The organism is Kosakonia sp. SOY2, assembly GCF_027109175.1.
Taxonomy (GTDB): Bacteria; Pseudomonadota; Gammaproteobacteria; order Enterobacterales; family Enterobacteriaceae; genus Kosakonia.
Genome location: NZ_JAPVXH010000004.1, coordinates 1 through 57,671 on the forward strand (window position 1 = coordinate 1; position 57,671 = coordinate 57,671).

Consider the following 57,671-nt stretch of genomic DNA (forward strand, 5'->3'; position numbering starts at 1 on the left):
CCCGAGCTGAATGACAAGCGGAAAAACACATTTTTATTTCAACCGCTCATCTTTTCGTCATAAAGGCTATTTTTGGTGCTTTTTGATGGCTGCTGGCAGCTCCGCAAGGCTATTAATCACCCAATCGGCGCTATTTTCAGCTTCCGGCGTGACGGGTTTCCCGGTGCGTACCAGTACTTTTGTTCCTACTTGTGCAGCAGATGCCGCCTGCATATCTTCCAGCTTATCGCCAACCATATAAGAAGCGGCCATATCAATGTGCAGAAAATCGCGCGCCGAGATGAGCATGCCCGGGTGCGGTTTACGACAGTCACAAACCTGACGGAACTCTTCTACTGTTCCCTGCGGGTGATGTGGACAATAGTAGATGCCATCCAAATCAACGCCGCGATCGGCTAAAGACCAGTCCATCCATTCGGTTAACGTTTCAAACTGCGCCTCGGTGAATTTGCCGCGTGCAATACCAGACTGGTTAGTCACCAGCACCAACGCATAACCCATTTCTTTCAGTTCGCGCATGGCGTCAATAACACCTTCAATAAATTCAAATTCGTCGATCTCATGAACGTAGCCGTGATCAACATTAATAGTGCCATCACGATCAAGAAAAATAGCGGGTACAGACTTTGCCACGGGTTTGCTCCTGAAAAAGGCATATGTCCTTAGTATCTCATGTTTCGCTACACAGGAAAGTGCTCATCGTTGATGAGTGACATTGATTTAGACGTCTGGATGCCTTACCATCCGCTCTGTTTACGGCTGAAAGTCGTAACAGGCAGAAGAAAATGCCACGGCTAACTCTCATACGATAAAAATAATCTAATGATTAAACTTTCGAATATCACCAAAGTGTTCCAGCAAGGGAACCGTACGATTCAGGCGCTGTACAACGTAAGCCTGCACGTTCCAGCTGGTCAAATTTATGGCGTTATTGGCGCGTCAGGGGCGGGGAAAAGTACGCTTATCCGCTGCGTCAACTTACTTGAACGTCCATCACAGGGCAGCGTTCTGGTTGACGGCCAGGATCTGACGCAGTTGTCAGAGGCGGAATTAACCAAAGCGCGCCGCCAAATTGGCATGATCTTCCAGCACTTTAACCTGCTCTCTTCGCGAACCGTTTTCGGTAACGTTGCTTTACCGCTGGAGCTGGATAACACCTCGCGCGACGACATCAATCGCCGGGTAACAGAACTTCTCGATCTGGTAGGTCTGGCAGATAAGCACGACAGCTACCCGGCCAATCTTTCCGGCGGGCAAAAACAGCGCGTCGCCATTGCTCGAGCGCTGGCCAGCAACCCGAAAGTGTTGTTATGTGATGAAGCCACCAGCGCACTGGATCCGGCAACCACACGTTCTATTCTTGAATTGCTCAAAGACATTAACCGTCGCCTCGGGCTAACTATCCTGCTCATTACGCATGAAATGGATGTGGTAAAACGCATTTGTGATTGCGTGGCGGTAATCAGCAACGGCGAACTGATTGAGCAGGATACGGTGAGCGAAGTGTTCTCCCATCCGAAAACACCGCTGGCGCAGCAGTTTATCCAGTCCACCCTGCACCTCGACATTCCGGAAGATTACCTGCAACGCTTACAGGCGCAGCCGCAAACGGACAGCGTACCGATGCTGCGAATGGAGTTTACCGGTCAATCCGTCGATGCCCCGCTGCTGTCGGAAACGGCGCGTCGTTTTAACGTGAACAACAATATTATTAGCGCGCAGATGGATTACGCGGGCGGCGTGAAGTTCGGCATTATGCTGACCGAAATGCACGGCACCCCGGAGGATACCCAGGCCGCAATCGCCTGGCTGCAAGAACACCACGTAAAAGTAGAGGTACTCGGTTATGTCTGAGGCAATGATGTGGCTTTTTGCCCGCAGCATCTGGGAAACGTTATTTATGACCTTTGCTTCAGGCTTGCTGGGTTTTATCGTCGGGCTGCCGTTTGGCGTGCTGCTATATGTGACGCGTCCGGGTCAAATCATGCAAAACCCCGGGCTGTATCGCGTGATTTCCGCGCTGGTGAATATTTTCCGATCCATCCCATTTATCATTTTGCTGGTGTGGATGATTCCTTTCACCCGCGTGATTGTTGGTACATCTATTGGTCTGTATGCCGTCATCGTTCCACTGACAGTAGGCGCCGCGCCGTTTATTGCCCGCATGGTAGAAAATACTCTACTGGAGCTGCCAGCGGGTCTGATTGAGGCATCACGCGCCATGGGCGCAACGCCAATGCAGATCATCCGCAAAGTTCTGCTGCCGGAAGCGCTGCCGGGGCTGATTAACGCGGCGACCATTACGCTGATTACCCTGGTGGGTTACTCAGCGATGGGCGGTGCCGTTGGTGCGGGTGGTTTAGGTCAGTTGGGTATCCAATACGGCTATGTGACCTACAATCCATTAGTGATGAATACCGTACTGATATTGCTCGTGGTTCTGGTTTACTTAATTCAGTTCGCTGGCGATCGTATCGTCCGGGCTGTGACGCATAAATAACGTTACACACAACATAACGACTCAGATAGAAAGGAAAATATCATGGCTTTTAAATTCAAGACCTTTGCAGCAGTTGGTGCTCTGCTGGGTTCTCTGGCGCTGGCTGGTTGCGGCCAGGACGAAAAAGATCCGAATCACATCAAAGTCGGTGTGATTGTGGGCGCCGAACAGCAAGTTGCTGAAGTCGCACAGAAAGTCGCAAAAGAGAAATATGGCCTGGACGTTGAGCTGGTTACCTTTAACGACTACGTGCTGCCGAACGAAGCGCTGAGTAAAGGCGACATTGACGCGAACGCCTTCCAGCATAAACCGTATCTGGATCAGCAGATAAAAGACCGTGGCTTCAAACTGGTTCCGGTCGGCAATACCTTCGTTTACCCGATCGCCGGCTACTCGAAAAAAATCAAAGCCCTGTCTGAGCTGCAGGATGGTTCTCAGGTAGCCGTTCCGAACGACCCAACCAACCTCGGCCGTTCCCTGCTGTTGTTGCAAAAACAAGGTCTTATCAAACTGAAAGATGGCGTGGGTCTGCTGCCAACCGTGCTGGATATCACCGAAAACACGAAAAACCTGAAAATTGTTGAACTGGAAGCCCCGCAACTGCCGCGTTCCCTGGACGATGCGCAGATTGCGCTGGCGGTCATCAACACCACTTACGCCAGCCAGATTGGCCTGACGCCGGAAAAAGACGGCATCTTCGTTGAAGATAAAGACTCCCCGTACGTCAACCTGATCGTTGCGCGTGAAGATAACAAAGACGCGGAAAACGTGAAGAAATTCGTCCAGGCTTACCAGTCTGACGAAGTCAGCGAAGCGGCAAATAAAGTCTTCAACGGCGGCGCAGTGAAAGGCTGGTAATCTCCTCAGTCTGTAATATCATTCAAGGCGGGCGCAAGCCCGCCTTGTCATTTGTGCACGCGCCTGATTCAATAAGCGGCGTTAAGAAAATTACTTCGAGGATATATTATGCGTGCTTTACCGATCTGTTTATTAGCACTCATGTTAAGTGGCTGCTCCTTGCTAAGCAGATCTCCTGTCGAACCTGTAAAAAGCACCGCTGCGGCGCCAAAAGTAGAACCGGAGAAACCGAAAGTCACGCGCCCTGTCCCTGTACGGGTCATTACGGATGCCACCGAGCTGGTCGGTAAACCGTTCCGCGATCTGGGCGAAGTTACCGGTGAATCCTGCCAGGCCAGCAATCAGGACTCTCCGCCGAATATTCCTACCGCGCGTAAACGCATGCAAATCAATGCATCTAAGCTGAAAGCTAACGCGGTTCTGCAGCACAGCTGCGAAGTGACCAGCGGCACGCCGGGTTGCTACCGTCAGGCGGTTTGCGTAGGTTCTGCACTGAATATCTCATCCAAATGAGTACATTTGCTTTCGAGCAAATCGGCGTTATCCGCTCACCGTATAAAGAGAAGTTTGCCGTACCGCGCCAGCCAGGTCTGGTGAAACACGGCGGCGGCGAACTTCACTTGCTTCCTCCTTATAACCAGCCCGATGCCGTGCGTGGCCTTGAAGAGTTCAGCCACCTGTGGGTGCTTTTCGTGTTTCATCAAACGATGGAAGGCGGCTGGCGACCAACCGTGCGCCCGCCCCGGCTGGGAGGAAACGCGAGAATGGGGGTTTTCGCCACGCGTTCAACCTTTCGGCCTAACCCGATCGGCATGTCGCTGGTTGAGTTGCACGGCATCCGCTGCCAGAAAGATCAGGTGATTTTACAACTTGGCAGTCTTGATCTGGTCGATGGCACGCCGGTGGTGGATATCAAGCCCTATTTGCCGTTTGCTGAAGCCTTGCCCGATGCGCAAGCTAGCTACGCGCAACAGGCACCTTCTGCTGATGTAGCCGTCACTTTTACGCCGGATGTCGAAGCGCAGCTTAGTGGGCTTGAAAAACGCTACCCGCATTTCAAAACCTTTCTGTGCGAAGTGCTGGCGCAGGATCCGCGCCCAGCTTATAAGAAAGGGGAAGAGCAGGGAAAAACCTACGCCGTCTGGCTGTTGGATTTTAACGTGCGCTGGCGCGTAACCGATGGCGGCTTTGAAGTGTTTGCGCTCGAAGCGCGCTAATTTTATCCCCCTCTCTTTTGGCATCTCTGCCAGGCTGATAAACTAAACCACTTTTTTCTGTGTCAGGCCTGTCTTAGGCCTGTTCCGATTGTCCAAATGGAACCGTAACAACATGCGTACTAGCCAATACTTGCTCTCCACTCTGAAGGAGACGCCTGCCGACGCCGAAGTCATCAGCCACCAGCTGATGCTGCGCGCCGGGATGATCCGCAAACTGGCCTCCGGGTTATACACCTGGCTGCCAACCGGTTTGCGCGTTCTGAAAAAAGTCGAAAACATCGTGCGTGAAGAGATGAATAACGCCGGTGCGATTGAGGTGTCCATGCCAGTAGTGCAGCCCGCCGACCTGTGGCAGGAAAGCGGCCGCTGGGAGCAATATGGCCCGGAACTGCTGCGTTTTGTCGATCGCGGCGATCGTCCGTTTGTCCTCGGCCCAACGCATGAAGAAGTGATCACCGACCTGATTCGTAACGAGCTGAACTCGTACAAGCAGTTGCCGCTGAACTTCTTCCAGATCCAGACCAAGTTCCGTGATGAAGTGCGCCCGCGTTTTGGCGTCATGCGCTCACGCGAATTCCTGATGAAAGATGCCTACTCTTTCCATACATCTCAGGAATCGTTGCAGGAGACGTACGATGCAATGTACGCCGCCTACAGCAAAATCTTCAGCCGTATGGGTCTGGATTTCCGCGCCGTACAGGCAGATACCGGCTCGATCGGCGGTAGCGCCTCGCACGAATTCCAGGTGCTGGCGCAGAGCGGTGAAGACGATGTGATCTTCTCTGACTCCTCCGATTTTGCCGCCAACATTGAGTTTGCCGAAGCGCTGGCACCAAAAGAGCCGCGCGCCGCGGCAACGCAGGAAATGACGCTGGTTGACACACCGAACGCCAAAACCATCGCTGAGCTGGTTGAGCAGTTCAACCTGCCGATTGAAAAAACCGTGAAAACCCTGCTGGTTAAAGCGGTTGAAGGCAGCAGCTCCCCGCTGGTTGCGCTGCTGGTGCGCGGCGATCATGAGCTGAACGAAGTTAAAGCGGAAAAACTGCCGCAGGTTGCCGCGCCGTTGACCTTCGCCACCGAAGCGGAAATCCGCGCGGTAGTGAATGCAGGCCCGGGCTCGCTCGGCCCGGTGAACATGCCGGTTCCGGTTGTGATTGACCGTACCGTTGCGGCGATGAGCGATTTTTCTGCTGGCGCGAATATCGATGGCAAACACTACTTCGGCATCAACTGGGATCGTGATGTAGCGACCCCGGAAGTGGCAGATATCCGTAATGTTGTTGCTGGCGATCCGAGCCCGGATGGCAAAGGTACGCTGCTTATCAAGCGCGGTATCGAAGTCGGTCACATCTTCCAGCTGGGCACCAAGTACTCCCAGGCGCTGAACGCCGCCGTGCAGGGCGAAGATGGTCGTAACCAGATCCTGACCATGGGTTGCTACGGTATTGGTGTAACGCGTGTTGTGGCTGCGGCCATTGAGCAGAACAACGACGAGCGCGGGATCATCTGGCCTGACGCCATTGCGCCGTTCCAGGTCGCGCTGCTGCCAATGAACATGCACAAATCTTATCGCGTGCAGGAACTGGCGGAGAAACTCTACGCCGAGCTGCGTGCGCAGGGTATTGAAGTGCTGATGGACGATCGTAAAGAGCGCCCGGGTGTGATGTTTGCCGATATGGAACTGATCGGTATCCCGCATACGGTGGTAATTGGCGATCGTAACCTCGACAACGACGATATCGAATATAAATACCGTCGCAATGGCGAGAAGCAACTGATCAAAACCGGGGATATCCTCGATTATCTGGTCAAAGCCATCAAAGGCTAAGCGCTCCAACAAAACGCCCCGCAATGCGGGGCTTTTTTATAACTACCGAAATACCACGTGACGGGCATCTGGTTTTGGCGCTGCCTTATTATTACTGGGTTTAAATCAAGCATGATCAACAGAGGTTTCATTTTAAGCGCAGGTTTCGCATGCCCTTCACGCTAATCATGCCGCCTTCTGTGAAGGCGGATTTTGCGCTGCTAATGCTTAATCATCACAGCCTTTATTGGGGCTAAACTTACCGCGTTTATTCGTCACCAGCACTTTCTGCGCCGCACCGGTGTCGGGGTTTGGCTCAACGGTGAAATGCCCTTCGACCACCAGCAGAATCGGTTTGGTTTCTGTTCCGCGCGCTGCCGCATAGTCGCGCTCAAGCTGCGCATTGCTGGCAACGGTTACCTTCTTGCCGGTTGCACAATCGGTAAATACTGCCGCATCAGCCATATACATATACATGCCGCGCATCGCCATTGGCGTTGCCGGTAGCGCGGCTTTTACTGGCTGTAACGTGTAATTGAGCTGAGAAGTGATGGGATTGCCTTGCTGGTCCAGCATCTCCAGCGCATCGCCTTTGGCGCGGAAAAAGGTTTTATCACCGTGCGTATCAGTGAGGATCAGTTTATCCGCCGTGCGCGCCCAGTTACCATACGTGGCAAACACCGAGGGCGCTTTTCCTCCCTGATAGCGCTGGTTCATCACCCAGCTCCCGTCTTTCTCCAGAAACAGAGAGGTTTCAATCCCTTCGCAATCCGCGCAGGGCAAAACACCGCGCCAGCTTTGCTGCATCGGTTTCAATTCTTCAACTTGTGTTGGCTGTACCGTCTCAACATCGCCACGGTTGTTACATCCGAAAAGCGCAAAGAGCGTACACCCCGCCAGCACCGCTAAAATCGCTTTTTTCACACCCAATTCCTTATGCCCGATTCTGTTATTACCCGTCAGCCTTCATGACCCCGAACTTTACCGCGTAGCGCTTTTACCGACGACTTTTGCGCCTTGCCCGATAACCGGCGCTCTTTCGATGCGCGGGTTGGGCGCGTTGCCCGACGGCTCTTTTGCACGACAGTTAATTCTTTAATTAACGCCACCAGGCGAGCGATTGCTGCTTCGCGGTTCATCTCCTGGCTGCGATATTCCTGTGCTTTTATCACCACCCAGCCTTCGCTGCTAATCAGATGGTGCGACGCCTCCAGTAAACGCGCTTTGTAATACTCTGGCAGGCTTGAAGCCCGGATGTCAAAACGCAGGTGGATCGCCGTTGAGCTCTTATTGACATGCTGACCGCCCGCGCCCTGCGCACGCACCGCCGTGATTTCCAGCTCTTCGTCAGCAATGGCGACCGAACGGGAGATCTCAATCATTGCGGCTGCTGCCAGGCTTCAAGGTGGATCTCCAGATTCTGGCTCTCAGCCGATAACCAGATAGCGCCATCCTGTAACGTCGCTTGCAGCGTCATGGTACGATCGCTGGCAAACGCGCTCAACCCGGCCAGTTGCACATCATCCAGATACCAGATGCTCAGATTGCTAAATGCCGCGCAGCGCGACTGGTTCTGCTGCCACCAGATCTGCGCCGCGCGTGAATTATAGGTAAAAAGCGCCACTTCTTTCGCCTGTGAGCAGGCTTTCTTCAGCCGTTTTTCCTCCGGCAGCCCCAGCTCAATCCACAGATCGATACCCAGATAATCATTGCGTAGCCACAGTTCCGGTTCATCGTCAGCACTGAGACCGCGGGTAAATTGCAGGCGTTCATCCGCATATTTCATCCACGCCAGCAGGCGCAGCATCATGCGTTCTTGCGTCTCAGAAGGATGGCGAGCCAGCGTCAGCGTTGCATCTAAAAACTGATTACGATCCAAATCGGCAACGTTCACCGTCGCTTTATAAATTGTCGCTTTTAATGCCATGTCACCGCTCCTTCATAAAATGGTCGCTATTGTAGCGAATATAAGCATAAAGCGCTGTTATCTCTTGTCGCAGTGGATATTCATCGCCCTGATAATGATGAATAAGCTGTGGTATAGTCACCTTGCTAAACAGAGTTTAACTTCGTAGGCTTAGTGTTATCTCACAGTAAAGTCAGGTTGCTGACAGGAGGTGATGTGAACAATTATTGTGAGTTAGTACGCAGACGTTATGCGGAAATCGCCAGCGGAGATTTAGGGTATATCCCGGATGCGCTGGGGTGCGTGTTGAAAGTGCTGAATGAAATGGCGTCGGATGACACCCTTTCAGAGTCGGTCAGGGAAAAGGCGGCGTATGCTGCCGCGAACTTACTGGTGAGCGATTATGTCAATGAATGATGCCTATCAACCCATCAACTGTGATGACTATGACAACCTTGAACTCGCCTGCCAGCATCATCTTTTATTGAAGCTGGAAATGAAAGACGGCGAGGTGCTCAGCGCCAAAGCCAACGATTTAGTCTCACGTAAAAATGTGGAGTATCTGGTGGTTGATGTCGCAGGCGCCGCGCGCGAACTGCGTCTCGATAAAATTGCCAGCTTCAGCCATCCTGAAATCGGCACCGTTGTGGTGAGCGAGTCCTGACATTTTGCGGGCAGCGCCTGTTGCCCGTTATCTTCGCCACGCCAGCCGTACGCCTTTTTGCTCCGCGCTTTTCGCCCCTTCTCGCGTAACGAATAACCCCGCCGCCGCCATCAACGTTTCACCATAAAACAGCAGCGGCGTGGTATCGCGCCGCCAGGGCGCCACGCCAAGTTCCTGCCAGATTTTCTTCAGCTTGCGCCCGCCGCTGCGCCCGACGATATGCAACATACCGGGTGCCTGAAAGCGGATCGAAACCGCCTCATCAGCGTTGGGGGGGCGAATTTCCCCCCCCGCCACTAGCGACAGCTCACCAAGACCCGCCGGTAATGTTAGCGGCTCGAAAGGTGCCAGCCACGGCAGTTGCGTATCACGCTGGCTTTCAATGGCGCGGATCCACCACAAGCACGACTGATAGCGACGCACCTCGAACTCACCAAGTTGCAGACACGGTGAGGCATCTTCTCGCGCCAGCGCCACTTCCTGCCACAAGCGATCAAGCATGGCGCGTGACGGCATGACCGCGCCGCGCTGCGCCAGCCAGCGACGCAGCAGCGCCCGACGGCGCGCATCGCTTAGCGTATAAAGAGGGACAAGCTCCAGCGCCCCTTCAGCCGTCGTCGCCGCATCAAGTTCCGCCGCCAGTAGCTCATCAAGTAACTGCTCTTGCTCGCCACACAGCGCGGCACTTCGCGCAACAGCGTCGGCGAAATGTGGCCAGCGCGCCGCCAGCACCGGTAAAACCTGCAAGCGTAAAAAATTGCGATCGAAGCTGGTGTCGGCGTTACTTTCATCCTCAATCCATGACAGCGCATGGTGAAGCGCCCACTGGTGCAGCTCATCGCGAGTTTGTGTCAGTAAGGGTCGAATAAGCTGAGTGCCGGCAAAAGGCATACTTTCGGGCATGGCCGCCAGCCCGGCAGGCCCGCTGCCGCGTTTTAACGCCAGCAGGAACGTTTCACACTGATCGTCCAGATGCTGAGCCGTTACCAGCACGTCACCGGGCAGCAGTGCCTCCGCAAATGCCTGATAACGCGCGTTGCGCGCCTGCGCTTCAATCCCTTCCCCGGTGTTCACCAGTTGAACGCGAACGACGCTGAGCGGGATCTGCCAGCGCGCGCAAATATCCTCACAATGCTCCGCCCAGGCGTCGGCGTGCGGGCTAAGCCCGTGGTGAATATGAATGGCGCGCAGTTTGAGTTCGGGAAATTGCTGACGCCAAAGCATCAATTTATGCAGCAGGACGGTTGAATCCAGCCCACCGCTAAACGCCACCAGAAACTGGCGCGATGTGGTCGGCATTGATGCAAAAAAGGGCGTGGTCATAGCGATTATCAAAACGGAGTAATGCCCGGCACGTTACCGGGCATTAGCGGAAGTGGCAAGTATTACTGCTGGTAAAGCTCGAGCGGCAGGCCATCAGGATCGGTAAAGAAAGTGAAGCGTTTATCGGTGTAAGGATCGATGCGGATCTCTTCGCACTGCACACCGTGAGCCGCCAGATGCGCCACCGCCTTGTCGATGTCATCAACGCTAAACGCCAGATGGCGCAGCCCGCAGGCTTCTGGTCGGCTTGGGCGCGCAGGCGGGAACGGGAAAGAAAACAGCTCAATCACATACTGGCCGTTCAGCGCCAGGTCGCCTTTCCATGAATCACGTGCTTCGCGATAGACCTCGCTTTGCAGCGTAAACCCGAGGATATCGCAGTAAAACGCTTTGCTCTTCGCGTAGTCCGTAGCAATGATGGCAATATGATGAACCTGTTTTAAACCCAGCATAGTCTCTCCTTTTTTGATGCCAGAACGTTACGCCTGCCGGTGTTTGCCCGCAATAGCTCAGCGGTTTTTTAGGACTCGTACCCGATAAACGCCCTCTTCGTCCCGCTTCGCGCCATGAATATCCGTCTCAAAACCGGGATAGTGGCGGCCAATAGCGCAAAGCATCAGCAGGAAATCCAGCACGGCTCTGCTCGCTTCGGTGATCATTTCACCGGGCATCACCAGCGGCACGCCTGGCGGATAAGGCAGGATCATATTCGCCGAGATTCGCCCTATCAGTCGCTCAAGCTCAATGGTTTCCACCTCGCCCTGAATTTGCCGCTGCCAGGCCTGGTGCGGCGTCAGTTTCATTTCCGGTAATACATCAAACGCTTGCAGCATTAAACGTGGAAGATCGTGCTGGCGGATGAGCTTATGGATCCCCTGCGCCAGATCCTGAATGCGCATATTGCGGTAGAAATCCGGATCTTCGGCGTAGAGATCCGGCAGCATATTCTTCACGCGCAGATTCAGATCGTAGGCGCGTTTAAACTCCATCAATCCGCGCAGCAACCCCATCGCGCGGGTTTTATCAATGCCAATACTGAATAAGAACAGCAGGTTATATGGCCCGGTTTTCTCGACTACAACGCCGCGCTCATCGAGGAACTTCGCCACCAGCGCCGCCGGGATCCCCTCGTCGCTCATGTTCCCCAGCTCGTCCATCCCCGGCGTCAGGATGGTCACTTTAACCGGATCGAGAAACATATGGTCGGCATCCGCATCGCGAAAACCGTGCCATGCTTCACCGGGCGCAACCGGCCAGCAGTCCGCCTCTTCAATCTCTTCTGGCTGCCAGATATCAAAGAACCAGCCATCGGCTTCATCTTTCAGCCGCTGAACTTCTTTACGGAAATGCAGCGCGCGCTCGACGGAACGGTTAATCAGACGTTTGCCGGGATTACCGCGCAGCATCGCAGCCGCCGTTTCGATGGAGGCCACCAGCGGGTAACTCGGCGAGGTGGTGGTGTGCATCATAAATGCTTCGTTAAAGGTGTCTTCATCATATTCACCTTTAATATGAATCAGCGATGCCTGTGAAAATGCCGCCAGCATTTTGTGCGTCGACTGGGTTTCAAAGAACACTTTTCCCGGCACCCGCTCGCCGCTCATGCCGCTTTTCCCGGCGTAAATCGGGTGGAAATTGGTATAAGGAACCCAGGCAGAATCGAAGTGGATCGACGGCACATCAAGCGTCTTTTTGATCCAGTCAGTGTTATACAACAGTCCGTCATAAGTGGAGTTGGTGATCACCGCATGTACCGGCCAGCGTGCGCCCGCTGTTTTTGCAACCTTCTGTTCGATGCTGGCATGGGTAAATTCACGACGAGGGATCCCACCCAGAATCCCCAGCGCATTGCGCCCGGGTTTCAGCCATAGCGGCGTAACGTCGCTCATCATCAGCAGATGTGCCAGTGACTTATGGCAGTTACGATCAATCAACAATGTGCTGCCGGCCGGTGCGGCATACATGCCGACGATTTTATTCGAGGTGGAGGTGCCGTTGGTCACCATGTAGCTCTGCTCCGCGCCAAAGGTGCGGGCGATATACTCTTCGGCTTCCAGATGCGGGCCTGTGTGATCCAGTAACGAGCCCAGCTCCGTGACCGAAATAGAGACATCTGCTTTTAACGTATTGCCACCGAAAAAATCGTAAAACAGGCAGCCAACCGGGCTTTTCTGATAAGCTGTGCCCGCCATATGCCCCGGTGTACAAAAGGTATATTTGCCTTCTTTAACGTAGGTAAACAGCGCGCGGGTAAACGGCGGCGTGATGGTTTCGAGATACTCGCGGGTGTACTGACCGATACGCGTAGCAATATCCTCGGACACACCCAGCGCATACTCGAAAAACCACAGCGCCATGCGCATATCCTGGATGCTGACGTCCATCGTCGAGTGAGTATTGATAAAGGCGTACAGCGGGAGATATTCGTTAAGCTGATTGATTTCGCTGCACAGATCGAGGGAGTACTCATCCCAGTCAAAGATAACGCCGCAGATGCGCGGGTTGTGTTCGATAAATTTCAGTAAGTCGGTGCTGTTTTGCGGCCAGATAAGTTGAAAGCCCTGGGCCTGTAATGCCTGCTCCAGCTCCTTAATTGGCTCATCTTTATAGAAAACGCCATGTGGTCCCATGATGGCAATAATATTCACGGCTACCTCCGTTAAAAACCTTAGCTAAGCATAGTTGAGGTAAACGGCAGGTATAAAAAAAGCCGCACAGCGGTGCGGCTTTTCAGAGTGGGATGAGGATCAGGCGTAGCCGTAGCTCATCAGACGCTGGTAACGGCGGTTACGCAGATCGTCTTTGCTCAGCACATCCAAATCGGCCAGATCGGCCAGCAGTTGTGCTTTCAGCGACGCCGCCATCGCTTCCGGGTTACGATGAGCACCGCCCAGCGGTTCCGAAATGATCGAGTCGATCAGTTTCAGTTCTTTCAGACGCGGGGCGATAATCCCCATCGCTTCGGCAGCCAGCGGCGCTTTATCGGCGCTTTTCCACAGAATCGATGCGCAACCTTCCGGGGAGATAACAGAATAGGTGCTGTATTGCAGCATATTCACTTTATCGCCCACACCAATCGCCAGTGCGCCGCCGGAGCCGCCTTCGCCGATCACGGTGCAGATAACCGGCACACTCAGGCGGGACATTTCACGCAGGTTACGCGCGATCGCTTCAGACTGACCACGCTCTTCCGCGCCCACGCCCGGATAAGCCCCCGGCGTGTCGATAAAGGTAATGATCGGCATGTTGAAGCGTTCTGCCATTTCCATCAGGCGCAGCGCTTTGCGATACCCTTCCGGTGCCGGCATACCGAAGTTACGGCGGATTTTTTCTTTGGTTTCACGGCCTTTCTGGTGGCCGATGATCATCACCGGACGCCCATCCAGACGCGCGATACCGCCAACAATGGCTTTATCGTCAGCGTAAGCACGATCGCCAGCCAGTTCGTCGAACTCGTCGAAAGCCAGGCGGACATAATCCAGGGTGTATGGACGCAGCGGATGGCGAGCCAACTGCGCGACCTGCCATGCGCCAAGATCGGCGAAAATTTTACGTGTCAGCTCAACGCTTTTCTCACGCAGACGATGCACTTCTTCGTCGATGTTAATATCCAGTTTTTCATCCTGACGGCCAACGGCGGTCAGAGAATCGATTTTCGCTTCCAGCTCAGCAATCGGCTGTTCGAAATCAAGGAAATTCAGACTCATAGTATTCCTGTATTAGTCAAACTCCAGTTCCACCTGCTCCGAACCTATGAGGCCACGCAGATCGTTGAGTAAACGATCGCTCGGAGAGACGCGCCACGTTGCGCCGAAGCGTAATCGCGCGCGCGCATCCGTCCTCTGATAGTAGAGATGTACTGGAATGGTTCCCGAACGGTGGGGTTCCAGAGACTGACGGAGTCGGTTTAAAAGCTGGTCATCAATTTGCCTGTCCGTCAGCGAGATAGCAAGCCCACGGGCATATTTTTCCCGGGCTTCGTCAATGTCCATCACTTCGCGGGCGGTCATTTTAAGCCCCCCACTGAAGTCATCAAAGCTGACCTGTCCGCTGACGATAAGTATGCGGTCTTTTTCCAGCAGTTGCTGGTATTTATCCAGGGCGTCAGTGAACAACATCACTTCAAGACGCCCGGAACGGTCATCCAGGGTACAGATGCCGATACGATTGCCGCGCTTGGTGACCATAACCCGCGCGGCAATGACGAGCCCCGCCGCCGTGGTCACTTTCCCACGTTCGGTCGGATGCATGTCTTTCAGCCGGTAGCCTCCGACATAGCGCTCAATTTCTTTTAAATACTGGTTAATCGGGTGACCTGTCAGGTACAACCCTAACGTTTCACGCTCGCCATCCAGCACCACCTGTTCCGGCCACGGCTGGCAACTGGCGTAGGACTGCTCGATCTGCTCCGGCTCTTCTGCCAGCACGCCAAACATATCCGCCTGCCCAATCGCCTCGGCTTTTGAGTGCTGGTCGGCGGCTTTCAGCGCATCGCCCAGCGCGTTCATTAGCGCAGCGCGATGCGGGCCAAGGCGATCAAACGCCCCGGACATAATTAGCTTTTCCAGTACCCGACGATTGAGTTTTTTGATGTCGGTACGGGCGCAAAGATCAAACAATTCGCGAAAGTAGCCACCGTTGTTGCGCGCTTCAATGATCGCCTCGATCGGGCCTTCCCCCACGCCTTTGATCGCGCCGATGCCGTAAACAATTTCGCCATCGTCATTAACGTGGAAATGGTACAGACCCGAGTTGATATCCGGCGGCAGAATTTTCAGCCCCATGCGCCAGCACTCATCGACCAGGCCAACCACTTTCTCGGTGTTGTCCATATCGGCAGTCATTACCGCCGCCATAAACTCGGCCGGATAGTGCGCCTTCAGCCACAGCGTCTGGTACGACACCAAAGCATAGGCGGCAGAGTGCGATTTGTTAAATCCGTAACCGGCGAATTTTTCCACCAGGTCGAAGATTTTCATCGCCAGTTCGCCGTCGATACCGTTTTTCTTCGCGCCATCTTCAAAAATCGAGCGCTGCTTGGCCATCTCTTCCGGCTTTTTCTTACCCATCGCACGGCGCAGCATATCTGCGCCGCCAAGGGTGTAACCCGAAAGCACCTGCGCAATCTGCATCACCTGTTCCTGATACAAGATGATGCCATAGGTTGGCTCCAGCACCGGCTTCAGGCTCTCGTGCTGCCACTGAACATCCGGGTAGGAGATCTCTTCACGCCCGTGTTTACGGTCGATAAAGTTATCCACCATGCCTGATTGCAGCGGACCCGGACGGAACAGCGCCACCAGAGCGATCATATCTTCGAAGCAGTCAGGCTGCAGGCGTTTGATCAGGTCTTTCATGCCGCGGGATTCAAGCTGGAAAACCGCCGTGGTTTCCGAGCGTTGCAGCATGTCGAAACTTTTCTTGTCATCCAGCGGAATAGCGGCGATGTCCAGCGGCGGCTCGCCGTTATTCTCGCGCCGGGCGTTAATCATCTCCAGCGCCCAGTTAATGATGGTCAGCGTACGCAGCCCGAGGAAGTCGAACTTCACCAGGCCCGCATATTCCACGTCGTTTTTATCGAACTGGGTAACCGGATGCTGACCGGCTTCATCACAATACAGCGGCGCAAAGTCGGTAATTTTGGTTGGCGCGATAACCACACCACCGGCGTGTTTCCCGGCGTTTCGCGTCACCCCTTCCAGCTTGCGCGCCATATCGATCAGCGCTTTGACCTCTTCGTCGGCTTCGTAAATTTCTGGCAGTTGCGGCTCGGCTTCAAACGCTTTGGCCAGCGTCATGCCCGGATCCGGTGGCACCAGTTTTGAAATTCGGTCGACAAAGCCATACGGGTGGCCAAGCACGCGGCCAACGTCGCGGATAACCGCTTTCGCCGCCATGGTACCAAAGGTGATGATCTGCGATACCGCATCGCGCCCGTACATATCCGCCACGTGCTCGATAACCTGGTCGCGTTTTTCCATGCAGAAATCGACGTCGAAGTCAGGCATCGACACACGTTCCGGGTTAAGGAAACGTTCGAACAGCAGGTCAAACTCCAGCGGATCGAGGTCAGTAATTTTCAGCGCATACGCCACCAGCGAACCCGCACCGGAACCACGTCCCGGCCCTACCGGCACGCCGTTGTCTTTCGACCACTGGATAAATTCCATCACGATGAGGAAGTAGCCCGGGAACCCCATCTGGTTGATAACCTGGAGTTCAATATCGAGACGTTCATCGTAAGGCGGGCGCTTTTCGGCGCGCACGTTTTCATCCGGGAAGAGGAATGCCAGTCGTTCTTCCAGACCCTCTTTGGATTTCGCCACGAGGAAATCCTCGGTGGTCATATCCCCCGTCGGGAACTGCGGCAGGAAATATTCGCCAAGACGAACGGTGACGTTACAGCGTTTGGCGATTTCGACCGTATTCTCCAGCGCTTCCGGGATATCCGAGAAGAGCTCGCACATCTCCTCTTCGCTGCGCATGTATTGCTGCGGCGAATAGTTACGCGGGCGTTTGGGATCGTCGAGGGTAAAACCGTCGTGGATCGCCACGCGGATCTCATGGGCGTCGAAGTCGTCGGCATCAATAAACCGCACATCGTTGGTCGCAACAACCGGCAAGTCATGCTCTTCTGCCAGTGCGACAGCGGCATGCAGGTAAGACTCTTCGTCCGCTCGCCCGGTACGGATCAGCTCCAGGTAGTAGCGATCGTGAAAATGGGTTTTATAGAACTCAAGACACTGCTCAACCAGTGCACTATTGCCGCGCAGCACGCTTTTACCCACGTCGCCCATGCGCCCGCCGGAAAGCAGAATCAGCCCTTCATTGAGCTCCAGCAGCCAGTCGCGGTCAATCCACGGGCCGAGCGCGCCATAACCACGCTGGTAGGCGCGCGAAATAAGCAGCGTCAGGTTTTGATAACCGGTGTTGTTGATAGCGAGAACGGTGAGCTGCGTCAGCTCGTCGCCAAGCAGATCGCTTTGCACATGAAAATCAGCACCGACGATAGGCTTCATCCCGGCACCGTGCGCCGTTCCGTAGAACTTCACCAGACCACACAGGTTGGTAAAATCGGTGATCGCCAGCGCAGGCATGCCGAGCGCGGCCGCCTTTTTCACCAGCGGTCCGGTTTTCGCCAGCCCGTCAATCATGGAATAGTCGCTATGCACCCGCAGGTGTACGAAACGTGGTTCAGCCATTTTTAGATCCCAGCCTGGTTTATTTCACGTACACAAGAATCAGCACGCAAGACCCAACGCGCGTTTGACCGGCGCAAAGCTGCGTCGGTGATGCTCGGTTGCGCCGTGCTCCGCCAGTCTCTCCAGATGGAAAGCCGTAGGATAGCCTTTATGCTGCGCAAAGCCATATTGCGGAAAAATGATATCGAGTTCGGCCATCTCCGCATCGCGGGTCACTTTGGCGAGAATCGACGCGGCGCTGATTTCTGCGACGCGGCTATCGCCTTTTACCACCGCCAGCGAAGGCATCGGCAAAACCGGACAACGATTACCGTCGATCAGCACGAACTCAGGCGCAATTGCCAGCCCGGCAACAGCGCGCTGCATAGCCAGCATGGTGGCATGCAAAATGTTCAACTCGTCAATTTCATGCGGTTCCGCGCGGCCCAGGCTCCAGGCCAGCGCCTTCTCTTTGATCTCATCGCAGAGCGACAAACGGCGTTTTTCGGATAATTTTTTAGAATCGTTCAGACCGATAATAGGACGTTCAGGATCGAGGATTACCGCCGCTGTTACTACCGCGCCCACCAGCGGGCCGCGACCGACTTCATCCACACCCGCGACCAAATGCGTATGCGGATAAACAAACTCTATCATTGTGCTAACTCCAGTACGGCGTCAGCCGCCTGTTCATCGGCATTGCAGCGAATCTGCAAATGCAATTCGCGGAAAATGTCGTGCATCTCGTGGCTGGTTTTGCCGTTGGCCAGTAAGGGTTCCAGCGCGGCAGCAAGCGCCCGGGGATTGCATTCATCCTGGAGCAACTCTTTAACCAGCTCACGCCCGGCAAGCAAGTTTGGCAGCGACACATAGGGCGTTTTTACCAGACGTTTTGCCAGCCAGAAAGTGAATGGCTTCATACGATAGCCAACTACCATCGGGCATTTCGCCAGCATGCACTCCAGCGCAGCGGTTCCCGAGGCCAGCAGCGCGGCGTCTGCGGCGATCATCGCTTCCCGCGCCTGGCCATCAAGCATATGCACCGGCAGCTCGGGTGCGACTTCCGCTTTAATGCGCTCAAACTGTTCACGCCGTTTCGCATTGACCAACGGCACAATCACTTCAAGATCGGGGTAGCGCTCACGCAGCAACTGGGCGGTGCGCAGGAAGTCCGCACTCAGCATTTCGACTTCCGCCCCGCGACTGCCCGGCAGTAAAGCCAGACAATGCACGTTATCAGCAATCCCAAGGTGCGCCCGCGCCGCGTTCTTATCGGGATCCAGCGGCATGGCATCCGCCATGGTATGGCCGATAAAACGGCACGGTACGTTAAATTTATCGTAAAACGCTTTTTCGAAAGGCAGAAACGCGAGCACCAGGTTGGTGGCTCTGCCGATTTTGAAAACGCGTTTTTGTCGCCACGCCCAGACGGACGGACTGACATAGTGGATGGTTTTAATACCCTGCTTTTTCAGATTGCCCTCGAGGGTAATATTGAAATCCGGCGCATCGATGCCGACAAAGACATCCGGTTTCAGTTCGCTAAAACGACGGGTTAAATCGGCGCGGATATTCAGCAGACGGCGCAAACGCCCCAGCACCTCAACGATGCCCATTACCGCCAGCTCTTCCATTTCATACCAGGCTTCGCAGCCTTCGGCCTGCATACGCGGCCCCGCGACGCCGACAAAACGAGCATTCGGCAGGCGAGCTCGCAGCGCGCGGATAAGACCGGCACCAAGAATATCGCCGGAGGTTTCTCCGGCGACGAGGGCTATCGTAAGAGGACGCGCGTCGATCATTAACGGATCAAACCACGTGTTGAGCGCTCAAAGAACTGCATAAATGCGTCAACTTCCGGGTGCTTCGCAGCAAGCTCAGCAATTTCCGGTTTCGCCTCTTCCAGCGTTTTACCGCTGCGGTACAGCAATTTGTACGCATTACGAATAGCCACTAACGCTTCTCTGCTAAAGCCGCGACGTTTCAGACCTTCAATGTTCACACCAAACGGTGTGGCATGGTTGCCCTGAGCGATCACGTAAGGCGGTACGTCCTGGGCAACGCCAGAACACCCGCCAACCATCACGTGCGCACCGATAATGCAGAACTGATGCACTGCGGTCATGCCGCCGATGATGGCAAAGTCGTCGACGGAAACATGCCCCGCCAGCGTCGCGTTATTTGCAAGGATACAGCGATTTCCAACCGTACAATCGTGCGCAATGTGTGCGTTGATCATCAGCAGGTTATCGCTGCCCACCTTCGTCAATCCACCACCCTGTACTGTGCCACGGTGGATGGTGACGCTTTCGCGGATGCGGTTGCGATCGCCAATTTCCACACGAGTCGGTTCACCAGCATATTTCAAATCCTGGTTCACCTCGCCGATGGAGGCGAACTGATAAATCTCGTTGTCACGACCAATGGTCGTATGACCATTCACCACGACGTGAGATTTCAGTACGGTACCCTCACCAATTTCAACGTGAGGTCCCACAATACAAAATGGGCCAATATGAGCGTTAGCACCAATAACGGCACCGTCTTCAACAATGGCAGTAGGATGAATAAAGGCGGTTTTATCAATCACGTATCAGGCCTCCCGGCTACGTGCACACATCATAGTAGCTTCACAAACAATTTTACCGTCTACCAGCGCAACCCCTTTAAAACGGGTCAGGCCACGGCGGGTTTTTTCGAAAGTGACTTCCATGATCATCTGATCGCCTGGCACAACAGGACGCTTAAAGCGCGCTTCGTCGATACCGGCGAAGTAATACAGCTCACCCGGCTCCAGTTTACCAACGCTTTTAAACGCCAGAATACCGGTTGCCTGCGCCATTGCTTCAAGAATCAGCACGCCCGGGAAAATCGGTTTGCCAGGGAAGTGCCCCTGGAAAAACGGCTCGTTTACCGAAACATTTTTGACTGCGCGCAGAAAACGACCTTCTTCAAAATCCAGCACGCGATCAACCAGTAAGAACGGGTAGCGGTGCGGCAGAAGCTCCAGGATCTCTTCAATGTGCAGAGTATGAGTGTCAGTAGTCAAAATACTCTTCCTGTCCAAATATACTAAAAGGCAATAATAACACGGCCCGCGGCAATCATAAGAATGCCAACAGGCCGGGAAGTATATACACTTTATTCTTCGAGGTGCAGAGGCTTTTCTGTCCCGCGAATTCTTCTGTGTACAAGCGTTATGCGGATGAATTATTCGTCTTGTTGATTAACCTTGCGCTCGATAGCTTTCAGGCGCTTGCTCATATCATCAATATTCATCACCAGGGCTGCGGTTTTTCGCCACACTTTGTTCGGTTGCAGCGGGATACCTGAGGAGTAAATACCCGGCTCAGTGATAGGACGCATGACCATCCCCATCCCCGTTACGGTAACCTTGTCGCAAATTTCCATGTGCCCGTTGATTACGCTGGCGCCGCCAATCATGCAATAGCGACCAATTTTTAAACTACCCGCCATGATGACGCCACCGGCAACCGCAGTATTGTCGCCAATCACAACGTTATGTGCAATCTGACACTGGTTATCAATGATGACGCCGTTACCAATGCAGGTATCATCCAGCGCACCACGATCGATGGTCGTACATGCACCGATCTCAACGTTGTTGCCGATAATAACGCGACCAAGCTGCGGGATTTTAACCCAGTTGCCACGATCGTTGGCATAGCCAAAGCCATCGGAACCTATCACCGTGCCGGATTGGATCAGGCAATTTTCACCGATCTCAATCTCATGGTAAATGGATACATTGGCCCACAGACGCGAACCCGCGCCAATTTTCGTATTTTTCCCAACGAAGCAACCCGGACCGATGACCACGTTATCGCCCAGGCTAACGCCAGATTCGATCACGGCGTTCGCGCCAATTGCTACGTTACTACCCAGCTGAGCCGTAGGATCAATCACTGCTCCAGGCGCGATGTTCTGCGCAGGCTGCGGCGTGGTATCAAGAATTTGCGCCATACGTGCGTAGGTCAGGTAAGGATTTTTTACGACCAGCGCAGCGCTGTTGGCAAAGGGAAGATCGTCCTGCGTCATTACAACGGCAGAGGCCTGACATGCGGTCAGGTGTTCACGGTACTTAGGATTGACCATGAAAGTGATGTGGCCCGCTACGGCAGATTGCATGGACGCAACGCCGGTGATGACGATATCGCCATCACCGTGTAGTTCTGCATCCAACTGCTGAGCTAAATCAGCCAGTCGAATTGAAGGCATTACTTATTTAACCTGTTTCAGTACATCAGCGGTGATGTCTTTTACATCGTTGCTGTTGTAAATAACGGCGTTGGAAGGAATAACCAGATCAACACCCTGATCAGAAGCCACTTTTTTCACTGCGGTCTGGATACGAGTCACCAGCTTGCCGCGTTCTTCATTAGAACGACGGGCCTGATCCTGCTCGAAAGCCTGCGCTTTTTGAGCGAATGCCTGGCGACCAGAAGTGATGTCTTTTTCCAGCTTGCTGCGATCGCTTGCCTTCATCGTGGAACCATCGCGCTGCAAACGCTGTGCTTTTGCTTGCAGGTCGGATTCCATGCTTTGCAGTTCGCTCGCGCGGCCGCCGAATTCGTTTTTCATGGTCTGAGAAACGCCGGAAGTCTGCGCAACCTGCTGCAGCAGGCTACCCATATCAACAATCGCAATTTTGTCAGCGGCCTGGGCTGACGCAGCCATTGCCAAACCGAAACCTGCAGCTAATAACAACTTTTTCACAATTAACTCCTTACCATCCCGTTTGTACCCGGAGGTACAGTTCTTTGCGTGGCCGGGCTTTCCATTGAAAGCCTCAACCATCACTACACTGCTGGTGCATTCCATTGCAGTACGGCGTTACCAGGTTTTACCGATGTTAAACTGGAACTGTTCCGCTTTGTCTCCATCGTACTTTTTAAACGGCTGGGCGTAGGAGAAAACCAACGGCCCCAATGGGGACATCCATTGTAATGCGATACCGGCAGACATGCGGATATTGCTCGGATCGCTATAATCCGGAATACCCAGCGCTTTCATCTGCGCGGTATTTTGCCAGTTTGTATCCCACACGCTACCCGCATCCCAGAAGAACGAGGTCCGCACAGAGTTGGCGTATTTATCACTGATAAACGGCGTTGGTGTAATCAGCTCGGCGCTGACAACGCCCATTGCGTTACCGCCCACCGCATCATTAGACTTACAGAGCGAGTCTGCAACGGTATTCTTACAGTTGCTTTGGTTGTTGCCACCGTAGTAAACCGCTTTCGGACCAATGTTGTTGGACTGGAAGCCACGCACAGTGCTGGAGCCACCTGCGTAGAAGTTCTCATAGAACGGCAGCTCTTTGCCACCTAAACCGTCACCGTAACCCCAACGTGTACGGCCTAAGACCACCCATTTGTGATCGTCGTCAATCGGGAAGTAAGACGCGGTATCGACAGTGACTTTGTAGAACTCGTTATCCGAGCCCGGAACCGTCACTTTACCGTTCAGGTTGACGCGTGAACCTTTCGTCGGGAAATAACCGCGGTCAAGGTTGTTATAAGTCCAGCCGTAGTTAAAGGTGAAATCATCCGCCGAATAACCGTTGCTGTCGTTCTGCGTGCTGGCATTCTGCCCCACGGAATCCAGGTAACGCCACATTGCCACCTGCGGTTCCATCTTCGACAGGCTGTTATGAACATAGCCTAAACCAGCGCGCAGCGTGTTGTATTCGTTGATCGGGAAACCGAGCGTACCATCAAGACCGTAGCTCTTGTTGGTATAGGACGACAGATCCGCATCGTCAGCTTTAAAGTCGTTATAGAAGATACGACCGCCAAGGCTCACGCCATCAACCGTAAAGTACGGGTTGGTAACGGAGAACTCGGAGTAGGTCTGGTAGTCGTTTTTGGTTCCGCTGATACCAACGGAATAACCGGTACCTAACCAGTTATCCTGCTGAACGCCAACCTGGAAGCTGACGCCGCTTTCGGTACCGTAGCCAACGCCGAAGTTGAAGCTACCGGTGTTACGCTCTTTCACCTTATAGACCACATCAACCTGGTCCGGGCTACCCGGGATACGCTGGGTTTCCGTATCGACAGTTTCAAAATAGCCCAGGCGGTTCAGACGCTCTTTACCCTGATCGACCAGATCGCTGCCCAGCCACGCACCTTCCATCTGACGCATTTCGCGACGCAGTACGGAATCTTTAGAGGTGTCGTTACCTTCAAAGCGGATCTTACGCACGTAGAAGCGGTTGCCAGCATCAACGTTGATATGCAGCTTAACCGTTTTGTCCGTGTCGTTGATTTCAGGCTGCGACTGAACGCGCGGGTAGGCGTAACCATAGCGACCGAGAAGCTTTTTAATGTCATCTTCCATTTTGGTCACTTTGGCGCCGTTATACAGCTCGCCCGGCTCGATTTTCGTCAGGCTTTCAATTTCCGCAGAGTGGCCTGCGAGATTACCGCTAACCTGCACACCAGAGAGTTTGTACTGATCGCCCTCGGTCACGTTAACAGTAATGTAGATGCCTTTTTTGTCCGGCGTCAGGCTAACCTGCGTCGAATCAATGTTGAAACGTGCGTAACCGCGATCCAGATAGTAGCTACGCAGCGTTTCCAGGTCGCCCGCCAGTTTCTGTTTCTGGTATTTACGATCGCCGACAACGTTCCACCACGGCACTTCATCACGCAGCTGGAATGTGGAGATCAGCTGTTCCGTCGTGAAGGCATGGTTGCCGACAATATTGATCTGTTGGATTTGCGCGGAAACGCCTTCCTGGAAGACCAGCTTCAGGTCAACGCGGTTACGCGGCAATGGGGTGACGACAGCTTTGACGCTGGCGCTGTACTTACCCACGCTGTAGTAGAAGTCTTCCAGCCCTTTTTCGATATCGGAGAGGGTGGTGCGATCCAGTGATTCACCCACACGGACGCCAGAAGCTTCAAGGTTCTGTTTCAGCATGTCATCTTTCACCGACTTGTTGCCGGAGAAGGTGATGCTGGCGATTGTCGGGCGTTCTTTCACCTGAACGAGGAGCGTATCACCATCACGCAGGACACGAACATCCTCGAAGTTGCCGGTGGCAAACAACGCGCGAATGGTGTTACTGATATCTTCATCATTCACCGTATCGCCAGGACGAACTGGCATACTGAGGAGGGCCGCACCAACGGCGACACGCTGTAGGCCTTCGAAATGAATATCCTTCACTACGAATCCATCAGCACCGTATACGGTGGCGCTGCTAAACAGCAGCGACGCTATGAGCAACTTTTTCATCGCCATCGTTATTATGCGTTCTTCCTAACAAACTCTCTTACAAGCGAGAGAAATCATTGAAAAGTGCAAGCCCCATTAACAGCACCAGCAAGATAGAGCCAATGCGATAACTAAAGTCTTGAACTCGCTCGGATACCGGTCCGCCCTTCAGCTTCTCAATCGCCAAAAACAGCAGATGCCCGCCATCAAGAACAGGCAGAGGGAACAGGTTAATGATGCCTAAGTTCACGCTGATCAAAGCGAGGAACATCAGGTAGTAAATCAACCCGAACTCCGCTGACATCCCAGCCCCCTGAGCGATAGAAATCGGCCCACTGAGGTTGTTCAGTTTTACATCACCGGTGATCAATTTCCCCAACATACTGACCGTTAGCTTCATCAACTGCCAGGTTTTATCCGTGGCTTCAACAATGGCGCTAAATGGCCCGTACTGGCGTACTGTTTTGTATTCATCTGGCAGAGGAATGACTTTGGGCACCACGCCCGCAAACCCTTCTGCCTTGCTACCGGGCTTTGTATCCGGTATCAACGTCAAAGACAAGGGAGCCCCTTGTCTTTCAACTTCCAGCGCTAACGACGTACCTGGGTTATCCCGTACCAGCGTAACGAACGTCATCCACTGCGTTAACTGCTGACCATCGACTTTAACGATCCTGTCGCCAGCTTGCAAACCCGCTTTGCTGGCAGCGGAACCGGGTTGCACCTCCGCAAGCACCGGTTCAAGCTGTGCCGCACGGGGACGGATCCCCAGCGACATAACCGGATCGTCTTTATCAGGCGCAAAGGCCCAGTGACGTAAATCCAGCACCTTATCCTGACGATTGTTACTGCCGAATGGCGCTACGCTGACGGTCGTCTGGCTATCGCCGATTTTAGACACCAACTGTAAACGCACAGCATCCCAATCAGGCGTTTCGATGCCATCAATCGCTTTAAGTTCCGTGCCAGGTGCAATTTGCGCGTTTGCAGCGATAGAGTTGGGCGTTATTTCACCAACAACCGGACGAACGCCAGGGACACCGATGATAAACACCAGCCAGTAAGCGAAGATGGCAAAGATAAAGTTAGCGATGGGACCGGCAGCGATAACGGCGGCACGCTGGCCGACCGTTTTATTATTGAAAGCGTAGTGGCGCATTTCCGGCGTAACCGCCTCAACGCGCTCATCCAGCATTTTGACATAACCGCCCAGGGGGATCAGGGCGACGACAAATTCGGTACCGTGTTTGTCGGTGCGACGCCAGAGCGCTTTACCAAAACCGATGGAAAAACGCTCAACCCGCACGCCACAGCGGCGAGCAACCCAGAAATGGCCAAATTCATGCACGGTGATCAATACACCAAGCGCAACAATGAACGCCGCCAGATTCCAGAGAATGCTCAGCATAAAACCTTCCGTCAAATCGTCCTGAAAACCAGCAATAACAGGCAGGCAAATACAGGAACTGCCGCTGTCAGGCTGTCAATGCGATCCAGTATACCGCCATGACCCGGAATAAGATGCCCACTATCTTTAATTCCGGCTTCACGCTTGAACATACTTTCCGTGAGATCGCCCAATACTGAGGCTAACGCCGCGACCACCGAGCAAATAAAGAGCGTAGATGAGGTTACATCCAGGTTCGCCCAAGCACCATAACCCCAGGAGATAATACCCGCAGTCAGCAGGCCTCCCAGGAAACCTTGCCAGGTTTTCCCCGGCGAGACTTTTGGTGCAAGTTTATGTTTGCCAAACAGTTTGCCGAACATATAAGCGCCTGAATCTGCACCCCAAACGAGGATCATCACGTACAACAACCACAGCGCGCCGCTGTAGTGGTTTACATCGTAATGCCACACGCGCAGCGCCAGCATGCCCCAGAAAAAAGGGATAATCGTCAAGATACCGAAAATCAGGCGCAAAATTTTAGAGTGACGCCACGCCGCAGCGGATGACGGGTAACTGAGCACCAACACCAACGCCACCAGCCACCAGGCCAGAGAGGCCCAGAGCGAGAACGTCACCAGCGGATGATGGGTATTATGGTGATATTCCGGCAACGTAAATAGCATAAGGGCGAGTAAAAACCCGCATAATACGGCCAACCAAACCCGCTGAGTCCGGGACGTAAAGCCGCTCAGTTGCCCCCACTCCCACGCAGCGAGCATGCAAACAGCGAGCGTAACGATCGCAAATCCCACCGGCGGCAGCAAAAAAAGCGCTGCAATAACAATGGGTATCAATACAAAAGCAGAAATCAGGCGATACTTCAGCAAAAGCAACCCCCATCAGGCTTTGTCGCCACCTGGCTCGGTACCGCCGAAACGACGCTCTCGATTGGCAAAGGCATGCAGCGCACCTTCAAAGTCTTGTTCATCAAAATCGGGCCAAAGAACATCTGTAAAGTAAAGTTCGGCATAGGCAATTTGCCAAAGTAAAAAATTACTTATGCGATGTTCCCCACCAGTCCTAATCACTAAATCCACAGGAGCCAGCTCATGCATGCAGACTTGCTTATTGAGCGTTTCTTCATCAATTTGATCCGGGCGCAACAGCCCTTCCTGCACCTGCTCGGCAAGCTGCCGGACTCCCTGTACGATATCCCAGCGCCCACCATAGTTCGCTGCGATATTCAGCGTCAGCCCGGTGTTCTGGGCAGTTAACGCTTCCGCTTTGCGGATTCTCTCCTGCAAACGCGTATTAAAACGACTGGTATCGCCAATAATGCGTAAACGCACATTATGGCGGTGCAGGCTTTTTACTTCGCTATCCAGCGCCCACACAAACAACTCCATCAGCGCACTTACTTCCTGCGCCGGGCGATTCCAGTTCTCGCTACTAAAAGCATAAAGCGTCAGTGCATCAATACCATTATTGGCGGCAAAAGAGACCGCACGGCGTACAGACTTCGCTCCGGCCCGATGACCAAAAGCCCGAAGTTTCCCTTGTCTTTTCGCCCAGCGACCATTGCCATCCATAATTATCGCTACATGGCGGCAGCCATGCGTTGGCAAACTTTCGCTTATCGGTTGGTTAGCAGACAACATAACGCGTTTTAGTCCCTGAAAAGGATTTAGCGGTACTCAGGAATACAAAAGCCTTTACGCAAAAAAGCCGTGTAAACCACGGCTTACACCAAACGCCATAATACCAACTGGCAATTTTGTGGCGCAGACTATATCACCGAAGCCCAACGCTAACAAATAGCACCGTCACTCATCGCTGTAATATCACTGGCTTGCGAGGCGCATCACTTGTTTTTGCGCAACATCGCGTGCCTGTGCATCCACAGCCAGCACGTCATCAATGCTCTGCGGTTCGCGCAAATCCATCTGTTCAAGCACAGAAAGATTCAGGGCAGCAATATCTGTGAAACGGATAGCCGATGCCAGGAATGCCGAAACAGTGACCTCATTCGCCGCATTGAGCGCCGTTGTTGCCGCCTGCCCTTCGTCAGAAGCATCAATGGCGAGCTTCAGGCAAGGATAGCGGTCAAAATCGGGCTGCGCGAAACTTAACGAACTTAGTTTGCAAAAATCGAGGGCATTAACACCTGACGGCACTCGTTCCGGCCAGGCCATCGTATGAGCGATGGGCGTACGCATATCCGGCTCACCCAGTTGTGCCAATACACTGCCATCCTGGTAACGCACCATGGAGTGGATCACCGATTGCGGGTGAATCAACACTTCCATCTGGCGGGCAGAGGCATTAAACAACCAGCGCGCTTCAATGTATTCCAGACCTTTATTCATCATAGTGGCGGAGTCAACGGAGATCTTGCGCCCCATTGACCAGTTCGGGTGCCGACACGCCTGATCCGGCGTCATTGCGGCCAGATCGGAAAGTGGGGTCTCCCGGAACGGGCCACCAGACCCGGTAAGCAGAATAGACGAAACGCCATTCTGCTCCAGATCAGCGTACCCCAGGTTATGTTGAATTGTTTCCGGTAAACTCTGAAAAATAGCGTTATGCTCGCTGTCTACCGGCAAAAGCTGCGCCCCGCTCTCCTTCACCGCCTCCATAAACAGACGGCCGCACGTCACCAGAGCCTCTTTATTCGCCAGCAGCACCGTTTTCCCGGCACGAATAGCCGCAAGCGTTGGTACCAGGCCCGCAGCGCCCACAATGGCCGCCATCACCTGATCGACGCCGCTTAGCGCCGCCATTTCACAGGCTGCCTGTTGGCCGCTCAGCACGTCTGTTCGGCTACCATGTTCCCGCAAAGCACGCTTTACCTGTTGCGCGCTTTCGTCATCGTCCATCACCGCAAATTTGGGAGAAAACTCAAGGCACTGCTCAACCATGCGGGTAACATTTTTACCGGCAACCAGCGCAGTAACGGAGAAACGATCGGGATTGTGGCGAACCACGGCCAGCGTGCTGCAACCAATAGAACCCGTTGAGCCCAGAAGAGTTAAATGCTTCATGAAACGCTCGCAACGTTGCAAGGATAAAAAGCAAAACGCCGCCAGCAAAGCCACTCTCGCGGCTCTCTGTACGGCGTTTTAGTCGGTTTGTTTCGAATCAGAACTGCATCAGTTCCGCTTCTTTATCCGCCAGCGCCGCATCCACTTTTTTGATTGCAGCATCGGTCAGCTTCTGTACGTCATCCTGAGAACGACGATCGTCGTCTTCACTGATCTCTTTATCTTTCAGCAGTGCTTTCACTTTATCGTTCGCGTCACGACGAACGTTACGAACCGCAACGCGCGCTTGTTCAGCTTCGCCGCGTACAACTTTGATCAGATCTTTACGACGCTCTTCGGTCAGGGCCGGTAGCGGAACGCGAATATCGCTACCCGCAGAGCTCGGGTTTAAACCGAGATCGGAGGTCAAAATGGCTTTTTCAACAGCCGGGCTCATTGAGCGGTCAAACACGTTGATTTTCAGCGTACGGGAGTCTTCAACGGTAACGCTCGCCAGTTGGCGCAGCGGAGTCGGCGTACCGTAGTATTCCACAACGATGCCATCGAGCAGACTCGGGGAAGCGCGACCAGTGCGCACTTTGCTGATTTGAGTTTTGAACGCTTCGACGCATTTATCCATGCGTACTTCAGCATCTTTTCTGATATCGCTAATCACGTTACGGATCCTTGAAATCTTGTCGCAGGCAGGCCATACGGCGGGTGTGCTAAGTATAGCCTGTTCAATTTTTGGCACCCTGAAGATGCCAGAAAGAACTGCTCAATAAATTAAAGCGGAATCTTACCTTTATTTATTGCTTACGGGAATTATTCCGTAATCAATGTGCCTTCTTTTTCGCCCATGACAACGCGACGCAGCGCGCCAGGTTTGTTCATGTTGAACACGCGAATCGGCAGTTTATGGTCGCGAGCCAGCGTAAAGGCCGCCAGATCCATCACTTTCAGTTCTTTATCCAGCACTTCGCTGTAGCTCAGCTGTTCGCACAGCGTGGCGGTCGGATCGAGCACTGGATCGGCAGTAAACACGCCGTCTACTTTGGTCGCTTTCAGCACTACATCCGCTTCAATCTCAATACCGCGCAGGCATGCTGCAGAATCGGTAGTAAAGAACGGGTTACCTGTACCGGCGCTGAAAATGACCACGCGGTTGTTACGCAGCAGGCTAATCGCCTCTGCCCAGCTGTAGTTGTCGCAAACGCCATTTAACGGGAACGCGGACATCAGACGTGCGTTCACATAGGCACGATGCAGCGCATCACGCATTGCCAGGCCGTTCATCACGGTCGCCAGCATACCCATGTGGTCGCCCACTACGCGGTTCATCCCCGCTTTCGCCAGACCCGCCCCACGGAACAGGTTGCCGCCACCAATCACCACGCCAACCTGAACACCCAGTTCAACCAGCTCTTTAATTTCCTGCGCCATACGGTCAAGAATGCTTGCGTCAATACCGAAGCCTTCGGATCCCTGGAGCGCTTCGCCGCTCAGCTTAAGCAGAATGCGTTTGTAGACGGGTTTTGCATTGGTAGCCATGTTTCTTTCCTGAGACTGTCAACAATTGGACGGGGGTTAATACCGGCGCTTATGATACGTCGCCTGCCAGCGCAAACACTAGTGTGCTGGCTGATTTTCAGATGAAGGGCATAAAAAGAAGCCGCCCTCAGGCGGCTCCTTTTATTGATTAAGACTGCTTGGACATGGCAGCAACTTCTGCTGCGAAGTCAGTCTCAACTTTCTCGATGCCTTCGCCCACTTCGAAGCGGATGAAGCCAGTTACGTCAGCGTTGTGCTCTTTCAGCAGCTGAGCAACAGATTTGCTCGGATCCATAACGAAAGGCTGGCCAGTCAGAGAAACTTCGCCGGTGAATTTCTTCATGCGGCCTTCAACCATTTTCTCTGCGATTTCTTTCGGTTTGCCAGACTGCATGGCGATGTCCAGCTGAACCTGGTACTCTTTTTCTACGACTTCAGCAGATACGTCTTCCGGTTTAACGAATTCCGGCTTGCTTGCAGCGATGTGCATTGCCAGCTGTTTAACCAGCTCGTCATCAGCGCCTTTAGCCGCAACCAGAACACCGATACGTGCGCCATGCTGGTAAGAACCCAGCACTTCGCCTTCCAGCGCAGAAACGCGACGGATGTTGATGTTCTCACCGATTTTAGCAACCAGTGCAACGCGCTCTTCTTCGAACTGCGCTTTCAGAACTTCAACGTCAGTGATTTTGCCAGCAACCGCTGCGTCCAGAACTTTGTTAGCAAATGCCTGGAAACCACCGTCTTTTGCCACGAAGTCAGTCTGGCAGTTAACTTCCAGAATGATGCCGTAGGTGCCGTCGATTTTGGTGATGATCACGCCGTCAGCAGCAACGTTGCCTGCTTTTTTCGCCGCTTTGATCGCACCAGACTTACGCATGTTCTCGATCGCCAGCTCGATGTCGCCGTTCGCTTCAGTCAGCGCTTTTTTGCAATCCATCATGCCTGCGCCAGTACGTTCACGCAGCTCTTTTACCAGGGATGCGGTAATTTCAGCCATTCTTTATTCCTCGGGAGAGATATGACCTGCACGGTTTGCAACCAAACAGGCTTAAAAGTGAAAAAGGGGGCCATTAACAGGCCCCCTAACCAAACTCGGTACTACCTGCTCAATAAGGGGCTCAACGAGCGTGCCTTATTACTCAGCTTCTACGAAGCTTTCTTCCGCCTGAGTAGCCAGATCCGAAGAACGGCCTTCACGAACGGTAGCAGCAACGGCATTCAGGTACAGGCTAACAGCACGAATTGCGTCATCGTTACCCGGGATAACGAAGTCAACGCCGTCCGGATCGGAGTTGGTATCAACGATAGCAAATACCGGGATACCCAGGTTGTTTGCTTCTTTGATTGCGATGTGCTCGTGGTCAGCGTCGATAACAAACAGTGCGTCCGGCAGACCGCCCATGTCTTTGATACCGCCCAGGCTGTTTTCCAGCTTGTCCAGCTCACGAGTGCGCATCAGCGCTTCTTTCTTGGTCAGCTTGTCGAAGGTACCGTCTTGAGACTGAGTTTCCAGGTCTTTCAGACGTTTGATGGACTGACGAACGGTTTTCCAGTTAGTCAGCATACCGCCCAGCCAGCGATGGTTCACGAAGAACTGGTCGCAGCTCTGTGCAGCTTCTTTCACCGCTTCGCTTGCAGCGCGTTTAGTACCAACGATCAGGATTTTGCCTTTACGAGCAGCAATTTTGTTCAGCTCAGCCAGCGCTTCGTTGAACATCGGTACAGTTTTCTCAAGGTTGATGATGTGAACTTTGTTACGCGCACCGAAGATGAACGGCTTCATTTTCGGGTTCCAGTAACGGGTCTGGTGACCAAAGTGAACACCAGCCTTGAGCATGTCGCGCATGGAAACAGTTGCCATGTTTAAAACCTCTATATAAAAGTTGGGGTTATGCCTCCACGTATCCCATATTACCGACCCCGAAGGGCACCCCGGAATATGTGCCGATACGTGTGTGTTATTACACAAAGTGAGATTTGTGGCTCCCATCCCAAAACAGGAACGGAAGTCCGGCGCGCTTTATACCATAAAACACCGCCGGAAACCAATAGTTGTTGACGCAGAGTGCTGTTAATGATTCTCGATTTGGCACAACACTTGCCCGACTGTTACCATTGACAGCACTAATCCTGGTATAGTCGAAAAAATCGACACTGATGGACACATTCCATGGCTATCTCTATTAAGACACCTGAAGAAATCGAAAAAATGCGCGTCGCGGGCCGGCTCGCCGCCGAAGTGCTGGAAATGATTGAACCGTACATTAAGCCGGGCGTCAGCACGGGTGAACTCGATCGCATCTGCAACGACTACATTGTCAATGAGCAGCATGCCATTTCCGCCTGCCTGGGTTATCACGGTTTCCCGAAATCGGTGTGCATCTCTATTAACGAAGTGGTGTGCCACGGTATTCCGGATGACGAAAAACTGCTGAAAGATGGCGATATCGTCAACATCGATGTGACCGTGATTAAAGACGAGTACCACGGCGACACCTCCAAAATGTTTATCGTCGGTAAGCCGACCATTCTGGGGGAGCGTCTGTGCCATATCACGCAAGAGAGCCTCTATCTGGCGCTGCGCATGGTCAAACCGGGTATCCGCCTGCGCACCCTTGGCGCAGCAATTCAGAAATATGTTGAAGCCCAGGGCTTCTCTGTCGTGCGCGAATATTGTGGTCACGGTATTGGCCGCGGCTTCCATGAAGAGCCGCAGGTGCTGCACTATGATGCTGATGATGGCGGTGTGGTGCTGCAAGCGGGCATGACATTTACCGTCGAGCCGATGGTAAACGCGGGCGATTACCGTATTCGCACCATGAAAGACGGCTGGACGGTGAAAACCAAAGACCGCAGCCTGTCTGCGCAGTATGAGCACACGATTGTCGTTACTGAAACCGGCTGCGAGATCCTGACGCTGCGCAAAGATGACACCATCGATGCCGTGCTAACCGCCGCCTGATTCTGACATTGCTAAATACGATAAACGGTCCGCTCTGCGGGCCGTTTTTTTTACCACTCTCCCCTGCAGCGTCATACATATAAACGACTTTTCATTTTTCATTATCTCTTTTAAGTTGTTTTGCTATGCATATGCACTCCAGACGGGTGGCCCATAATGAGCAACATCACTTCAGAACAATTTGTCAGCGCGGTACAACCCACCCTTCCCGGCCAGCCTGAATATCCAGGCGTTTGGTCACAATACGAATTCCAGTGCGCCAACATCAAAGCGCATATCGAGGCTTTCCAGCAGTGGCTCGGGCACGTCTTTGACGCCGGTATTTCAGCCGAGCAATTAATCGAGGCGCGCACCGAATTTATTGATCAACTTTTGCAACGCTTATGGCTGGAGTACGGTTTTGGCGACGTCAGCGATACTGCGCTGGTAGCGGTCGGCGGTTACGGTCGCGGTGAGCTGCATCCGTTATCGGACATTGATTTACTGATCCTCAGCCGCAGCAAACTTTCCGACGAACAAGCGCAGAAGATTGGCGAACTGCTCACGCTATTGTGGGATGTCAAACTCGAAGTGGGACACAGCGTCCGTACGCTGGATGAGTGCTTACAGGAAGGGTTATCAGATCTCACGGTCGCGACCAACTTAATTGAATCACGTTTGCTGATTGGCGACGTCGCGCTGTTTCTGGAACTGCAAAAGCATATTTTTAGCGACAGCTTCTGGCCGTCGGAAACTTTTTTCCCGGCAAAAGTGGCGGAACAAAACGAGCGCCACCAGCGTTATCACGGCACCAGTTACAACCTGGAACCCGACATAAAAAGCAGCCCTGGCGGGCTGCGCGATATTCACACCCTGCAATGGGTTGCCCGCCGTCACTTTGGTGCCACATCGCTGGATGAAATGGTGGGCTTTGGCTTTCTGACCGAAGCCGAGCGCAATGAGCTGAACGAATGTCTGCACTTGCTTTGGCGTATCCGTTTCGCGCTGCATCTGGAAGTGAGTCGCTACGACAACCGCCTGCTGTTCGACCGCCAACTGAGCGTAGCGCAGCGTCTGAATTATGTTGGTGAAGGCAACCAGCCTGTCGAACATATGATGAAGGATTTCTTCCGCGTCACCCGCCGCGTCGCGGAACTGAACCAGATGCTGTTACAGCTTTTCGATGAAGCGATTCTGGCGTTGACCACCGACGAGAAACCGCGCCCGATTGACGATGAATTTCAACTGCGCGGTTCGCTTATCGATCTGCGTGACGAAACGCTGTTTATCCGTGAGCCGCAGGCCATCCTGCGCATGTTCTATATTATGGTGCGCAACAGCAACATTACCGGCATCTACTCCACCACGCTGCGCCACTTGCGTCACGCCCGCCGCCATCTGACACAGCCGCTGTGCTATATCGCCGAAGCGCGCTCAATTTTCCTCAGCATGTTGCGCCATCCAGGCGCCGTCAGCCGTGGTCTGCTACCAATGCACCGCCACAGCGTGTTGTGGGCCTATATGCCACAGTGGTCGCACATCGTCGGTCAGATGCAGTTTGACCTGTTCCACGCTTATACCGTGGATGAGCACACCATTCGCGTATTGCTGAAACTGGAAAGTTTTGCCAAAGAAGAGACGCGCAATAAACACCCTCTATGCGTGGAACTGTGGCCGCGTTTAACCCACCCGGAGCTGATCCTGATTGCGGCATTGTTTCATGATATCGCCAAAGGTCGTGGCGGCGACCACTCGGTGCTGGGTGCACAGGATGTGCTGAAGTTCGCTGAATTACATGGACTTAACTCACGCGAAACCCAGCTTGTCGCCTGGCTGGTGCGTCATCATCTATTGATGTCGGTCACCGCCCAGCGCCGTGATATTCAGGATCCGGAAGTCATCAAGCAGTTTGCCGAAGAGGTGCAAACGGAGAACCGTCTGCGCTTCCTTGTCTGCCTGACCGTGGCGGATATCTGTGCCACCAACGAAACCCTGTGGAACAGCTGGAAGCAGAGCCTGCTGCGCGAACTCTATTTCGCCACTGAAAAACAGCTGCGTCGCGGCATGCAAAATACGCCGGATATGCGCGAACGCGTGCGCCATCACCAGCTTCAGGCGCTGGCGCTGCTGCGTATGGACAATATTGATGAAGAGCAATTGCATCAGATTTGGGCGCGCTGTCGGGCGAACTATTTTGTTCGCCATAGCCCAAACCAGCTTGCCTGGCATGCGCGCCACCTGCTGCAACATGATCTGAGCAAGCCGATGATTTTGCTCAGCCCACAGGCCACGCGCGGCGGCACCGAGATCTTTATCTGGAGCCCGGATCGCCCGTATCTGTTTGCAGCGGTGTGCGCCGAGCTTGATCGTCGCAACCTGAGCGTTCACGACGCGCAGATTTTTACCACCCGCGACGGTATGGCAATGGACACCTTTATTGTGCTGGAACCGGACGGCAGCCCGCTCTCCGCCGATCGCCACGACGCGATTTGTTTTGGGCTGGAACAGGCCATTACGCAGCACACCTGGCAACCGCCGCAACCGCGCCGTCAGCCTGCCAAACTGCGCCACTTTACCGTCGATACCGAAGTGAATTTCCTGCCGACACATACCGACAGAAAATCGTTTCTTGAATTGATTGCCCTTGACCAGCCAGGGCTACTTGCCCGCGTCGGGCAGGTGTTTGCGGATCTGGGAATTTCGCTGCACGGGGCGAGAATTACAACCATTGGTGAGCGAGTAGAAGATTTATTTATAATCGCGACTGCCGACCGGCGTGGCCTTAATAATGCGCTGCAAAAGGAGGTACAACAACGGTTGACAGAGGCCCTCAATCCAAACGATAAAGGGTGATTATTTTTTTACACAGATGGAAAGAGTAAACAATGCAGCAGTTACAGAACGTTATTGAAGCCGCTTTCGAGCGTCGCGCAGAGATCACCCCGGCAAATGCCGATACCGTTACCCGTGAAGCGGTGAATCAGGTTATTGCCCTGCTCGATTCCGGCGCGCTTCGCGTCGCAGAGAAAATCGATGGTCAGTGGGTCACCCACCAGTGGCTGAAAAAAGCGGTTCTGCTCTCTTTCCGCATTAACGATAACCAGGTTATCGACGGTGCGGAAAGCCGCTACTTCGACAAAGTCCCGATGAAATTCGCCGACTACGACGAAGCGCGTTTCCAGAAAGAAGGCTTCCGCGTAGTGCCGCCAGCAGCGGTGCGCCAGGGCGCGTTTATCGCCCGCAACACCGTGCTGATGCCGTCTTATGTCAATATCGGCGCCTATGTTGATGAAGGCACCATGGTTGACACCTGGGCGACCGTAGGCTCTTGCGCGCAGATCGGTAAAAACGTTCACCTCTCAGGCGGCGTAGGTATTGGCGGCGTTCTGGAACCGCTGCAGGCAAACCCGACTATCATTGAAGATAACTGCTTTATTGGCGCACGTTCTGAAGTAGTCGAAGGTGTTATCGTAGAAGAAGGTTCTGTCATCTCGATGGGTGTGTACATCGGTCAGAGTACGCGTATTTACGATCGTGAAACCGGCGAAGTGCATTATGGCCGCGTACCGGCGGGCTCAGTGGTTGTTTCCGGCAACCTGCCGTCTAAAGATGGCAAATACAGCCTGTATTGCGCAGTAATCGTGAAAAAAGTGGATGCGAAAACGCGCGGTAAAGTAGGTATTAACGAACTGCTGCGCACTATCGATTAAGTCTGTCCCTCTTCCTGTCCGGAAGAGGGTGATATATCCCGCCTTTTTTGCATTCACAGGTGGCAAAAATAGATTTTTTCGTTAATTATTCATAGGTTATGTTGAGCTTAAGGGTACCGCTATGTACGATAATCTGAAAAGTTTAGGCATCACCAATCCCGATGAAATCGATCGCTATAGTCTCCGCCAGGAAGCCAATAACGATATTCTGAAAATCTATTTTCATAAGGATAAAGGCGAGTTTTTTGCCAAGAGCGTCAAATTCAAATACCCGCGCCAGCGTAAAACCGTTGTCGCCGATGGTGTCGGCCAAGGTTACAAAGAAGTGCAGGAAATCAGTCCTAACCTGCGCTATGTAATTGATGAATTGGATCAAATCTGCCAGCGCGATCGCACGGAAGTGGATCTGAAACGTAAGATCCTGGACGATCTGCGCCACCTGGAAAGCGTTGTGACTAACAAGATCAACGAAATCGAATCCGATCTTGAAAAGCTGACACGCGGGAAGTAAATCGCGGGGTCTATCGCATTGTGCCGGGCTAACGACCCGGCACAACATCACTTTAATGTTGTTCGTCTAACTGCAGCGCCACATACAGCAGCAACCTGTCGTCGAAGTTTCCTAAATCCAGCCCGGTCAGTTCCGAGATGCGGTTCAAACGATACTCCAGCGTATTGCGATGGATAAACAGCGCCTTAGACGTTGCCAGCGGCTGCACATTGTGGCGAAACCACGCCGCCAGCGTACGGCGCAACAAGCCGTTATTATCCATCGCTTTTAGCCGCGACAACGGGCGTGCCAGCTCGTTGGCCTGCCAACCACCGCGTAAGCTGTCGAGCAACACCGGTAACATCAAATCCTGGTAAAAATAGCTACGGCTTTCCGGCATACGCTGTTTACCCACCATCATGGTGGTGCGCGCCGTGCGGTAAGAACGGGCAATGCTGCCAGGGCCGGTGAAGTAATTACCCAGCGCGACACGAAAACGCAACTGGCCGTTCTCTTTCATGCGCGTGATCAGCTGTTCCACCCGCTTGCGGTGATCTTCGGCATCCCAGCGACCAAACTGGTTAAGCGCTGGTTTCAGCACCACCATTTCGGTCAGCGAAACAATAGCAATCAGGTTGTTGCGCTCAGGGGTGGTGAGGGCATTTTGCAGTTGCTGCAACTCGGCCATGGCGCTATCCACGCCCAACTGGCCGCTATCCACTTCCACCACCGCCACCACGCGCGGCTGGTTTAAATCAATGCCTAAACGCTGCGCCCATTCGGTCAATGCGGGCGTGTGCTCTTCCGCCTGGATCAGGTTCATGACCAGCTCTTCGCGCAAACGGCTATCCTGCGCCAACAGATGCATCAGACGGGATTGTTCCAGCATCATCTCGGCGGTCATGCAGACTAATTCGCCGTATTTGCGCAACGTTTCCGGTTCCCCCGTCAGGCCAATAACACCCACGATTTCCCCTTCAAGACGTAACGGCAGGTTGATACCCTGACGCACACCATGCAGATGGCGGGCAACCGCATCGTCGATATCCACCACGCGGCCTTGCGAGAGCACCAGTAACGCGCCTTCGTGCAATTCACCAATACGTTCGCGGTCACCACTACCAATGATGCGACCCCGTGCATCCATCACGTTAATGTTCGTATCAATGATGCGCATCGTGCGCGCCACGATATCCTGAGCCATTTTGGTATCAAGATGCCAGCCAGCCATGTAACCCTCCCGTGTGCAGAGCCCAAGCATAGGGAAGAAAATTCCCGTACGCACTGTGCAAATGCACAAAGCGGCATTCAGAAGTATGGAGTTGTGGAAGGCTTCACAAAACAGAGGAGAGGCCCTCTTCCCGTGATCCGGGAAGAGGGTTTACAGCGGATTACTGCATCAGCAGATAGATAGAGGTGTCACCGCGTTGAATGTTCAACGCCAGCACCGAAGGTTTACTGTCGAGGATTTTGCGCAGCTCAGCGATATTTTTCACCGGCTGCTGGTTCGCGCCGACAATCACATCGCCTTTTTTCAGGCCAATCTGCGCAGCCGGGGTATTGGCTTTCACCGAATTAACCACCACGCCGCCGTCTTTGCCTTTGTTGCTCATTTCCGCGCCTTCAATACCGCTGAAGATGGTGCTGGAATCAACCTGGTTCTGGCTGCTCTGCTGCAACTCGAGCGTAATATTCACAGGTTTGCCATCACGCAGCAGGCCAAGTGCGACTTTGCTGCCAATCGGCATAGAACCGACTTCCGCACGCAGCGCAGCAAAACTGCTAATCGGTTTACCGTTCAGAGATGTAATCACATCCCCTGCTTTCACACCGGCTTTCGCGGCGGCGGAATTCGGCATTACCTGGCTGACAAACGCCCCGCGCTGCGCATCGACTTTCATCGCTTTCGCCAGCTCGGAATTCAGTTCGGTACCCATAATGCCCAGCTCACCACGGCGAACCTGACCGAACTCGACCATCTGCCCGGTGAGGTTTTTCACCATGTTACTTGGGATCGCAAAACCGATACCGATGTTGCCGCCATCCGGTGCGAGGATCGCGGTGTTAATACCGATCAGTTCGCCGTTCAGGTTCACCAGCGCGCCGCCGGAGTTACCGCGGTTGATCGCGGCATCCGTCTGGATAAAGTTTTCATAGTTTTCCGCATTCAGGCCGCTGCGACCCAGTGCGGAGACAATCCCGGAAGTGACCGTTTCACCGAGACCAAACGGGTTACCAATCGCCACGGTGTAATCCCCCACGCGAAGGGCATCGGAGTCCGCCAGTTTAATCGCGGTCAGGTTTTTCGGGTCCTGAATCTGAATCAGCGCAATGTCGGAACGCGGGTCTTTACCCACCACTTTGGCGTCAAATTTACGCCCGTCACTTAATTGCACTTTGATGGTGTTAGCGTTATCGACCACATGGTTGTTAGTCACCACATAGCCTTTCGCCGCATCAATGATCACGCCGGAACCCAGCGCCATAAATTTCTGCTGCTGGCTATCGCCCTGCCCGCCCGGTGCGCCGCCGCCCTGACAGAACGGTGAGCTCTGGAACGGAGAGCCTTCCTGGCAGAACGGTGAATTATCACCAAAGAACTGCTGGAAGTTACGCGGCATACGCGGCGTGTTTACCGTGGTGCTGCCTTCAACATTGATACTCACCACCGACGGCATCACTTTTTCCAGCATCGGCGCGAGGCTAGGCATTTGTTGTGATGTCGCAGCTGTAGACGATGCTGTTTCCGCTGCCATAGCCGACAGAGGAGACAGCGCTAAACTTAAACTCAAAGCCAGTGCACTCATTGCTAACGTGGTTTTTTTCATGTCTCTCACTCTTTACCGATTAACGCAAACTGCTGTGTATGTGTCACTCAGAGTCGATTTATAGCGTGAAGTTCCGGCATTAAGTGTCTGGAAAAAGTAAAAATTTATTGTCGTTCTTTACAATTCAACGGTATTATTCCACCGCCATCAAACGACGATATTCATCCCATGAATATAGATCCGTCATCCCGCTAATATAATCCTGAATTAATCGACAACGGTGATAATACTCCAGCACCGGGTACTCTGCCGCGTCGGGCGATAATTTGCTCACCGCCTCAACGTAGGCTAGCCGGTGGCGCGTCGAAAGTTTTTGAAACAGGCGCGATTCAATCGGGAAACGACGCAAACGCTCTTTTTCCACCAGCTCGGCAAAATCCGCCGTCGATAATTGTAACAGCGGACGGTAAATATCCAGCAAACCACTGATAACGCGATAGCCCTGTAATTCGAGCTGCTCAACGTCGGGATGGCTGAACACCTGTTTTATGGCGACATTTTTATATAATTCAAGTAGCTGACTAAAGCTGCTTTCATCTTCCAGTAACGCGTGATTGAATTCACCGTTGAAAATCTGCGGCAAGTTATCAATAAAACGCTGTGCCGCGTACGGCACCAGTTTATTCAGCGTATTGACGCGCAGATACATGAAAAATTGATCTTCCGCGCTGCGGCTCATCGAATTAGCGCGTGATTTATCCCACGCGTTTTCGACCACCTGCGCAAACAACGATCCTTTTTCATGCTCCCCCCAGGCGTCATAAAGATGCTGATAAAGTTGTTCCGCGCTAAATATCCGTTTTTCTACCGCATCTTCTAAATCTGCCACGCAATAGGAAATATCATCCGCCGCTTCCATTATCCACGTCAGCGGAAAGCGACTGTAAGTATCGAGGTTTAATTCTTTACGCAGCCGTTCTACATAGCCTTCTTCAGAAAAATAGTAGCCCGGTTTTTTCATTAAATAACTGTGTGAGGCTGGCGGCTCGCCAATCCACCACGCCGGGCGCGTATATTTTAAAATACAGCCGACCTGCGCCCAGGTCAGGTTCATACGCATTAATGTATGCACCAGGCGGATCCCCTGCGCGTTACCTTCAAAATGGCTTAAATCATGGCGCACTTTCCGGCGTAATGCGTTCAGCGTGTCTTCGCCTTCACGCAATTTAAGCGCCACCACTTCGCAGCGATCGTCCGACAGCGGTTGGCTCACCGCATCATCCGGCGCCAGGCGCTGGCGGAACCAGTCATTGATTGCCGCCTCGCCGAAATGGCCAAAAGGCGGGTTGCCGATATCATGCATCAGGCACGCCATCTCAACGATGCTTTCAAACGGCCCGGTCAGTTCATCCAGACCGTAGGTTTCCAGCAGGCGCTGCTCTTTCAGGCGGCTCAAAATCTCTTTGGCGATATAACGCCCCACTTGCTGAACTTCCAGCGAATGCGTCAAACGCGTGCGCACCGCCGCGTTACGCTCGAGCGGGAAGACCTGTGTTTTTTGCTGTAAACGTCGGATGGCGGCAGAGTTGATAATGCGCCCACGATCGCTTTCAAAGATGCGCAGTATTTCACGTTCGGTTTTTACACCCTGCGGCGAACGGTAGCGGCGGCGCCAGTTTATCTTGTTGCGAAAGTCGATCTCTGCCATTTCCTCTCCTGTGCTTAGCGTCACGGGATATCATGCAATTGTGTATGCCATGATAGACTATGCCCTGAAAACGTAATCCTGTCTTATCACATTAGCGAGTATCTCCATGAAAATTGGCATTATTGGTGCAATGGAAGAAGAAGTTACGCTGCTGCGTGACAAAATCGAGAACCGTCAGACGCTGAACGTCGGCGGGAGCGAAATCTACACCGGTACGCTGAATGGTACAGAGGTTGCGCTACTGAAATCCGGCATTGGTAAAGTGGCTGCCGCCATGGGCGCGACGCTGCTGCTGGAGCGCTGCCAGCCGGATGTGATTATCAACACCGGTTCCGCCGGTGGCCTTGCAGCAACGCTGAAAGTGGGCGATATCGTGGTTTCCGACGAAGCGCGTTATCACGATGCTGACGTGACCGCTTTTGGCTATGATATTGGTCAATTACCCGGTTGCCCGGCGGGTTTCAAAGCGGATGACAACCTGATTGCCGCAGCAGAAGCCTGCATTGGTGAGCTGAACCTGCATGCCGTACGCGGCCTTATTGTGAGCGGAGATGCCTTTATTAACGGTGCCGAAGGCCTGGCGAAAATCCGCCATAACTTCCCGCAGGCGATCGCCGTTGAGATGGAAGCGACCGCCATCGCGCACGTTTGCCATAACTACAGCGTACCGTTTGTGGTGGTTCGCGCTATTTCCGACGTGGCGGATCAGGAATCCCACCTGAGCTTCGACGAATTCCTGGTTGTGGCTGCGAAGCAATCCAGCCTAATGGTTGAAACCCTGGTACAGAAACTGGCGCGTGGTTAACTCTCTTTTCAGGGCGCTTGCCGCCCTGCTTATTCTGCTTCCGGCGTGGCTTTTCGCCGCGCCGCGTGTTATCTCACTTTCGCCAGCCAATACCGAACTGCTTTTCGCTGCGGGCATTACGCCTGTCGGCGTCAGTAGCTATTCCGATTACCCGCCACAAGCCGCGCAGATTGAGCAGGTGGCAAGCTGGCAAGGGATGAATCTGGAACGTATTGTCGCGCTGAAACCGGATCTGGTGCTGGCATGGCGTGGCGGCAACACCGAACGTCAGGTGAATCAGCTCAAGCAATTCGGTATCACCGTGATGTGGGTGGATGCGATCACCATTGAGCAGGTCATCGAGACGCTGCGTAAGCTCAAAGCATATAGCCCGCATCCGCAGCAGGCGGAACAGGCGGCGCAGAAGCTGCTTTCCCAGTACAACGAATTGAAAACCCGCTACGCCAGCCTGCCGAAAAAGCGTGTGTTCCTGCAATTTGGCGCGCAGCCGCTGTTTACCAGCGGAAAAGGCTCGATTCAAAACCAGGTGCTGGAGCTGTGCGGTGGGGAAAACATCTTTGCCGCCAGCCGAGTTCCCTGGCCACAAGTGAGCCGTGAACAGGTGCTGGCGCGCCAGCCGCAGGCGATCGTGGTGGCAGGCGATGAAAAAGAGATCCCGCGAATCGAACAGTTCTGGCGAAATCAGCTCAATGTACCGATTATTTCTCTGCACGGTGACTGGTTTGAACGGGCAAGCCCGCGTATTATCCTCGCCGCTCAACAACTCTGCACTGCCCTTGCGCAGGTGAAATAACCGGGGAATTCACCATGCTGGTTTACTGGCTGGATATTATCGGCACCGCCGTATTTGCTATATCAGGCGTTCTGCTGGCGGGAAAACTGCGAATGGATCCGTTTGGTGTGCTGGTACTCGGCGTCGTGACCGCCGTTGGTGGCGGGACGATCCGTGATATGGCGCTGGCGCACGGCCCGGTGTTCTGGGTTAAAGATCCAACGGATTTAGTGGTGGCGATGGTGACCTGCATGTTGACCATTGTGCTGGTACGCCAGCCGCGCCGCTTGCCGAAATGGATATTACCGGTACTGGATGCCGTCGGGCTGGCGGTGTTTGTCGGTATTGGCGTGAATAAAGCCTTTCTCGCCGAAACCGGCCCGCTGGTGGCGATTTGTATGGGCGTGGTAACCGGTGTTGGTGGCGGTATCATTCGTGACGTGCTGGCGCGCGAAGTGCCGATGATCCTGCGTACCGAAATCTACGCCACCGCCTGTATTGCGGGTGGCATTGTGCATGCAACGGCGTATCACTTCTTTGCCGTAGCGCTGGAAACGGCAAGTATGCTGGGCATGGTGGTCACGCTGGTTATCAGGCTGGCGGCGATTCGCTGGCACCTGAAGTTACCCACGTTTGCGCTGGATGAATCAGGCAGATAACAAAAAAGCCGTGTTACTGACACGGCTTTTTATATATGAAGGATTCATTAAATACTGAATGAAGAGCCGCAACCACAAGTGCTGGTCGCATTCGGGTTAGTCACCACAAAGCGGGAACCTTCCAGACCTTCGGTGTAATCGACTGAACCGCCAACCAGATATTGCAGGCTCATCGGGTCAACCACCAGGCCAACGCCCTGCTTCTCAATGGTCATATCACCATCGTTGATTTGATCGTCAAAGGTAAAACCATACTGGAAGCCGCTGCAACCACCACCGGTGATGTAGACACGCAGCTTCAGATTTGGGTTATCTTCGTCCGCAATCAGGTTTTTTACTTTGTTGGCTGCTGCGTCGGTAAACTGCAGCGGCAACGCTACGTCATCACTCATGTCTTGCTCCCGTTGATACTGCGATCTGGTCAAATAGTAACCCGACCTTTTCAGCTATTATCCAATACGCTACTAAATCGTTCAAGTATTCTCCCGCGGCAACTCGCGTTCGCGAGCCGCATCCTGCCTGGCAAGCGTACGTGCCAGGATCGCGGAATAGAGCGGTTTTCCGCCCAAAAACTGTGCTAACAGTGTCGCACCAAGACAGGTAATGATCATTGGCAAAATAAGCTGATAATTGTCAGTCATTTCCAGAACTAGCACGATGCCGGTCAGCGGCGCACGCAGCGACGCGGCCAGTAATGCGCCCATTCCGGCAATGGCAAATGTCCCCGCATCGAGCTGATAATGCGGAAAAATCGCGGCACTCGCGCTGCCAAACGCCATGCCTAATACCGTGCCAAGCGCCAGCATCGGCGCAAATATGCCGCCCGGCGCGCCAGAGCTAAAACAGAGTAACGTGGTTGCCACACGAATCAGGAAAATAAACAGCAGTGCGCCAACGGTATAGTTTCCGGCGGTCGCAATCGGGATAAGCGCAAAACCCCCGCCGGAAAGCGCAGGTGCAATCAACCCAAGCACGCCACAACAACCGCCGATGATACCGCCAATCAGCACCCATTTCCCGGTATGCCCGCCGTGGATACGCTGAAACAGATCCTGGGTGCGCAACACCAGCGTGTTAAATAGCGGTCCGATGCCGCCAAAAATCATGCCCAACACCAGATAGAGCCACAGTGTATTAACCGGCGCATTGCTGAGCTTACCGACGTCAATTACCGCCGCCTCGCCGTTAAACACGCGAAAGACAATGCTCGACATAATCACGCCGGTGAACACGGCTTTAATTGAGATCAGGTTGTAATGAAACTGCGAACGCATCTCTTCAATGATGAAAAGAATACCCGCCAGCGGCGCATTAAACGCGGCAGAAAGCCCGGCTGCCGCGCCGGTCGCCAGCAACGTATGACGTGCTTCACCGCTGCGCAGGCGAAACAGATCGCTCATCATGCGCCCGATATTGCCGCCGATCTGCACGGTCGGCCCTTCCCGCCCCAGCACCATGCCCGCGCCAAGTGTTCCCATCCCGCCGAAAAACTTAACCGGTAAGACTCGCCACCAGCGCACCGGACGCAGTTCCTCCAGCGCACCTTCAATTTCCGGGATCCCCGAGCCGCCGGCTTCGGGCGCGAATCGCCGCACCAGAAAATAGCCAATCATCGCCAGCACTGCCGAGCCAATAAATGCCAGCGGCCACACCAGTGCGCTGTCCGCCATCTGCGCCAGCGCGCCAATACGTGCGTTCAACACCGCATTCACGGCTTTTTCAAAAAAGACGCCCACTAATCCTGTGACTGCGCCCGCGACGGCGGCAACCAGCAAAATCGCCAGTGGCGTTTTATCGCGTTGCAGCATCTGGCGCATGATGTTGCGGCGTCGCCGTTGCTCAACCTGCTGCTGTTCAAATGAAGGGATTTGCGCTGACATTGATTTTCGATAAGTAATACAAAAGGGGCATTTTACCCGGCAAGCCTCGGCGCGTCGCGGGTAAAATCCCTGCAAAATATGTCGTTTCACCGGGGCAAAACTTTCATAACATTCCCGTAATCACATAGAATGACCGGCATTGATTTTTCCACGAACCAGGAATGAAAAGCATGAGTAAGTCTGAAAACCTCTATAACGCAGCGCGTGAGCTTATCCCGGGCGGTGTGAACTCACCGGTACGCGCCTTTACCGGCGTGGGCGGTACGCCGCTGTTTATCGAGCGTGCTGACGGTGCTTATTTGTATGATGTCGACGGCAAAGCCTATATCGATTACGTCGGTTCCTGGGGCCCTATGGTGCTCGGTCACAACCACCCGGCAATTCGCAACGCGGTGATCGAAGCGGCCAGCCGCGGCCTGAGCTTTGGCGCGCCTACCGAAATGGAAGTCAAAATGGCGCAGCTGGTCACTGAACTGGTGCCGACCATGGATATGGTGCGCATGGTGAACTCTGGCACCGAAGCGACAATGAGCGCTATTCGTCTGGCGCGCGGGTTTACCGACCGCGATAAAATTATCAAATTCGAAGGCTGCTACCACGGCCACGCCGACTGCCTGCTGGTGAAAGCCGGTTCCGGTGCGCTGACGCTCGGTCAGCCGAACTCACCGGGCGTTCCGGCCGATTTCGCTAAACACACCCTGACCTGCACGTATAACGATCTCAGCTCGGTACGCGCGGCGTTTGAGCAATATCCGCAGGATATCGCCTGTATCATCGTCGAACCGGTCGCCGGAAACATGAACTGCGTGCCGCCGCTGCCGGAATTCCTGCCGGGCCTGCGCGCGCTGTGCGATGAGTTCGGTGCGCTGCTGATTATTGATGAAGTAATGACTGGTTTTCGCGTCGCGCTGGCGGGTGCACAGGATTATTACGGTGTGACACCGGATCTGACTTGCCTTGGCAAAATTATCGGTGGCGGCATGCCGGTCGGCGCATTTGGCGGGCGTCGCGAGGTGATGGACGCGCTGGCACCTACCGGCCCGGTCTACCAGGCGGGTACGCTCTCCGGTAACCCGATTGCCATGGCGGCAGGCTATGCCTGTTTAACCGAAGTCGCCCAGCCGGGCATTCACGCCACGCTGACCGAACTGACCACGCAACTGGCCAACGGTCTGCTGGATGCCGCGCAGGAAGCCGGCATTCCACTGGTGGTCAACCATGTCGGTGGGATGTTTGGTCTGTTCTTTACCGATGCCGAAAGCGTGACCAGCTATCAGGATGTGGTGAAGTGCGACGTAGAACGTTTTAAACGCTTCTTCCATTTGATGCTGGAAGAAGGCGTATACCTTGCGCCGTCGGCGTTTGAAGCGGGCTTTATGTCTGTCGCGCATAGCGAAGAGGATATTGACAACACCATCGACGCTGCACGTCGCGTGTTCGCCAAATTGTAATCGGCAAAGCCTCTCCCCGGCGGGAGAGGCTCTCTTTTAGCGGCTCTGCTTTCTCAGCAAATAGATAAAATATGGCGCGCCGATAAAGGTCGACAGCAACCCGGCGGGGATCTGAAACGGAAACAGCAGCATCCGCCCGCACCAGTCAGCAAACACCAGCAGTACTCCCCCCACCAGCGCTGAAATCACCATATGCGGCATTGTGCGACGAAACCCCATCATCCGCGCGATATGCGGTGCCATCAGGCCAACAAAACTCAGCGGGCCAATGGTCATGGTCGCCGTTGCCGTGAGCGCTGCCGCCAGTAACAGCAGGCCGACGCGCGACGGTGTCAGCGCCATCCCGACTGAACGCGCGGTATCACCACCGAGCGGTAAGATCGTTAACCAGCGGCGACACAGCGGTGTCAGCGCCAGCAACATCACCATCATCACGCCAGTACGCCAAACCTGTTCGCCTGAGGCATTGTAAGTGCTGCCGGAAATCCACGTCAGGATCTTTGCCATGCGCGGGTCACCGCTTGCCTGTAACATCATCAACAACATGGTAAACGCCGTGCTCAACGCCATCCCTGCCAGCAGCATGCGGTGCGGCGAAAAGCCACCGCGCCCGGCGGCAACCATGATAATCAGCAACGTCACCGCGGCCCCCAGGCTCCCGGCGGGCATCAGCCAGCCAAACGCGTTACCCGGTACGAAGAACAACATCAATACCACGCCAAACGCCGCGCCTGAGCTTATCCCCAGCACTTCCGGGCTGGCCATCGGGTTGCCGGTCAGGCGCTGAATAATACAACCCGCCACCGCCAGCATCACGCCGGCGGTGAGCGCAGCGACAATGCGCGGCCAGCGCCACGGCATCAATTCGTCGAGCAACTGTCCACTGGCAAAATGCCAGCCTGTCGCGTCACGCCCGAACGTCAGCGCTAACCCCATCGCCAGCAACAGAAGTACGAAACCGCCCAGCGCAAACCACTGAATGTGCTGGCGCTCAGCCGCCACGTTATCTCCGGCGTCCATCGCGGGTGCGCTCATGCTGCGCAGGCGCGGCAACAACCACAACAGCAGCGGCGCGCCAATCAGCGCAGTGATCGAACCGGTGGAAACTTCCATCCACACGCGAGTCAGCCACCAGATAACTTGATCGGAGAGCCAGAGGATCAGCGCGCCAATCAGCGGTGCCAGCAGCAAGCGCGACAACAAGCGACGCGCGCCGAGCATTTTCGCCAGCAGCGGCGCAAACAGGCCGATAAAACCGATAATGCCGACCGCATTGACCAGCAACGCACTCAACGCAATCGCCAGCGTCAGGGCCGCCAGGCGCGCCAGCGACAGCGCCAGGCCAAGATTACGCGCAACGCCGTCATCCAGCCCCATCAGCGTTAGCGGGCGCAACAGCAGCAGCGTTAACACCGCACAACCAAGCAGCTGCGGCCACAAACGCTGCACGATGCTCCAGTCGGTTTGCGTTAGCGTCCCGGTGCTCCATAAAAACATGCTTTGTAGTTGATCGTGATGGAACAGCGCCAGCAGTTGGTTAATCGCCCCGCAATAGAGGCTCACCACCAGACCGGCGAGGATCAGCGTCACCGGCGACAAACGCTTTCCCCAGGCCACGCCAAACACCAGCGCGCCGACTGCACATGCCCCGGCAAGCGCGGCAAACTGTGAAGCCAGCACGCCGGGGATCGACCACAGCGTGGTAATGGTGATGCCCAGTTGCGCCCCGGTTGCCACGCCCAGCGTTGTCGGTTCGGCAAGCGGGTTCCGCAGCACCTGCTGAAACAGCACACCGACCAGGCCAAGCCCGGCACCGACCAGCAGAGAAATCACCAGACGCGGCAACAGGCTGTAGTGAAACAGCATCTGATCGATAAGGTTGATGTCCGGCGCGACGAAGGCCTGCGCCCACTGCGCGCGCGGCAAAGCGACGGTTAAATTGTTCCAGCTAAGCACGGCGGCGGCGATAAAAAGCACCGTCAGCAGCAACGCGGGAAAAGGCGAAACACGTCGGTTCATGCCCGGCCTCCCAGCGCATTATCCAGCACGCGGGTAAAATGCATCGCCGACAGCGTCGCGCCATAAAACCAGACCGCCGGCACCCGCTGGAAACGCCCGGCACGCACGAAGGGCATCGCCTGCCACAACGGCGTCGCCATCAGTTTTTGCATATCCTGCTCGTTACCGTGATCGAAACAGATAACATCAACGTCTTTGTATTCCGCCAGCCGATCGATACCCACCGCCACGCTGCCCCAGAAAGAGGTTTCGCCGTGCCAGGCGTTACGAATGCCCACGCTATCGAGCACTTCCTGGAACAGGCAGTTCGGCCCAAACGCCAGCACATGGCGCGGGTCGAGCAAGGTGATCATCAATAAAGGACGATCGCCGCGACGTGCAAAATGCGGTTTTCGCGCTTCAATGAGGGCATCAAATTCGTCGAGATGTTTTTTCGCGGCGGTTTCCAGATTGAGGATCTGCGCCATCTCGTTTAACGAGTGCTTCGCCATGGCGAGCGGCTTTTTGCCATCGCTAAACGTGAAGCCGCGCCCCGGCGCGATTTGCGCCAGCTTCGCTTCGGAAGGGCCATAACCTGCCGACCATACCAGCCAGGAGGGTTTCATTTGCGTCAGCAATTCGAGATTCGGCTCGGTACGCAGCCCAACGTCAATCACCGAAGCGGGCAACGCAGGCTCGTTGACCCACAAGTTGTAACTCTGCACATCCGCAACGCCATAAGGCGCGATGCCGAGCGCCAGCAGCAATTCAACCGGCAACCACTCCAGCGCGACAATGCGCGTCGGATCGATCGCCGCGGCGTGCGCGCTGCGCATGTTCCACAACAGGGGAGAGAGCGCCATCGCCGTCAGTAAGCGACGACGGCTAATGTGATGTAATCCAGCCATCAGTAGACAAAACTCACCGGTGCTGCCCCCGCAGGATGCGGCAGGATCCCCATCGGGATGCCGTAAATGTGTTCCAGCGTTTCGGCGCGCATTAATACGTCCGGCGTGCCTTCGGCGATCATCTCACCACCGCGCAGCGCCACCAGATAATCGCAATACCGCGCCGCCATATTGATATCGTGCAGCACGGCAATCACCGTCAGCCCGCGCTGCTGGCTCAAGCGGTGCACCAGCGCCAGCACATCCACCTGATGGGCGATGTCCAGCGCCGAGGTAGGTTCATCCAGCAGCAGGCAGCGGCTGTCCTGCGCCACCAGCATGGCGATCCACGCGCGCTGGCGTTCGCCGCCGGAGAGGCTATCGACCAGGCGGTGCGCCAGCGGTTTTAAGCCCACCAGCGCAATCGCTTCTTCCACTTTTTCTCTGTCGGCAATGCCAAAGCGCCCCAACGCCCCGTGCCACGGGTAGCGGCCAATCGCCACCAGTTCACGAACCGTCATCCCTTCCGCCTGCGGCAACTGCTGCGGCAAGTAGGCCACTTTGCGGGCAAAGGCTTTGCTGCTCCAGCTAGCGAGCGGCTGCCCATCCAGCAAAATATCACCGTCCGAGGGCGGCTGGTGGCGGCCAAGCATTTTCAGCAATGTGGATTTTCCGGAGCCGTTGTGGCCAATCAAACCAGTGACTTTACCCACCGGAAAGGTCAGCGACAGCGGGTGCAGCAGCGTGCGACCGGGCACACGAAAGGTGACATCGCTGAGTTGAAAGGTGGTATCGGGAAGCGCGTTGTTTTCCTGCATGATTGCCAACTTATAAATGGGCACGGCGAACCGTGCCCGAAGAGAGATTAGAAGCGGAAGGTTGCCGTCGCCACCACCTGGCGTTCTGCGCCCCAGAAGCAGCCGTAAGTGTTAAAGCAGCTTGCGACGTATTCACGATCGAGCAGGTTGTTGACGTGGACCGCCACGTTGGAGCCAGCCATACCGAAGCGAGCCAGATCGTAACGAACCAGCGCATCGACAACCGTGTAGCTACCCACCTTGAAGGAGTTCGCCGGATCGCCATAGCTGGAACCCGTCAGGCGAGCGCCGGTGCCTAATGTCAGGCCCGAGAGCGCGCCGTCGTAGAAGGTGTAGTCGCCCCACAGCGATGCCATGTGTTTTGGCACCTGCGCCGGGGTGTTGCCTTTGTAATTGGTGTCGGTAGTGTATTCCGCCTGCGTATAGGTGTAAGAACCGACCATATTCAGGTTGGCTGACAGCGCCGCTTTGGCTTCGATTTCAACGCCGCGCGCGCGAATTTCACCGCCTTCAACCGACCAGAAAGAACCTGCTGGATCGGCCATCAGGTTGTTGCTCTTGGTGAGCTGATAGACCGCGCCGGTCAACACAACAGGACGATCTTTGGGGCTGTATTTCACACCGGCTTCGTATTGCTTGCCTTTCGACGGCGCGAAGATCGCACCGCTCGCCCCTGAAGTGGACGCCGGTTCGAACGATTCGCTGTAGCTGAAATACGGCGTTACGCCGTTGTCGAACAGGTAATTAACGCCACCGCGCCAGGTGAACTGGTTATCGTCGCGTTTCGTTGTGGTGTCGGAGGTGCGGTTGTACGCGCTCTGTTTAGCCCAATCGTAACGTCCGCCCAGCGTCACCAGCACTTTATCCCACTGCGCCTGATCCTGAGCATAAAGCCCCGTTTGCTGCTGGCGGTTCAGGATCTGATACGCACCGGAAGGCGTGGAATGCGCGTCGAAGTCGAAATCGCTGCGATCCAGATTGTAAATATCCGACGGCGCAACAGAACCGGCATAACCAAACCATGAATTGATGTCATTGCGCATACGCATGTAGTCGACACCGGTCAGCAGGATATGATCGATATCACCGGTGGAGAAGGTGCTTTGCAGTTGCGTATCAACAGAGAAGTTCTCCAATTTCTCGCTATCAATCACGTACTGGCGCGTCAGGTAGTGTCCCCATTCAGACTGGGCGATACCTGCACACGGGCTGGTTGATGGATTGCCGGAATAGAGTGGATCCGAGCACATGCCATAACCGTACACGCTGTTTTGCGAGGTTTTATTTTGCGCGTAACGCAGATTCTGGCGCACGGTAAAGGTGTCGTCGAACGCGTGTTCGAAGCTGTAACCCACCATTTTCTCATTACGCGAATAGGTGTTGTTCTTCGCACCTTCGTTGAAATCGGTCGATAAACGCTTGCCGTTTGGCAGCGGCTCAACGGTACCCTCTTTCGGCAACCAACCGTAATAACCGGTATCCGGCTCGTTCTGGAAATAGGACAAGAAAGTGAAGTTGGTCTTGTCATCAGGACGCCAGCTAAACGATGGCGCAATGGTGTAGCGCTGTTCTTTTGCCCCTTCCTGCTGTGCGTTAGCAGAACGCGCCAGCCCGGTTAAGCGGTAGGAGAAAACACCGTCATCATCCAGCGCGTCGCTAAAATCAAAGCCGGTCTGGAACAGGTTATTGGTGCCGGCTTTAAACTGTACTTCATACAGCGGCGTGGTGGTCGGGCGCTTGCTGACCATATTCAACAGGCCGCCCGGGCTGCTTTTTCCGTACAGCACGGAAGTGGGGCCGCGCAGAATTTCCGCACGCTCAACCATGTAAGGATCAATTACCGCGTCGTTATAGAAGTTGCCCTGCATCTTCAAACCGTCGAGGTAGTTGTTCTGGCTCTGCCCGTCGGCGGCAAAACCACGAATAATCAGGTAGTCATAGGTATTGGAGGCGCCACGCGTACCGACAGCGACACCCGGCGTATAACTGAGGGCTTCTTTCACGGATTTCGGCTGATGCAGCGCGATCTCCTCGCTGGTCACCACCGAGATGGATTGCGGCGTTTTCTCCAGCGGCATATCGGTTTTTGTTGCCGTCGCCGTGTGTTTCGCGGCGATGGTCGCCGCCGGTCCCCATGCGCTTTCCTGCGGAGCGGCGCTGGTGGTAACGGTGATGGTTTCTTCTTTTTGGGTTGTTGCAGCCTGTGCGTAAACAGACATGCCGCTAACCGCTGTGGCTACTACAACCGCGATTTTACGCAGCGTAGTGTTGACTGGCTGAGCAGTGTTAGGACGCGCCATTAGTTTATCTCTGATTCAAATGAGTGAACGATAACGTAAACGAGAATTATTATTATGACCGCAGCATAATATGCGAAGCGCTGTGCGCATAGCAAGCAGTAAGCCGCCTGAAACGGCCTGAAGGATGAAGAAATAACCAGACGAAAAGCAGGTGGTTAACAGGGGTTTATTACAACGTTATTTGCATGTTTAGGGCGTTAAAAAACCCCCGATGTTGCCATCGGAGGTTTCAGGTTTTGTCACGGCAGAAAGTTAGTTACCGCCGAACATCTCTTTGATCCAGCCTGCGACACCATCGCTTTTCTGCTCCTGCTGCGGCGGCTGTTGAGGCTGCTGCTGCGCGGGTTGCTGCGGCTGCTGGGACTGATCAAACGGGTTACCGGTTTGCGGCTGCACCTGGTTTTGCTGGCACAGCGTTTCCGGGCTGGTCGTCCAGACCGGAAGCTGGCGCACACCGCCACCGCCGCAAACGAAATTACCCATGTCATCAACCCCCATATTGGTGATGTCTTCCGGCGGCGTCAGATCCAGCGGTATCGGCGACTGGTTTTCCAGATAACGCTGGTAAATCGCCATCGCGCCGCTGGCACCGTACAGCTTCGTCGGCTGGTTATTATCGCGACCAACCCAGGTAATGGTCACTTCGCGCCCATCGATTCCCGCAAACCAGGTATCGACGTTGTTGTTGGTAGTACCGGTTTTACCCGCCAGATGCAGGCCCGGATACTTCGCGCCAAGCTGGCGACCAGTGCCGCGCTGGACAACCTGCTGCATCGTCCACAGCGTCATGTACGCCGCCTGCGCCGGTACGGCACGCTCGGCCTGCGGGAAGCTCTGATACAGCACCGTGCCATCTTCAGCAATAACCGAACGCAGCGCGGAAAGTGGTGCGCGGTTACCGCCGCTGGCGATGGTCTGGAAAGCCTGCGCCACTTCAATTGGCGTCAGGTTCAGCGCACCAAGCAGCATAGACGGCATGCCGGTCAGCTGATCTTTCGGCGCGCCGAGTTTCTGCCAGGTGTCCGTCACCGCAGGCAACCCAACCGCCATCCCGAGGTTCACCGTCGGTACGTTCATCGACCGGGTCAGCGCATCGACCAGCATCACCTGGCCGCTAAAACGACGGTCATCGTTCTGCGGTGCCCACACCTGGCCGTTAGACAAGCGCAGTGAAATCGGCGCATCGGCAATCCAGGTATTCAGGCGATAGATGTTCGGCTGGCTCAGCGCCGTCAGGTAGGTTGCCGGTTTCGCCAGCGAACCAATGGAGCGGCGCGCCTGCATCGCACGGTTATAACCCGCGAATTGCGGCGTCGCACCGCCGACCATTGCGCGCACTTCACCGGTGTAACGGTCGACCACCACCATTGCCGTTTCAAGATCGGTCAGCTTGCGCTGCTTGATCAGCAGCGGAATACCTTCCACGGCGGCTTTTTCGGCGGCGTCCTGCGCCACGGAATCAAAAGTGGTGAAGATCTTCACGCCGGAGAGATCTTTCACTTTATCACCGAGCTTCGCTTGCAACTCCTGACGCACCATCTGCATAAACGCTGGCTGCGGTGAAATCACCCCGCCGCGCGGCTGCACGCCGAGCGGGCGCGCGCTCAGCATGTCATACAGCTCCTGGTCGATAACGTTCTGCTGTTGCAGCAAGCGCAGCACCAGGTTACGACGCTCCAGCGCCAGTTTCGGGTTACGCCACGGGTTATAGATTGACGCACCTTTAACCATCCCCACCAGCAATGCCTGCTGATCAAGGCTCAGCTCTTCCACCGGGCGGCCAAAATAGTAGAGGCTCGCCAGCGGGAAACCGCGGATCTCGTTGTCGCCGCTCTGACCGAGGTAAACCTCGTTCATATACAGCTCAAGAATACGATCTTTGCTGTAGCGGGCATCCATAATCAGCGCCATATAGGCTTCGTTGGCTTTACGCCAGTAGGAGCGCTCGCTGCTGAGGAACAGGTTTTTCACCAGCTGCTGCGTCAGCGTACTCGCCCCCTGCACGGTGCGTCCGGCGGTCAGGTTCGCCAGCACCGCACGGCCAATGGAGTAAAAGCTGATGCCGTCGTGCTCGTAAAAGTGGCGGTCTTCGGTCGCCAGCAGCGTATCCACCAGCAGATCCGGGAATCCATTGCGCGGCACGAACAAACGCTGCTCGCCATTAGGCGAAGAGAGCATGGTGATCAGGCGTGGATCGAGGCGGAAGAAACCGAACTGGCGGTTGCTGTCCATATTCTCGATGGTTTCCAGACGAGAGCCGTCAAAGGTCAGACGCGCACGCACCTGCCCCTCTTTACTGTCCGGGAAATCAAATGGACGGCGGATCATCTCAATGCTTTTCGCCTGCACAGTAAACTCGCCGGGACGCGTCATCTTCGTCACCTGGCGGTACTGCGTGGCTTCCAGCAGTTTCACCATCTCGTTTTTACTGATTGCCATATCCGGTTCGAGGTTGACCATACGGCCATACACCGCGGCAGGCAGTTGCCAGACTTTTCCGTCGATACGGGCACGGATTTTTTGATCCAGATACACGCCATAAATGGCGCACAGCACGGCCAGAACGATGGCAATTTTTAACAGCAGCCAGAACCAGCCGCGTTTGCCGCGTGGCTTCTTGCCTTTGCCTCTTCCTTTTTTCGGCATCGGTTCCTCGTCTTCATCGTCATCTTCATACTCGTCGTACTCCTCTTCCCGAAGTCGACGACGGCTGATTTTCTCTTTCGCCGGACGCGCTGGTTTACCCTTGCGTCCAATTGGCTCGCGGTCATTCCCCGCCATGCTTTACTCTCCGCAACTTTCAGGCGCAAGGGCCTGATTCTCAACTCTTCCGCACCGGGGCAGAAGAAGAAATCTCTCAATTTATCGCACGGTTCGATGGCGAAAAGCCCATCCCTGTTACGAATACTTTTTAGTGCGCCGCGTCGGTGCCGTATTGGCCGGATCGTCCGGCCAGACATGCTTCGGGTAGCGCCCTTTCATCTCTTTTTGCACTTCGCGATACGCGCCTGCCCAAAACGCGCTTAAATCACGGGTGATTTGCAGCGGACGTTGCGCAGGGGAAAGCAGCTCCAGCACCAGCGCCACGCGCCCTTGCGCGATGACAGGCGTTGTCGCTTCGCCAAACATCTCTTGCATGCGCACCGCCAGCGCCGGCGGGTTATCTTCGTGATAACGAATCGCTATCCGGCTTCCCGTCGGCACAGTGTAATGCGCAGGCAGCTCACTATCCAGACGTTGACGTAATGACCACGGCATCGCATTTTGTAACGCCTGGCTTAAATCGAGCGCTTTCAGCTCACGCAGCGAACGAATACCGCTCATTTGCGGCAATAACCACTGCTCAAGGTTCTCCAGCAACGAAGCCTCATCGACCGCTGGCCAGCCCACTTCCGGCAGCCACTTCGCCGCACAATGCAGACGCAAACGCAGTTGCTCGGCGTCCGACGTCCAGTTCAGCACGCGCAAGCCTTTATCACGGATACCGTTCAGCATCGCCCGATGCAACTCCTCTTCGGAGGGTTTCGCCAGCGGTTGTACTTTTAATGTCAATTGGCCTATCTGGCTGCGGCGAAAGGCTTTTAACGTGCCCTGCACCTCGTCCCACTCAACCGTGTCGGACTGCTGCAATAAATGTGGGCAGCGAGTGACAAGCGCGTCGATATCCAGCGGCAGCGCCAGCAAAATCCGTGCATCCGGTGATGCGCTACCCTGCAACAGCAGTGGTGCTATCAGCCATTCGTGACGGTTGAGCGCATCATCGGCGTCCAGCGTTGCGCCCATGCCGTTCGCCAGTTGATAGCGACCTTCCTGTCC

General features: G+C 54.5%; 51 protein-coding genes (1 of these 51 running past the window's edge). 16 read left to right on the forward strand and 35 right to left on the reverse strand.

Annotation, left to right across the window (positions count from 1 at the left end):
- Positions 1 to 66 precede the first annotated feature (66 nt).
- Positions 67 to 633 (reverse strand): D-glycero-beta-D-manno-heptose 1,7-bisphosphate 7-phosphatase, encoded by a 567-nt coding sequence (gmhB, locus tag O3S68_RS18730; RefSeq protein WP_269232198.1) that lies wholly within the window; start codon positions 631 to 633, stop codon positions 67 to 69.
- A 189-nt stretch (positions 634 to 822) separates the two neighbouring features.
- Between gmhB and metN the strand changes: the two genes are divergently transcribed.
- The 6 genes from metN to proS all read left to right on the forward strand — a co-directional run bounded on the left by metN (position 823) and on the right by proS (position 6,406).
- On the forward strand, positions 823 to 1,854 hold the full coding sequence (gene metN, locus O3S68_RS18735; RefSeq protein ID WP_269232199.1) for a methionine ABC transporter ATP-binding protein MetN: 1,032 nt from the start codon (positions 823 to 825) through the stop codon (positions 1,852 to 1,854).
- Positions 1,847 to 2,500, forward strand: coding sequence for a methionine ABC transporter permease MetI (locus O3S68_RS18740; RefSeq protein WP_017458024.1), 654 nt, complete (start codon positions 1,847 to 1,849; stop codon positions 2,498 to 2,500). Before metN ends, O3S68_RS18740 begins: the two co-directional genes overlap by 8 nt.
- Positions 2,501 to 2,542: 42 nt before the next feature.
- Positions 2,543 to 3,358 carry a methionine ABC transporter substrate-binding lipoprotein MetQ gene (metQ, locus tag O3S68_RS18745; RefSeq protein ID WP_269232200.1) on the forward strand — a complete coding sequence of 272 codons (816 nt, stop codon included), beginning with the start codon at positions 2,543 to 2,545 and terminating at the stop codon, positions 3,356 to 3,358.
- 108 nt (positions 3,359 to 3,466) lie between these two features.
- Positions 3,467 to 3,871 (forward strand): Rcs stress response system protein RcsF, encoded by a 405-nt coding sequence (gene rcsF / locus O3S68_RS18750; protein ID WP_020456626.1) that lies wholly within the window; start codon positions 3,467 to 3,469, stop codon positions 3,869 to 3,871.
- The gene (tsaA, locus tag O3S68_RS18755; RefSeq protein WP_020456625.1) at positions 3,868 to 4,575 is read left to right on the forward strand and encodes a tRNA (N6-threonylcarbamoyladenosine(37)-N6)-methyltransferase TrmO; all 708 of its coding nucleotides are present in this window, start codon (positions 3,868 to 3,870) and stop codon (positions 4,573 to 4,575) included. The genes rcsF and tsaA overlap by 4 nt, the downstream gene beginning before the upstream one ends.
- Before the next feature lie 112 nt (positions 4,576 to 4,687).
- Positions 4,688 to 6,406 (forward strand): proline--tRNA ligase, encoded by a 1,719-nt coding sequence (proS, locus tag O3S68_RS18760; protein ID WP_020456624.1) that lies wholly within the window; start codon positions 4,688 to 4,690, stop codon positions 6,404 to 6,406.
- Between the two features lie 207 nt (positions 6,407 to 6,613).
- On the opposite strand, the gene nlpE is transcribed toward proS, so the two are convergent.
- The 3 genes from nlpE to O3S68_RS18775 are packed head-to-tail and all read right to left on the reverse strand — an operon-like array spanning position 6,614 to position 8,312.
- Complete coding sequence (gene nlpE, locus O3S68_RS18765) at positions 6,614 to 7,309, reverse strand: envelope stress response activation lipoprotein NlpE (RefSeq protein ID WP_269232201.1); 696 nt, start codon at positions 7,307 to 7,309, stop codon at positions 6,614 to 6,616.
- Positions 7,310 to 7,344: 35 nt separating this feature from the next.
- Positions 7,345 to 7,767, reverse strand: coding sequence for an alternative ribosome rescue aminoacyl-tRNA hydrolase ArfB (gene arfB / locus O3S68_RS18770; RefSeq protein ID WP_020456622.1), 423 nt, complete (start codon positions 7,765 to 7,767; stop codon positions 7,345 to 7,347).
- Complete coding sequence (locus tag O3S68_RS18775; protein WP_269232202.1) at positions 7,764 to 8,312, reverse strand: YaeQ family protein; 549 nt, start codon at positions 8,310 to 8,312, stop codon at positions 7,764 to 7,766. Before O3S68_RS18775 ends, arfB begins: the two co-directional genes overlap by 4 nt.
- Before the next feature lie 195 nt (positions 8,313 to 8,507).
- Here O3S68_RS18775 and O3S68_RS18780 point away from each other — a divergent pair, with 195 nt between their 5' ends.
- The gene (locus O3S68_RS18780) at positions 8,508 to 8,708 is read left to right on the forward strand and encodes a YaeP family protein (protein WP_017458016.1); all 201 of its coding nucleotides are present in this window, start codon (positions 8,508 to 8,510) and stop codon (positions 8,706 to 8,708) included.
- Positions 8,695 to 8,955, forward strand: coding sequence for a Rho-binding antiterminator (gene rof, locus O3S68_RS18785; RefSeq protein ID WP_017458015.1), 261 nt, complete (start codon positions 8,695 to 8,697; stop codon positions 8,953 to 8,955). The genes O3S68_RS18780 and rof overlap by 14 nt, the downstream gene beginning before the upstream one ends.
- A gap of 27 nt (positions 8,956 to 8,982) precedes the next feature.
- On the opposite strand, the gene tilS is transcribed toward rof, so the two are convergent.
- The 20 genes from tilS to rpsB all read right to left on the reverse strand — a co-directional run bounded on the left by tilS (position 8,983) and on the right by rpsB (position 32,529).
- Positions 8,983 to 10,278: a tRNA lysidine(34) synthetase TilS gene (gene tilS, locus O3S68_RS18790; RefSeq protein WP_269232203.1), complete on the reverse strand. Its 1,296-nt coding sequence runs from the start codon at positions 10,276 to 10,278 to the stop codon at positions 8,983 to 8,985.
- A 62-nt stretch (positions 10,279 to 10,340) separates the two neighbouring features.
- Positions 10,341 to 10,730, reverse strand: coding sequence for a VOC family protein (locus O3S68_RS18795; protein ID WP_020456619.1), 390 nt, complete (start codon positions 10,728 to 10,730; stop codon positions 10,341 to 10,343).
- A 57-nt stretch (positions 10,731 to 10,787) separates the two neighbouring features.
- Positions 10,788 to 12,926 carry a lysine decarboxylase LdcC gene (locus tag O3S68_RS18800; RefSeq protein ID WP_020456618.1) on the reverse strand — a complete coding sequence of 713 codons (2,139 nt, stop codon included), beginning with the start codon at positions 12,924 to 12,926 and terminating at the stop codon, positions 10,788 to 10,790.
- A gap of 99 nt (positions 12,927 to 13,025) precedes the next feature.
- Positions 13,026 to 13,985 carry an acetyl-CoA carboxylase carboxyl transferase subunit alpha gene (accA, locus tag O3S68_RS18805; RefSeq protein WP_269232204.1) on the reverse strand — a complete coding sequence of 320 codons (960 nt, stop codon included), beginning with the start codon at positions 13,983 to 13,985 and terminating at the stop codon, positions 13,026 to 13,028.
- 12 nt (positions 13,986 to 13,997) lie between these two features.
- Positions 13,998 to 17,480, reverse strand: a complete 3,483-nt coding sequence (gene dnaE / locus O3S68_RS18810) for a DNA polymerase III subunit alpha (protein WP_269232205.1) — start codon at positions 17,478 to 17,480, stop codon at positions 13,998 to 14,000.
- Between the two features lie 39 nt (positions 17,481 to 17,519).
- A complete protein-coding gene (gene rnhB, locus O3S68_RS18815) occupies positions 17,520 to 18,116 on the reverse strand; it encodes a ribonuclease HII (RefSeq protein WP_269232206.1) in 597 nt (198 codons plus the stop codon).
- Positions 18,113 to 19,261 (reverse strand): lipid-A-disaccharide synthase, encoded by a 1,149-nt coding sequence (gene lpxB, locus O3S68_RS18820; RefSeq protein ID WP_269232207.1) that lies wholly within the window; start codon positions 19,259 to 19,261, stop codon positions 18,113 to 18,115. The genes rnhB and lpxB overlap by 4 nt, the downstream gene beginning before the upstream one ends.
- The gene (gene lpxA / locus O3S68_RS18825; RefSeq protein WP_045512028.1) at positions 19,261 to 20,049 is read right to left on the reverse strand and encodes an acyl-ACP--UDP-N-acetylglucosamine O-acyltransferase; all 789 of its coding nucleotides are present in this window, start codon (positions 20,047 to 20,049) and stop codon (positions 19,261 to 19,263) included. The genes lpxB and lpxA overlap by 1 nt, the downstream gene beginning before the upstream one ends.
- 3 nt (positions 20,050 to 20,052) lie before the next feature.
- A complete protein-coding gene (fabZ, locus tag O3S68_RS18830; RefSeq protein ID WP_017458006.1) occupies positions 20,053 to 20,508 on the reverse strand; it encodes a 3-hydroxyacyl-ACP dehydratase FabZ in 456 nt (151 codons plus the stop codon).
- Between the two features lie 161 nt (positions 20,509 to 20,669).
- Positions 20,670 to 21,698: a UDP-3-O-(3-hydroxymyristoyl)glucosamine N-acyltransferase gene (gene lpxD / locus O3S68_RS18835; protein ID WP_020456612.1), complete on the reverse strand. Its 1,029-nt coding sequence runs from the start codon at positions 21,696 to 21,698 to the stop codon at positions 20,670 to 20,672.
- A 3-nt stretch (positions 21,699 to 21,701) separates the two neighbouring features.
- Positions 21,702 to 22,196, reverse strand: coding sequence for a molecular chaperone Skp (gene skp / locus O3S68_RS18840; RefSeq protein ID WP_020456611.1), 495 nt, complete (start codon positions 22,194 to 22,196; stop codon positions 21,702 to 21,704).
- A 117-nt stretch (positions 22,197 to 22,313) separates the two neighbouring features.
- Entirely contained in the window at positions 22,314 to 24,731 is a 2,418-nt protein-coding gene (bamA, locus tag O3S68_RS18845) for an outer membrane protein assembly factor BamA (RefSeq protein WP_020456610.1), read from the reverse strand.
- A 31-nt stretch (positions 24,732 to 24,762) separates the two neighbouring features.
- Positions 24,763 to 26,112 (reverse strand): sigma E protease regulator RseP, encoded by a 1,350-nt coding sequence (gene rseP / locus O3S68_RS18850; RefSeq protein ID WP_269232208.1) that lies wholly within the window; start codon positions 26,110 to 26,112, stop codon positions 24,763 to 24,765.
- An 11-nt stretch (positions 26,113 to 26,123) separates the two neighbouring features.
- Complete coding sequence (cdsA, locus tag O3S68_RS18855; protein WP_020456608.1) at positions 26,124 to 26,981, reverse strand: phosphatidate cytidylyltransferase; 858 nt, start codon at positions 26,979 to 26,981, stop codon at positions 26,124 to 26,126.
- Positions 26,982 to 26,993: 12 nt separating this feature from the next.
- Positions 26,994 to 27,752 carry a (2E,6E)-farnesyl-diphosphate-specific ditrans,polycis-undecaprenyl-diphosphate synthase gene (gene ispU, locus O3S68_RS18860; protein WP_017458000.1) on the reverse strand — a complete coding sequence of 253 codons (759 nt, stop codon included), beginning with the start codon at positions 27,750 to 27,752 and terminating at the stop codon, positions 26,994 to 26,996.
- A gap of 183 nt (positions 27,753 to 27,935) precedes the next feature.
- Positions 27,936 to 29,135 carry a 1-deoxy-D-xylulose-5-phosphate reductoisomerase gene (gene ispC / locus O3S68_RS18865; protein WP_045512021.1) on the reverse strand — a complete coding sequence of 400 codons (1,200 nt, stop codon included), beginning with the start codon at positions 29,133 to 29,135 and terminating at the stop codon, positions 27,936 to 27,938.
- A 97-nt stretch (positions 29,136 to 29,232) separates the two neighbouring features.
- Positions 29,233 to 29,790, reverse strand: coding sequence for a ribosome recycling factor (gene frr / locus O3S68_RS18870; RefSeq protein ID WP_017457998.1), 558 nt, complete (start codon positions 29,788 to 29,790; stop codon positions 29,233 to 29,235).
- A 149-nt stretch (positions 29,791 to 29,939) separates the two neighbouring features.
- Positions 29,940 to 30,665: a UMP kinase gene (pyrH, locus tag O3S68_RS18875; RefSeq protein ID WP_017457997.1), complete on the reverse strand. Its 726-nt coding sequence runs from the start codon at positions 30,663 to 30,665 to the stop codon at positions 29,940 to 29,942.
- Positions 30,666 to 30,813: 148 nt separating this feature from the next.
- Positions 30,814 to 31,665, reverse strand: a complete 852-nt coding sequence (tsf, locus tag O3S68_RS18880) for a translation elongation factor Ts (RefSeq protein WP_017457996.1) — start codon at positions 31,663 to 31,665, stop codon at positions 30,814 to 30,816.
- 138 nt (positions 31,666 to 31,803) lie between these two features.
- On the reverse strand, positions 31,804 to 32,529 hold the full coding sequence (gene rpsB, locus O3S68_RS18885) for a 30S ribosomal protein S2 (RefSeq protein WP_020456605.1): 726 nt from the start codon (positions 32,527 to 32,529) through the stop codon (positions 31,804 to 31,806).
- A 309-nt stretch (positions 32,530 to 32,838) separates the two neighbouring features.
- On the opposite strand from rpsB, the gene map reads away from it, so the two are divergent.
- The 4 genes from map (at position 32,839) to O3S68_RS18905 (ending at position 37,830) form a co-directional block, all read left to right on the forward strand.
- Entirely contained in the window at positions 32,839 to 33,630 is a 792-nt protein-coding gene (gene map / locus O3S68_RS18890) for a type I methionyl aminopeptidase (protein WP_020456604.1), read from the forward strand.
- 156 nt (positions 33,631 to 33,786) lie between these two features.
- Positions 33,787 to 36,462 carry a bifunctional uridylyltransferase/uridylyl-removing protein GlnD gene (gene glnD / locus O3S68_RS18895; RefSeq protein WP_269232209.1) on the forward strand — a complete coding sequence of 892 codons (2,676 nt, stop codon included), beginning with the start codon at positions 33,787 to 33,789 and terminating at the stop codon, positions 36,460 to 36,462.
- Positions 36,463 to 36,494: 32 nt separating this feature from the next.
- Positions 36,495 to 37,319, forward strand: coding sequence for a 2,3,4,5-tetrahydropyridine-2,6-dicarboxylate N-succinyltransferase (gene dapD / locus O3S68_RS18900; protein WP_017457992.1), 825 nt, complete (start codon positions 36,495 to 36,497; stop codon positions 37,317 to 37,319).
- 121 nt (positions 37,320 to 37,440) lie between these two features.
- On the forward strand, positions 37,441 to 37,830 hold the full coding sequence (locus O3S68_RS18905; protein WP_017457991.1) for a DUF3461 family protein: 390 nt from the start codon (positions 37,441 to 37,443) through the stop codon (positions 37,828 to 37,830).
- 52 nt (positions 37,831 to 37,882) lie between these two features.
- On the opposite strand, the gene cdaR is transcribed toward O3S68_RS18905, so the two are convergent.
- The 3 genes from cdaR to dgt all read right to left on the reverse strand — a co-directional run bounded on the left by cdaR (position 37,883) and on the right by dgt (position 42,285).
- The gene (cdaR, locus tag O3S68_RS18910; RefSeq protein WP_020456602.1) at positions 37,883 to 39,040 is read right to left on the reverse strand and encodes a DNA-binding transcriptional regulator CdaR; all 1,158 of its coding nucleotides are present in this window, start codon (positions 39,038 to 39,040) and stop codon (positions 37,883 to 37,885) included.
- Between the two features lie 160 nt (positions 39,041 to 39,200).
- Positions 39,201 to 40,637: a serine endoprotease DegP gene (gene degP / locus O3S68_RS18915; protein ID WP_044489568.1), complete on the reverse strand. Its 1,437-nt coding sequence runs from the start codon at positions 40,635 to 40,637 to the stop codon at positions 39,201 to 39,203.
- A 133-nt stretch (positions 40,638 to 40,770) separates the two neighbouring features.
- Positions 40,771 to 42,285: a dGTPase gene (dgt, locus tag O3S68_RS18920; RefSeq protein ID WP_020456600.1), complete on the reverse strand. Its 1,515-nt coding sequence runs from the start codon at positions 42,283 to 42,285 to the stop codon at positions 40,771 to 40,773.
- 106 nt (positions 42,286 to 42,391) lie between these two features.
- On the opposite strand from dgt, the gene mtnN reads away from it, so the two are divergent.
- From mtnN to O3S68_RS18935, 3 genes are read left to right on the forward strand one after another with little or no spacing between them, the layout of a single operon-like run.
- Complete coding sequence (gene mtnN / locus O3S68_RS18925; RefSeq protein ID WP_045512009.1) at positions 42,392 to 43,090, forward strand: 5'-methylthioadenosine/S-adenosylhomocysteine nucleosidase; 699 nt, start codon at positions 42,392 to 42,394, stop codon at positions 43,088 to 43,090.
- Entirely contained in the window at positions 43,083 to 43,883 is an 801-nt protein-coding gene (gene btuF / locus O3S68_RS18930) for a vitamin B12 ABC transporter substrate-binding protein BtuF (RefSeq protein WP_269232210.1), read from the forward strand. Before mtnN ends, btuF begins: the two co-directional genes overlap by 8 nt.
- 14 nt (positions 43,884 to 43,897) lie before the next feature.
- Complete coding sequence (locus O3S68_RS18935; RefSeq protein ID WP_269232211.1) at positions 43,898 to 44,521, forward strand: TRIC cation channel family protein; 624 nt, start codon at positions 43,898 to 43,900, stop codon at positions 44,519 to 44,521.
- Positions 44,522 to 44,568: 47 nt separating this feature from the next.
- Here O3S68_RS18935 and erpA read toward each other — a convergent pair whose 3' ends face one another.
- Positions 44,569 to 44,913 (reverse strand): iron-sulfur cluster insertion protein ErpA, encoded by a 345-nt coding sequence (gene erpA, locus O3S68_RS18940; protein WP_017457984.1) that lies wholly within the window; start codon positions 44,911 to 44,913, stop codon positions 44,569 to 44,571.
- A gap of 81 nt (positions 44,914 to 44,994) precedes the next feature.
- Complete coding sequence (gene clcA, locus O3S68_RS18945; protein WP_269232212.1) at positions 44,995 to 46,401, reverse strand: H(+)/Cl(-) exchange transporter ClcA; 1,407 nt, start codon at positions 46,399 to 46,401, stop codon at positions 44,995 to 44,997.
- Positions 46,402 to 46,571: 170 nt separating this feature from the next.
- Here clcA and hemL point away from each other — a divergent pair, with 170 nt between their 5' ends.
- Positions 46,572 to 47,852 carry a glutamate-1-semialdehyde 2,1-aminomutase gene (hemL, locus tag O3S68_RS18950; RefSeq protein ID WP_269232213.1) on the forward strand — a complete coding sequence of 427 codons (1,281 nt, stop codon included), beginning with the start codon at positions 46,572 to 46,574 and terminating at the stop codon, positions 47,850 to 47,852.
- A gap of 36 nt (positions 47,853 to 47,888) precedes the next feature.
- On the opposite strand, the gene fhuB is transcribed toward hemL, so the two are convergent.
- From fhuB to hrpB, 6 genes are all read right to left on the reverse strand, one after another.
- On the reverse strand, positions 47,889 to 49,871 hold the full coding sequence (gene fhuB / locus O3S68_RS18955; protein ID WP_269232214.1) for a Fe(3+)-hydroxamate ABC transporter permease FhuB: 1,983 nt from the start codon (positions 49,869 to 49,871) through the stop codon (positions 47,889 to 47,891).
- Complete coding sequence (gene fhuD, locus O3S68_RS18960; protein WP_269232215.1) at positions 49,868 to 50,758, reverse strand: Fe(3+)-hydroxamate ABC transporter substrate-binding protein FhuD; 891 nt, start codon at positions 50,756 to 50,758, stop codon at positions 49,868 to 49,870. The genes fhuB and fhuD overlap by 4 nt, the downstream gene beginning before the upstream one ends.
- On the reverse strand, positions 50,758 to 51,555 hold the full coding sequence (fhuC, locus tag O3S68_RS18965) for a Fe3+-hydroxamate ABC transporter ATP-binding protein FhuC (RefSeq protein WP_269232216.1): 798 nt from the start codon (positions 51,553 to 51,555) through the stop codon (positions 50,758 to 50,760). The genes fhuD and fhuC overlap by 1 nt, the downstream gene beginning before the upstream one ends.
- A 47-nt stretch (positions 51,556 to 51,602) precedes the next feature.
- The gene (gene fhuA, locus O3S68_RS18970) at positions 51,603 to 53,855 is read right to left on the reverse strand and encodes a ferrichrome porin FhuA (RefSeq protein ID WP_269232217.1); all 2,253 of its coding nucleotides are present in this window, start codon (positions 53,853 to 53,855) and stop codon (positions 51,603 to 51,605) included.
- Between the two features lie 252 nt (positions 53,856 to 54,107).
- Positions 54,108 to 56,636 (reverse strand): bifunctional glycosyl transferase/transpeptidase, encoded by a 2,529-nt coding sequence (gene mrcB / locus O3S68_RS18975; RefSeq protein ID WP_017457976.1) that lies wholly within the window; start codon positions 56,634 to 56,636, stop codon positions 54,108 to 54,110.
- Positions 56,637 to 56,753: 117 nt separating this feature from the next.
- Positions 56,754 to 57,671, reverse strand: partial view of an ATP-dependent helicase HrpB gene (gene hrpB / locus O3S68_RS18980; RefSeq protein WP_269232218.1) — the 3' end only. Its footprint extends 1,512 nt past the window's final position; the window shows 918 of its 2,430 coding nt (coding positions 1,513-2,430); its start codon lies beyond the right edge, outside the window; it ends in the stop codon at positions 56,754 to 56,756.

Excerpts from the sequence above, each read along its gene's own strand:
- metN (WP_269232199.1), top strand. The coding sequence starts at position 823 with ATGATTAAACTTTCGAATATCACCAAAGTGTTCCAGCAAGGGAACCGT.
- O3S68_RS18740 (WP_017458024.1), top strand. The coding sequence starts at position 1,847 with ATGTCTGAGGCAATGATGTGGCTTTTTGCCCGCAGCATCTGGGAAACG.
- metQ (WP_269232200.1), top strand. The coding sequence starts at position 2,543 with ATGGCTTTTAAATTCAAGACCTTTGCAGCAGTTGGTGCTCTGCTGGGT.
- rcsF (WP_020456626.1), top strand. The coding sequence starts at position 3,467 with ATGCGTGCTTTACCGATCTGTTTATTAGCACTCATGTTAAGTGGCTGC.
- tsaA (WP_020456625.1), top strand. The coding sequence starts at position 3,868 with ATGAGTACATTTGCTTTCGAGCAAATCGGCGTTATCCGCTCACCGTAT.
- proS (WP_020456624.1), top strand. The coding sequence starts at position 4,688 with ATGCGTACTAGCCAATACTTGCTCTCCACTCTGAAGGAGACGCCTGCC.
- arfB (WP_020456622.1), bottom strand. The coding sequence starts at position 7,767 with ATGATTGAGATCTCCCGTTCGGTCGCCATTGCTGACGAAGAGCTGGAA.
- O3S68_RS18775 (WP_269232202.1), bottom strand. The coding sequence starts at position 8,312 with ATGGCATTAAAAGCGACAATTTATAAAGCGACGGTGAACGTTGCCGAT.
- rof (WP_017458015.1), top strand. The coding sequence starts at position 8,695 with ATGTCAATGAATGATGCCTATCAACCCATCAACTGTGATGACTATGAC.
- tilS (WP_269232203.1), bottom strand. The coding sequence starts at position 10,278 with ATGACCACGCCCTTTTTTGCATCAATGCCGACCACATCGCGCCAGTTT.
- O3S68_RS18795 (WP_020456619.1), bottom strand. The coding sequence starts at position 10,730 with ATGCTGGGTTTAAAACAGGTTCATCATATTGCCATCATTGCTACGGAC.
- accA (WP_269232204.1), bottom strand. The coding sequence starts at position 13,985 with ATGAGTCTGAATTTCCTTGATTTCGAACAGCCGATTGCTGAGCTGGAA.
- dnaE (WP_269232205.1), bottom strand. The coding sequence starts at position 17,480 with ATGGCTGAACCACGTTTCGTACACCTGCGGGTGCATAGCGACTATTCC.
- rnhB (WP_269232206.1), bottom strand. The coding sequence starts at position 18,116 with ATGATAGAGTTTGTTTATCCGCATACGCATTTGGTCGCGGGTGTGGAT.
- lpxB (WP_269232207.1), bottom strand. The coding sequence starts at position 19,261 with ATGATCGACGCGCGTCCTCTTACGATAGCCCTCGTCGCCGGAGAAACC.
- lpxD (WP_020456612.1), bottom strand. The coding sequence starts at position 21,698 with ATGCCTTCAATTCGACTGGCTGATTTAGCTCAGCAGTTGGATGCAGAA.
- bamA (WP_020456610.1), bottom strand. The coding sequence starts at position 24,731 with ATGGCGATGAAAAAGTTGCTCATAGCGTCGCTGCTGTTTAGCAGCGCC.
- rseP (WP_269232208.1), bottom strand. The coding sequence starts at position 26,112 with ATGCTGAGCATTCTCTGGAATCTGGCGGCGTTCATTGTTGCGCTTGGT.
- ispU (WP_017458000.1), bottom strand. The coding sequence starts at position 27,752 with ATGTTGTCTGCTAACCAACCGATAAGCGAAAGTTTGCCAACGCATGGC.
- ispC (WP_045512021.1), bottom strand. The coding sequence starts at position 29,135 with ATGAAGCATTTAACTCTTCTGGGCTCAACGGGTTCTATTGGTTGCAGC.
- pyrH (WP_017457997.1), bottom strand. The coding sequence starts at position 30,665 with ATGGCTACCAATGCAAAACCCGTCTACAAACGCATTCTGCTTAAGCTG.
- tsf (WP_017457996.1), bottom strand. The coding sequence starts at position 31,665 with ATGGCTGAAATTACCGCATCCCTGGTAAAAGAGCTGCGTGAACGTACT.
- rpsB (WP_020456605.1), bottom strand. The coding sequence starts at position 32,529 with ATGGCAACTGTTTCCATGCGCGACATGCTCAAGGCTGGTGTTCACTTT.
- map (WP_020456604.1), top strand. The coding sequence starts at position 32,839 with ATGGCTATCTCTATTAAGACACCTGAAGAAATCGAAAAAATGCGCGTC.
- glnD (WP_269232209.1), top strand. The coding sequence starts at position 33,787 with ATGAGCAACATCACTTCAGAACAATTTGTCAGCGCGGTACAACCCACC.
- dapD (WP_017457992.1), top strand. The coding sequence starts at position 36,495 with ATGCAGCAGTTACAGAACGTTATTGAAGCCGCTTTCGAGCGTCGCGCA.
- O3S68_RS18905 (WP_017457991.1), top strand. The coding sequence starts at position 37,441 with ATGTACGATAATCTGAAAAGTTTAGGCATCACCAATCCCGATGAAATC.
- cdaR (WP_020456602.1), bottom strand. The coding sequence starts at position 39,040 with ATGGCTGGCTGGCATCTTGATACCAAAATGGCTCAGGATATCGTGGCG.
- degP (WP_044489568.1), bottom strand. The coding sequence starts at position 40,637 with ATGAAAAAAACCACGTTAGCAATGAGTGCACTGGCTTTGAGTTTAAGT.
- dgt (WP_020456600.1), bottom strand. The coding sequence starts at position 42,285 with ATGGCAGAGATCGACTTTCGCAACAAGATAAACTGGCGCCGCCGCTAC.
- mtnN (WP_045512009.1), top strand. The coding sequence starts at position 42,392 with ATGAAAATTGGCATTATTGGTGCAATGGAAGAAGAAGTTACGCTGCTG.
- O3S68_RS18935 (WP_269232211.1), top strand. The coding sequence starts at position 43,898 with ATGCTGGTTTACTGGCTGGATATTATCGGCACCGCCGTATTTGCTATA.
- erpA (WP_017457984.1), bottom strand. The coding sequence starts at position 44,913 with ATGAGTGATGACGTAGCGTTGCCGCTGCAGTTTACCGACGCAGCAGCC.
- clcA (WP_269232212.1), bottom strand. The coding sequence starts at position 46,401 with ATGTCAGCGCAAATCCCTTCATTTGAACAGCAGCAGGTTGAGCAACGG.
- hemL (WP_269232213.1), top strand. The coding sequence starts at position 46,572 with ATGAGTAAGTCTGAAAACCTCTATAACGCAGCGCGTGAGCTTATCCCG.
- fhuB (WP_269232214.1), bottom strand. The coding sequence starts at position 49,871 with ATGAACCGACGTGTTTCGCCTTTTCCCGCGTTGCTGCTGACGGTGCTT.
- fhuD (WP_269232215.1), bottom strand. The coding sequence starts at position 50,758 with ATGGCTGGATTACATCACATTAGCCGTCGTCGCTTACTGACGGCGATG.
- fhuC (WP_269232216.1), bottom strand. The coding sequence starts at position 51,555 with ATGCAGGAAAACAACGCGCTTCCCGATACCACCTTTCAACTCAGCGAT.
- fhuA (WP_269232217.1), bottom strand. The coding sequence starts at position 53,855 with ATGGCGCGTCCTAACACTGCTCAGCCAGTCAACACTACGCTGCGTAAA.
- mrcB (WP_017457976.1), bottom strand. The coding sequence starts at position 56,636 with ATGGCGGGGAATGACCGCGAGCCAATTGGACGCAAGGGTAAACCAGCG.